The organism is Enterobacter sp. MG-EB028 (genome assembly GCF_056673305.1).
This window is the reverse complement of record NZ_CP195080.1, coordinates 1-56,571: the sequence shown is the minus strand read 5'-3', so window position 1 is coordinate 56,571 and position 56,571 is coordinate 1. Positions and strand designations below refer to the sequence as shown.

Genomic DNA, 56,571 nt, shown 5'->3' with positions numbered 1-56,571 from the left:
TTCTATTAATCACAGGAGTTCATCATGAAAAAACTGTTTGCCTCTCTCGCCATCGCTGCCGTTGTTGCCCCCGTGTGGGCCGCCACCCAGACCGTCACGCTGTCCGTACCGGGCATGACCTGCTCCGCTTGTCCGATCACCGTCAAGAAGGCGATTTCCAAGGTCGAAGGCGTCAGCAAAGTTAACGTGACCTTCGAGACACGCGAAGCGGTTGTCACCTTCGATGATGCCAAGACCAGCGTGCAGAAGCTGACCAAGGCCACCGAAGACGCAGGCTATCCGTCCAGCGTCAAGAAGTGAGGCACTGAAAACGGCAGCGCAGCACATCTGACGCCCTTGTCTGCTACCACAAACGAAAAAGGATCTGTCGCATGACCCATCTAAAAATCACCGGCATGACCTGCGACTCGTGCGCGGCGCACGTCAAGGAAGCGCTGGAAAAAGTACCCGGCGTCCAATCTGCCATAGTGTCCTATGCGGCTCTGTTGCAAAGATTGGCGGCAGTCAGAGGTAGGCTGTCGCTCTTCGCCGATCAGGCGGCTGCTGCGAAATGGTGGTTGAGCATGCCCATGGCCTCCGTCAGCGCCGAGGGCCCAATGCCAAAAGCTCTCTCCACAAGGCGCACCTCGCCCCTGATGCCGGGCTGCAGGCACCAGGGGCGAGCCTGTCCTTTGCGCAGGGCTCGCATGACTTCGAATCCCTTGATCGTGGCATAGGCCGTGGGGATCGATTTGAAACCGCGCACCGGCTTGATCAGTATCTTGAGCTTTCCGTGATCGGCCTCGATCACGTTATTGAGATACTTCACCTGCCGGTGGGCCGTCTCCCGGTCCAGCTTTCCTTCGCGCTTCAATTCGGTGATCGCTGCACCATAGCTCGGCGCTTTGTCGGTATTGAGCGTGGCAGGCTTTTCCCAGTGCTTCAGGCCTCGCAGGGCCTTGCCCAGGAACCGCTTCGCTGCCTTGGCGCTGCGGGTCGGCGACAGGTAGAAATCGATCGTGTCGCCCCGCTTGTCGACTGCCCGGTACAGGTAGGTCCACTTGCCCCGCACCTTGACGTAGGTTTCATCCAGGCGCCAGCTCGGATCAAAGCCACGCCGCCAGAACCAGCGCAGCCGCTTCTCCATCTCCGGGGCGTAGCACTGGACCCAGCGATAGATCGTCGTATGGTCGACCGAAATGCCGCGTTCCGCCAGCATTTCCTCAAGGTCGCGATAGCTGATCGGATAGCGACAATACCAGCGCACCGCCCACAGGATCACATCACCCTGGAAATGGCGCCACTTGAAATCCGTCATCGTTCCGTCCGTCCAATCTCCGCCAAGCATGCTCAAGCTTCACGATTTTTGCAACAGAGCCCACACGAGTATTGAGCATAGTCGAGATTGGTGCAGATCACTTCTGATATTGAACTGTCAGGAGCTGGCTGCACAACAGCCATTACGCCCAATCAACTGGTGCAGTCGTCTTCTGAAAATGACATTTGGTATCTCTCATAAACGGATGTTTTTGAGAGAACTATCTTCGGCCTTCACACGCACGAAAGGCGGCGAAGCTCCGCCGTTAATCCGTCCGCCGGAGATCTCGCCCAGGCAGGCTGAAGGCCGAGCAAGCCTGACAGGCCCGAAAAGCCCGGCACGGGCGTCGGCGGCGATGACGGCGGCGGCATTATCCAGGGTTGATGATGGAAGTGGAGGATATCGACAACCTCTCGCGCAACCAAGACATCGCGGTCGGACTGCAAGTGATCTTGAAGCCACGGGCCCGTCCCACCCCGACATGGACCTCGATGCCCGAACGGACGTTAGATTTCGAGTTCTAGGCGTTCTGCGATGAAGGTTGGATCCCAGCCGGGATTGAAAGTGTCGACGTGGGTGAATCCGAGCCGCTCGTATAGGCCACGCAGGTTCGGGTGGCAGTCGAGCCGCAGCTTGGCGCACCCCTGCGTTCGCGCGGCATGGCGGCAAGCCTCGATCAGCGCGGAGCTGACACCCCGGCCCGCATGTGTCCGTCGCACCGCGAGCTTGTGCAGATATGCGGCCTCCCCCTTGAGGGCGTCGGGCCAGAACTCGGGATCCTCGGCCGACAAGGTGCAACAGCCGACGATGCCGTCGCTGCAACTCGCGACTAGGAGCTCGGATCTCAGGACGAAGGTCTCCGCGAATGTCCGGTCGATCCGCGCGACGTCCCAGGCGGGCGTTCCCTTGGCGGACATCCACGCCGCAGCGTCGTGCATCAGCCGCACAACCTCGTCGATATCACCCGAGCAGGCGACCCGAACGTTCGGAGGCTCCTCGCTGTCCATTCGCTCCCCTGGCGCGGTATGAACCGCCGCCTCATAGTGCAGTTTGATCCTGACGAGCCCAGCATGTCTGCGCCCACCTTCGCGGAACCTGACCAGGGTCCGCTAGCGGGCGGCCGGAAGGTGAATGCTAGGCATGATCTAACCCTCGGTCTCTGGCGTCGCGACTGCGAAATTTCGCGAGGGTTTCCGAGAAGGTGATTGCGCTTCGCAGATCTCCAGGCGCGTGGGTGCGGACGTAGTCAGCGCCATTGCCGATCGCGTGAAGTTCCGCCGCAAGGCTCGCTGGACCCAGATCCTTTACAGGAAGGCCAACGGTGGCGCCCAAGAAGGATTTCCGCGACACCGAGACCAATAGCGGAAGCCCCAACGCCGACTTCAGCTTTTGAAGGTTCGACAGCACGTGCAGCGATGTTTCCGGTGCGGGGCTCAAGAAAAATCCCATCCCCGGATCGAGGATGAGCCGGTCGGCAGCGACCCCGCTCCGTCGCAAGGCGGAAACCCGCGCCTCGAAGAACCGCACAATCTCGTCGAGCGCGTCTTCGGGTCGAAGGTGACCGGTGCGGGTGGCGATGCCATCCCGCTGCGCTGAGTGCATAACCACCAGCCTGCAGTCCGCCTCAGCAATATCGGGATAGAGCGCAGGGTCAGGAAATCCTTGGATATCGTTCAGGTAGCCCACGCCGCGTTCGACGCGCTCCGGCGCACGATCGAGACGCAGGGCGCGCAGATCGGCGCGGAAATGACCGTGATGCGGCGCGGGCTGGAAGCGGCTTTCGACCAGCTCGAAAAGATCGAGCCGGCGCAGGACTACAAGCCCCAGCTCGCCCAGCTCGTGCAGGCGCTCGACAATGTTGCGGAGCGGCTGCACGGCGTAGAGCAATCGCCTATTCTCCGGCAGGGTGCGACACACTATGCGGCGCTCCTCGAGCGCAGCGGCGAGGCCCTGATACGCACCGCCGCGCAGCAGCTCGAGCGGCAGGCGTCCGACCTCGAGCGCGCCGGCCGGAACCTCGCCGCTCATACGAAAAGCGCCTACGACCGGAAAAGTCAGGATTTCCGCATATGGATGGCCGGCCTTGTCGGGCTGTTCGTCGGCATATTCCTGATTTTGCTGTTGCCGCGTTTCCTGCCCTTCTCGGCCGACACCCATGTTGCGGCGACCGTCATAGGTCAGGACCGATGGAACGCCGGCGTCACCATGATGCGGGTGGCCGATCCCCGAAGCTGGCGCGGCGTGGCCGATTCCTCGCAGCTCGTGCGCGACAATGCCGAGGCGATCGGGCAATGCGCCGAGGCCGCGCGCACGGCCGGTTCAGATCAGCAATGCACCATCACCGTGAAAGCGCCGGCAGCACCGGCGCAGTAGGGTTGTGGGGGGACACCAGTTATTTCGGGAGGTTTTCTTCCGCCTCAACAGGTCCGGCGGCCATCGCGACGAGGCGCGCCGCGATACGCTTGCGCAGTTGCTCGGGGAGCGGGCGCGACGACAGCGCCTCGTGAATCCACAGCCCATCGGCGGCAAGGCGCGAAATGAACCTGTCCAACTCGGCAGCGTCGTTTCCAATCGGCGCAGGAGGTGCCCAGCGGTCGATGACCTGTTGCCACAGATCGCCAAGCTGCCGATTGTCGGAGCTTTCCAGTATGAGCAGCAGTTCGACCCGCCGGGCAGCTCTTGCGCAGGTGTTGATGTAGGCGGCGTGTCGTTCGGCGTCTGTCGCCCTGTCCGAGGTGTTGCCGGCGCTCGCTTCCAGCTCCTGTTCCCATGAGCGAGTCAGATGCTCATGGGTGGCGAGGATCAGGGCTTCGCGCGACGGGAAATGATACAGAAGGCCGGCGCGTGTTATGCCGGTTTCGAGCGCTACGGCGTCGAGGGTGACGGCGGTGAGGCCGTCACGCTCGATGATGCTCACAATGGCTTCAAGCACTTCGAGGCGCTTGCTGGCTCTCGCCATGTCGGCTTCCTTAGTGTTGTGTGGGATAGGCTGACGATTGCGAGCCGGGACCGTAGCGCCGCAACAGGATGCCGGTGATCAGGGCACCCACGGCCAGAACACCCGCCGCCACGTACATGACGACCGTATAGGCGTGGTCGAATGCGATTCCTGCCGCTTGACGCACGACAACACCATCGGCCCCCGCCTCGTTGGCAAAGACCAGCGCCGACGCCATGCTGTCGCGGGCCGCTTCCGAGGTTCCGGCGGGGAACACGACGTTGACCGTATAGAGGTAGGCCAAAAGACTTCCGAGAATTGTGACAGCGAACAGACTGCCAAACTCGTAGGACACTTCCTCGACCGACGACGCCATGCCGGCGCGATGCACAGGCACATTGCCCACAATAGCCGTTGATGCCACCGACATTGTTGCACCTACGCCGGCACCGGTCAGCGCCAGACCGGCGATCAGCCAGCCAAGGCCATGAGTGATGCCCCATGTCGCAAGCAGGACCGCCAGCGATCCCGCCGCAAGCCCGCCAGCTATAAGGATACGTAGGCCAATACGATGCAGGAATGCACCACCGAGCAGCGCAGTCGGCAATGATCCGAGCGCCGCCGCCGAAACCAGCATCCCGGCTTCCAGCGGCGTGAAGCCCGCAACGAGCTGGAAGCGTTGCGTCGTAGCAAGCTCAACACCGCCGATGGCGAACAGGGAGAACGCGGCCGCTAGAACGCCCGATGTGAACGCGGCATTGCGGAAGATCGAGAAGTCGAGCAGCGGGAACGGCAGGCGCAGTTGCCGGCGGACGAACAGCGCTCCGGCGAGGATGGCAACCAGCAGCGAAATAGCGGGGACGGCCCACGACTGCCCGGCATGGGCAGATTCCTTGATCGCGATCACAAAAGCCGACAGCGCCACCAATGCCTGAAACGACGACACCACGTCCCAAGGCTTGGTCGCATCGCCGGCCACCTTCGGCGCAACGATCAGCGCCGAAATGAAGGCAGCGACCACTACCGGCACATTGATGAGGAACACCGACCCCCACCAGAAATGGCCGAGCAGAAAACCGCCGATGATCGGTCCGAGCGCAGCGCCGACGACCGACAACGACCCCCAGATCGCAATGGCGATGTTGCGTTCCCGGTCATCCTCGAAGGTGACGCGGATGAGGGCGAGTGTCGCGGGCATCATCGCCGCCGCGCCGACCGCCAGAAAGGCCCGCGCCCCGATCAGGATTTCCGCTGTAGGCGAATAGGCCGCCACAATCGACGCGACACCGAACAGCACGAGGCCGATGAGGAACATGCGCCGGTGACCGATCCTGTCACCCAGCGTCCCGGTGCCGAGCAGCAGGCCGGCCATGACGAGGGGGTATGCGTTGATGATCCACAACCCTTGCGTTGCCGTCGCGCCAAGCTCGCGCGTCAGGGTAGGCAGGGCCGTGTAGAGGACCGAATTGTCCAGAACGATAAGCAGGAGACCGGCGGCGACGGTCACCAGAAGAACCCAGCGGTTCGAGTGGGCGGCAGGCATGATAGCACCATTCAGTGAGAGTAGCCAAACTTTACAGACAAGTTAGTAAAGTATCAAGCGCCTGCCCGTGAGGAACTTCAGACAATGGCCGACAGCGGGGCTTCGCATTCCGGGGCGCGATCAATTTGTCGCGAAATTCCTGATTTTTGCGACAAAATCGCCGGCGCTGATTTTGCAGGGAAAAATCTGTCGCAAAAATCAGGTGCGAAAGTCAAACTTGTGCGACTGACTTTCGCGACACGTCGCGGCCCGGATTCCGCGCCGCTGCGGACGTGGTGCAGGTTTCAGGATTTGCGCGACATAAGGGGCGCGAAGGAATTTAATTCTGGATCACCAGATCAAAAGACCTTGGCGGGCAGACGCGCTCGAAATAGTAGCTTTCAACATCGTCCCAAACAGCGTGCCACGCGGCTAAAAAGCCCTCCGCGCCCTGTTCGCGCGCAGCAGTCCGTTCATGCCGCACTTTGGTCGGCACATCCACGATCACGGCGAGGTCGATCAAATCCCGAAGGAACGGAGATGCGGAATAAGCTCCTTCGAGCAGAATCGTGGGCGCTGGCGCGACTTCGGTAAATTCGTTCTTGAGGCTGTAAGTGCCATCCGGGCCTAGTCCCTGCATGAAGTCGAAAGCTCGCCACTGTGCAGGTTCCCCCTTGCGTAGAGGCTCTATTGCCTCGCGAACGCGGTCCCACTCAAAAACGCGATTCAACCGCTCCGCCACGGTTTTGTGAGGCCACTCGGATTCGGGAACCTGCGTTTGATAGAAATCATCGAGCGTAACCAAGGCTATGTCGGTCAGCTTCGCCAACCTTGCCGCAATCGTTGACTTACCGGAGCCGCTTCCCCCGTCAAGCGCCACGACAACAGGACGTGCGAGTTCGGCGCGGAGGGCTTCTATTCTCTCAAGGGCTCTGTTGCAAAGATTGGCGGCAGTCAGAGGTAGGCTGTCGCTCTGCGCCGATCAGGCGGCTGCTGCGAAATGGTGGTTGAGCATGCCCATGGCCTCCGTCAGCGCCGAGGGCCCAATGCCAAAAGCTCTCTCCACAAGGCGCACCTCGCCCCTGATGCCGGGCTGCAGGCACCAGGGGCGAGCCTGTCCTTTGCGCAGGGCTCGCATGACTTCGAATCCCTTGATCGTGGCATAGGCCGTGGGGATCGATTTGAAACCGCGCACCGGCTTGATCAGTATCTTGAGCTTTCCGTGATCGGCCTCGATCACGTTATTGAGATACTTCACCTGCCGGTGGGCCGTCTCCCGGTCCAGCTTTCCTTCGCGCTTCAATTCGGTGATCGCTGCACCATAGCTCGGCGCTTTGTCGGTATTGAGCGTGGCAGGCTTTTCCCAGTGCTTCAGGCCTCGCAGGGCCTTGCCCAGGAACCGCTTCGCTGCCTTGGCGCTGCGGGTCGGCGACAGGTAGAAATCGATCGTGTCGCCCCGCTTGTCGACTGCCCGGTACAGGTAGGTCCACTTGCCCCGCACCTTGACGTAGGTTTCATCCAGGCGCCAGCTCGGATCAAAGCCACGCCGCCAGAACCAGCGCAGCCGCTTCTCCATCTCCGGGGCGTAGCACTGGACCCAGCGATAGATCGTCGTATGGTCGACCGAAATGCCGCGTTCCGCCAGCATTTCCTCAAGGTCGCGATAGCTGATCGGATAGCGACAATACCAGCGCACCGCCCACAGGATCACATCACCCTGGAAATGGCGCCACTTGAAATCCGTCATCGTTCCGTCCGTCCAATCTCCGCCAAGCATGCTCAAGCTTCACGATTTTTGCAACAGAGCCGCCGAAGGCGTGGAAACATCGGCGAGTCTTGATTTGTTGCGACAAGCGGACTGCGACACAGGACAAGGCTTCCTGTTCGCCAAGCCGATGCCGGCGGCGGCATTCGCCGTCTTCGTCAGTCAATGGAGGGGTGCCACCATGAATGCAAATGATCCGACTGCCACCAGTTGCTGCGTGTGCTGCAAGGAAATCCCGCTCGATGCCGCCTTCACCCCGGAAGGCGCGGAATACGTCGAGCACTTCTGCGGGCTGGAGTGCTATCAGCGCTTCCAGGCGCGCGCCAAGACCGGGAGCGAAACCGATGCCGATCCGAACGCCTGCGACTCATCACTGTCAGACTGAGGCATACCCTATCCTGATGTCAGGAGAAGCCACCCAGCAACGTCAGAATAGAGTTAACTTTTGTGTTTCTTGACACCTGCGGCGAAAGGTCATAGATTTCTTCCTGACACTTTCGTATTTGGAGGTATCTTGCAGGGTCAACGCATCGGCTACGTCCGGGTCAGCAGCTTCGACCAGAACCCGGAGCGGCAACTGGAGCATGTCGAAGTCGGCAGGGTGTTCACCGACAAGGCGTCGGGCAAGGACACCCAGCGGCCCGAGCTTGATTCGCTGCTGGCCTTCGTGCGCGAAGGCGACACCGTGGTGGTTCACAGCATGGATCGCTTGGCGCGCAACCTCGATGACTTGCGCCGCCTCGTACAAAAGCTGACCAAGCGCGGCGTGCGCATCGAGTTCGTCAAGGAAAGCCTGACCTTCACCGGCGAGGATTCACCGATGGCGAACCTGATGCTGTCGGTCATGGGGGCATTCGCCGAATTCGAGCGGGCCTTGATCCGTGAGCGGCAGCGCGAAGGCATCGCGCTCGCTAAGCAACGCGGAGCCTACCGAGGCCGAAAGAAGTCTCTGAGCGGTGAACAGATTGCTGAACTGAAACGGCGCGTCACGGCGGGCGAGCAAAAAGCGAAGCTGGCCCGTGAATTTGGTGTCAGCCGGGAGACCCTGTATCAATACTTGAAATTGGATCAATAAATATGCCTCGTCGTTCCATACTGTCCGCCGCCGAGCGGGAAAGCCTGTTGGCGTTGCCGGACACCAAGGACGACCTAATTCGACATTACACGTTCAGCGATACCGATCTCTCCATCATCCGCCAGCGGCGCGGGCCTGCGAATCGCTTGGGCTTTGCCGTGCAGCTCTGCTACCTGCGCTTTCCCGGAATCTTCCTTGGTGTCGATCAGGCGCCGTCTTTGCCCCTACTGAAACTGGTCGCCGACCAGCTCAAGGTCGGCGTCGAAAGCTGGGACGACTACGGGCAGCGGGAGCAGACCCGGCGCGAGCACCTGGTCGAGCTGCAAACGGTGTTTGGCTTCCAGCCGTTCACCATGAGCCACTACCGGCAGGCCGTGCACACGCTGACCGACCTGGCCATGCAAACCGACAAAGGCATCGTGCTGGCTAGCACCTTGGTTGAGCATCTGCGGCGACAGTCGATCATCCTGCCCGCGCTCAACGCCATCGAGCGCGCTAGCGCCGAGGCCATCACTCGCGCCAACCGGCGCATCTATGACGCCTTGGCCGAACCACTGTCGGACACGCATCGCCGCCGCCTCGACGATCTGCTCAGGCGCCGGGACAACGGCAAGACGACCTGGCTGGCCTGGCTGCGCCAGTCGCCGGTTAAACCGAACTCGCGGCACATGCTGGAACACATCGAACGCCTCAAGGCGTGGCAGGCGCTCGATCTGCCTTCCGGTATCGAGCGGTCGGTGCACCAGAACCGCCTGCTCAAGATCGCCCGTGAGGGTGGCCAGATGACGCCCGCCGACTTAGCCAAGTTCGAGCCGCAACGGCGCTACGCCACCCTCGTGGCGCTGGCCATCGAGGGCATGGCCACGGTCACCGACGAAATCATCGACTTGCACGACCGCATCCTGGGCAAGCTGTTCAACGCCGCCAAAAACAAGCATCAGCAGCAGTTTCAGGCATCCGGCAAGGCGATCAACGCCAAGGTGCGGCTGTTCGGGCGCATCGGCCAGGCGCTGATCGAGGCCAAGCAAGCTGGCCGCGATCCGTTCGCCGCCATCGAGGCCGTCATGTCCTGGGATGCCTTCGCCGAAAGCGTCACCGAGGCGCAGAAGCTCGCTCAGCCCGATGACTTCGATTTCCTGCACCGCATCGGCGAAAGTTACGCCACCTTGCGCCGCTACGCGCCGGAATTCCTTGCCGTGCTCAAGCTGCGGGCCGCACCCGCCGCCAAGAACGTGCTCGATGCCATCGAGGTACTGCGTGGCATGAACACCGACAACGCCCGCAAAGTGCCTGCCGATGCCCCGACCGACTTCATCAAGCCGCGCTGGCAGAAGCTGGTGATGACTGACGCGGGTATCGACCGGCGCTACTACGAGCTGTGCGCGCTGTCCGAGCTGAAGAACTCGCTGCGCTCGGGCGACATCTGGGTGCAGGGATCGCGCCAGTTCAAGGACTTCGAGGACTACCTGGTGCCGCCCGCGAAGTTCGCCAGCCTCAAGCAGTCCAGCGCATTGCCGCTGGCCGTGGCCACCGACTGCGACCAGTACCTGCACGACCGCCTGACGCTGCTTGAAGCGCAGCTTGCCACGGTCAACCGCATGGCAGCGGCCAACGACCTGCCGAATGCGATCATCACCGAGTCGGGCCTGAAGATCACGCCGCTGGATGCGGCGGTACCCGACACCGCGCAGGCGCTGATCGACCAGACAGCCATGATCCTGCCACACGTCAAGATCACCGAACTGCTGCTCGAAGTCGATGAGTGGACGGGCTTCACCCGCCACTTCACGCACCTGAAATCGGGCGATCTGGCCAAGGACAAAAATCTGCTGTTGACCACCATCCTGGCCGACGCGATCAACCTGGGCCTGACCAAGATGGCCGAGTCCTGCCCCGGCACGACCTACGCCAAGCTCGCCTGGCTACAAGCCTGGCATACCCGCGACGAAACCTATTCGACAGCGCTGGCCGAGTTGGTGAACGCCCAATTCCGGCATCCCTTCGCCGAACACTGGGGCGACGGCACCACGTCATCGTCGGACGGCCAGAACTTCCGAACCGGGAGCAAGGCCGAGAGTACCGGTCACATCAACCCGAAATATGGCAGCAGCCCTGGGCGAACCTTCTACACCCATATATCCGACCAGTACGCGCCGTTCCACACCAAGGTGGTCAATGTCGGCGTGCGCGACTCGACCTATGTACTTGACGGCCTGCTGTACCACGAGTCCGACCTGCGCATCGAGGAACACTACACCGACACGGCAGGCTTCACCGATCACGTCTTTGCCCTGATGCATCTCCTGGGCTTCCGCTTTGCGCCGCGCATCCGTGACCTGGGCGACACCAAGCTGTTCATCCCCAAGGGGGATACCGCCTATGACGCGCTCAAACCGATGATTAGCAGCGACAGGCTGAACATCAAGGCTATTCGTGCCCACTGGGATGAAATTCTGCGGCTGGCGACCTCGATCAAGCAGGGCACGGTGACAGCCTCGCTGATGCTTCGGAAACTCGGCAGCTATCCGCGCCAGAACGGCTTAGCCATCGCCCTGCGCGAGCTGGGGCGCATCGAACGCACGCTGTTCATCCTGGACTGGTTGCAAAGCGTGGAGCTGCGCCGCCGCGTCCACGCTGGACTGAACAAGGGCGAAGCGCGCAACGCGCTGGCCCGCGCCGTATTCTTCAACCGTCTGGGCGAAATCCGCGACCGCAGCTTCGAGCAGCAGCGCTACCGGGCCAGCGGCCTCAACCTGGTGACGGCGGCCGTCGTGTTGTGGAACACGGTCTATCTGGAGCGCGCAGCACATGCGTTGCGTGGCAACGGGCATGCTGTCGATGACGCGCTATTGCAATACCTGTCGCCGCTCGGCTGGGAACACATCAACCTGACCGGCGATTACCTCTGGCGCAGCAGCGCCAAGATCGGCGCGGGCAAGTTCAGGCCGCTACGACCGTTGCAACCGGCTTAGCGTGCTTTATTTTCCGTTTTCTGAGGCGACCCCTTCATCAGATTCCGGATTTCAGTCCCGTCCGGTTCTGGCTGGGCTTCACGGCAGGCCACGCTAATCCCCTCTTCCGTCCAGACCAGCAGGACCAGGGGTTCGTCAAAGGTGAACATGTTTTCAAGCTGTACACAAAGTTCTTCGCGGGTTCCGTACATCGTTTTTTCTCTCTTGTAAGGGGTTACATGCCGGGCATCAGCCCGGCAGGGTCAGTCAGTCCTGAAAGGTTTCGTCCAGCACCAGGGCTTCGCGGTAGGCTTCAAGAAGCAGGGTGTTGATCCGGCGCAGGGTCTGCGCTGCCATACGTTCGGTAAGCGTTGCCGCGTCGTGCCGGTGCTGCGATTCGAGGCGGTTCAGCAGCATCCGCACGTCACACATGGCATTGCTGAGCGCGGCCACGTCCGCGCGCAGGTGTTCAAGGCCCGGGTAGTTCATGCCGCCTCCGGCCAGTCAGGGTAAAACGCGCCGTCATTGGCCGCCGGCATCCTTCTCGCCCGTTCAACCTGTGCCAGACGTCGGACGCCGGCGGCGTGGTACTGCTCAAGCATCTCGATCCCGATATAGCGGCGGCTGGCTTCGGCGGCGGCCACGCAGGTGGAGCCGCTGCCGGCGAACGGGTCAAGGACAATAGCCCCCGGGCGCGTGAGCGATTCGATCAGCGGTCGCAGGCTCTGCACCGGCTTTTCCGTCGGATGGTATCTGTTGCCCGTGTATTTCCAGGGGATCACGTCCGGGACAGGACGGTCCGGGGTTTGCGGCCTCCCCTTCGCCAGCAGGTAGGCGCTCTCATGTGTGTAACCCACGAACGTCGATTTTGAGGCGTAGCTCTTGGCAAAGACGATATGGCCAACCACCCGGAAGCCGGCCGCTTTCCACGCATTCAGAAACAGATCCGCGCGGTTCCAGGCATAGAAACTCACCATGAGGCTGTCATTTTTCAGCACGCGGTACATTTCATGACAGGCGGGCTGGAGCCATTCGGCAGAGTTGTCCCCCGCCAGGGTGCGGCCGGTACGATCCTTATAGCCAACCAGATACGGCGGATCGGTAAGAATAAAATCGACGGCACGCGCCGGAAAACGGGACATCACCTGCACGCAGTCACCCAGAATAAAACGGGACATAGACACACTCCTCTCTGATATGCGGCACCCTTTTGCGCCGTGCCGCCACAAAAACCCGGCGGAAAGCGGAGGGCGCAGGGGCGACGCCGCAAGCCGCAGCGCAAGCCTTTCACGGGCTGAATGCACCGTGAAAGGTGCGAACGGGTGAGGACGGAGACAACGTGAACCCTTGCGACCGCAGCGGCCGGGTTAGCGTGAAGGCACGGCGTTGAACACGCCGCCGGCTGGCGGCAATAAGGCGGAGGGAACCGACATCCTTTGTTACCGGTTCTGGTAGCTGATGAGTCTGTGAGGGTATGGCAGAATGCACGCTGATAATGGATTCGCGCCGTTATCTGACATGTGTGCCTTTGATTTCAGGATGTCCCCGGCCGGAGACGTCTTTTTTTTGAGTCGGATATATGGCAGGTGAAAGTGCGAAGTGATTATGTGATTATCAGCGCCGAAAACATCTTAAGGGTTTTCACCTGTAACGAATTGCATGACTTCTGGACACCCCCTCCCCGGATGGTGTCTTTTTTTCAACGCCTCTTCACGTGGCCGATACCCGACTTCGCAGACTGGCATGATGTATCAATCAGATTGCTGAATTTATCCTGTAATCTGGCTGCGTCGGACTGTTCATCAATGATGCTTTTTAACGCCTGGATGTGTTCAGGACTTTTATTGACAACAACCCGACACAGTTTCTCCTGAATCACGAGTATCCGCTCATTTTTCAGAGCCTCTTCATCCTTAAGTTTGCATAAAAACCGGTGCCAGAAATTACGGTAATGCGCGTTGATCAGCGCCATTTTATAACCCGTAAGAGCCTGGGATACCTCGGTCTCTACAGGATCAGTCGTACAGCCAAAAGGAAAATCGCTCATAATTAACTTTCTCCAGGAACTATTGTTCCGGGCAGATAAACTATCCTGACCAGCTTACCCGCCGACAGGATAACGACGAAACATTCTTTATCAATGAGGAGCGGCACCAATACGTCTGAGTGCATCCTGAACTTCACGAAGCCCAAAAATATCTTCCGGTGGCTGATCCTTTCCGGCCAGACTACAAACCGTAAAGACGGCATTTGATGCGGTCAGTCTCTCACGGTGCAGCGCCTGCAGTGCCACAATAACCAGTGTGCGTTAGTCTCCTGACAGTTCTTCAAGCTTCATACCGTTTCCTTCAGGTTAATGTTCAGATTCATCCCCGCCCCTTTGGTTTTTTCACGTCAAACGCCAGGAGAACCCCGAGGCCTATCAGCGAGGCGTAGCAGACCTGCATCGCGATTGTCACCGGCAGGGAGATATTATCAACCAGGACACCGGGAACCACGACGGCCACGCCTGCCAGTATCATTCCCCTGCCGGTCTTTTTGACCCGTTCCGGCCACTGAGATTCAGGCACATTCCGGGCGCGCAGAAAGTTATGAATGCACTGCTCTGCCTTCTGTTTAATCACTGACATGTTCTAGTCTCCAAATGCCCGTCGCATATTTTTCTTTATCCTGGTCGCTTCAGCGGATACCGGTGCGGCAGGCTCTGCTGGTTTCTCCGGCACTGCAGCCATTCTCACGTCAGCCGTACCGGCCATCTGCTGAACCAGAACCAGCAGCTCGCTGACCGTGCCGGGCGGTACCGGCATACTGGCCAGCAGACGCGGCAGCTCCGGTGCGGTCGTATGCAGGGCCAGACCGGTGATAATCAGGTTTCTCAGCAGCTCTCCGCGCAGGCGGGATGACACGCCCGTCAGCACACGCTCAACCCGTTCACTGCTCCGGTCATCCTGAAGCGTCAGGGTGTAACGCCGGCGCTGGTATTCCGTCTCCGGTGACATGGCCAGAGCCGCCACGCCACCGTCAGGCTCTTCAGGAAGTCCTGAGAGTGAAGACCAGGTGCCGGATACCAGCGCCATCACGGCACAAAGCCGGATGGCGCTCAGATGCCCGTCAAAGAACACCGGGATCAGCGCCGGTAAACGTGCATCAGTCTGGTACATCACCGCCCCGGCGGTAGCGGCGGTCCGGATGAAGTCACCGCGCAGGGGCTGTGAGATGGTGCTGATGGTCGCCATCGCCGCGATGTCGGTGCGATCGTCGCTGTGCAGATAGAAAGAATACTGGCCGTCCGGCACGTTTAGTCCTCTTTATTGTAAAGGGCAATCTCTCTGGCCAGCGCCAGCTGCGGATCGCCGATAACCTCGATACGGTCAGGAGCCAGAGGCCAGGCCTGACGGATAGCCTCTTCAATGAGGGATGCCCCTCCCCCGACCAGGAATACCCGGTTAACGTTCCTGAAGGCCGTCAGCTCACTGGTGACGCGCGCCCCCAGGGAAGTGATTGCCTCTGTAATTTTGATCAGAACATCGTCAATTTTTCCGGCATCGTTGATCACACGCTGCAGATACTGACGATCATTGCGGTTGCGGATGACCGTGTCAGCAATAAGCGCGCTGGTTTCGCTGTCTGCAGCCCGCAGAGCGCCTGCAGCTGCGCGGGTGACCTGTGACACGCCGACAGACGGATTGCCGTGTACCGCACTGATATCATCGAACTGTCCGACAATCACGCCGGCATCGAGCGTGGTTCCGCCGAGATCGATAATCAGGGTGGTCTCAGCGGGTCCGGGCTTCAGCTCCGCGAGACGAGAGAACGCCGCCGGCAGTGATTCCGGCATCACCTTCACGTCCGTTATGGTAAATGCCCTGCCCTTATTCAGAACCAGCTCACGCATCAGGTTTTCCCGTTTGCGTCGGATGTTCTCCTCGTTCCGCTGGCAGTCCCCGTCATAATACTCGCTCAGGGGCAACGTCACGGTCAGGCTCACCGGCTGCGGCTCAAGTCCGCTGTTCAGCAGGGCATGATGCACGGCCAGCAGGTTGAGATCACCGTACTGATATTCCACGTTTGTTGTCGGGATGGCATCTCGGCTGACGCTGTCCCAGGTGTATTTCAGCGTGCCCACCTGATAGTTGAACGTTGCGGCACTGAATTCCGCCACTTTCCAGCCATGCCGGAAGGAGTTAGCAGAAACCCGGGTCTGCAGCTCGTTTCCTTCAAACCATGCCAGCTTAACATTAGTTGAACCATCATCGCAGTAAATATTCATCATTATGCTCCGTCAATTAAACTCAATTTGATACATATTATAAGAGCAAAATGGAAAAACAAAAGCCTTATTTCTCATTATGAGCAATTTAAAAACCTCAAAATGATATTTACAAGCATTTTGAGTAACTTATATTACTCACCATGTTCATAGGGCAGGCGATCTGGATTATCCTCACGCTGTTAAATATACTGTATGTATAACCAGCATATTTAGACATCAGGAGGAAAGATGAAACTGCAGCTTTTCAGCACCGGGAAAGCACTCCCGCCACAGGCCCATCCGTTGTTTGCCGACCCGGCCAGCTGCGGTTTTCCCAGCCCTGCCGCGGACTATGTCGAGTCCGACCTGGATCTCCATGATTACTGCATACGGCATCCGAGCGCGACTTACTACCTCCGAGCCAGCGGTGACAGCATGTCCGACGGCAGTCTTTACAATGGCGATCTGCTGGTTGTGGACAGTGCAGAGAAGCCCCGGCACGGCGATATTGTTGTGGCCAGCGTGCAGGGGGAATTTACGGTTAAACGGCTTCTGCTGACGCCACGTCTGACGCTGCAACCCATGAACGCGGCCTGGTCCCCGATTTATCCCGATCCGGACGATCTGGATATCTTTGGCGTCGTCACGCACATCATCCACCGCCCGAGGGAGATGTACTGATGTTTGCCCTGGCAGATGTGAACAGCTTTTATGCCAGCTGCGAACGTGTTTTCCGCCCGGATTTGAAAGGAAAGCCGGTTGTGGTGCTCAGTAATAACGATGGCTGCGTAATCGCAAGAAGTGCCGAGGCAAAGCCCTGGATCAAAATGGGCACGCCGTGGTTTCAGATGAAAAATGAAAGGTACCCGGAAAAAATATACGCGTTCTCAAGCAACTATGAACTTTATGCCTCGATGTCAGCGCGCGTCATGAACTGCCTGGAGGAGCTGGCCCCCAGGGTGGAACAGTATTCGATTGACGAGATGTTCCTCGACCTGACCGGCGTTGAGCACTGCATGGACCTGGAGGACTTCGGCCGGCAGCTGCGTCAGCACGTGTATGACTGTACCCGTCTGACCATCGGCGTGGGTGCCGGGCCGACGAAAACCCTGGCAAAATCAGCCCAGTGGGCCTCAAAAGAGTGGAAACAGTTTCGTGGCGTGCTCGCCCTGACCCGGGGGAATCCTCAGCGAACGCGGAAACTGCTTTCACTGCAGCCGGTCGAAGAGATCTGGGGCGTGGGAAACCGTATTGCACGCAAGCTCAATGTTCTTGGCATCAGGACCGCGCTTGATCTGGCCCTGACGAACCCGGCCTTCATCCGGAAAAATTTCTCCGTCGTTCTCGAGCGAACAGTGCGCGAACTGAACGGGGAAAGCTGCATGTCGCTTGAGGAAGCACCGCCTACTAAACAACAGATCGTCTGCAGCCGCAGTTTTGGCGAGAAGATCACTGAATACGATTCGCTGCGCCAGGCTGTCTGTCAGTACGCAGAACGGGCCTCAGAAAAGCTGCGTAAAGAGCGCCAGTACTGCCGGCATATTTCCGTATTCATCAAAACGTCTCCGTTCGCCGTTAAAGAGCCTTACTACGGCAACGTGGCCACGGAGAAACTGCTTACCCCCACTCAGGACACCCGGGACATCATTGCGGCCGCCACAACGGCTCTGGAGCGTATCTGGAAGGATGGGCACCGGTATGCCAAAGCCGGTGTGATGCTGAATGACTTCACCGGCTCCGGCGTTTCGCAGCTGCAGCTGTTCGACGAACGTCCTCCACGTCCTCACAGCGCTGAGCTGATGAAGATTCTCGATGGCATTAATCATTCCGGGCTGGGACAGGTCTGGTTTGCCGGACAAGGGATAGCGCCATCATGGCAAATGAAACGCGACATGCTCTCCCCTGCGTACACCACCCGCTGGAAAGATATCCCCATAGCGAGGATCAGTTAAATTTCGCTTTTCAGAGAGAGCCAGTAGTGCTCGCCGCAGCCGAACGACAGGGCGAAGCCCGCGAGTGAGCGAGGAAGCACCAGGGAACTGCACTGACAAATTCTGCTTACGCTCGAATTCTAAAGGTTAGCTCCTTAAAGTTTATCCACTTATCCACGGACATATTTTTATAAGATCTTTTTAATAGGTTGTTAGGTTTACCTTTTTAGAACTCTTCTCAGCCCTTTATTCATGCGGGTTTGAGAAGGATCATTGTGACAATTTGCCCTTTCAGTGTGACAAATCACCCTCAACCTCCCTCTTAAAGGGTGACAGATTGCCCTTAACCCTGTGACAAATTGCCCTCATGATTTGCTGTATTCCACAAAGTTATCCCAACCTGTTGACTCTTTTTCAATTAGTGTGACAATCTAAATTCCTGTCACACTTTACACGGACCTGTCATGACGGAAGTTGCGGTTATCAACCATAAAAAACGTAAGAATAGCCCGCGAATTGTCCAGTCAAACGAACTGACTGAGGCGGCATACAGTCTTTCTCGCGATCAAAAGCGTATGCTTTATCTCTTTGTGGACCAGATCAGAAAATCTGACGGTACGCTCCAGGAGCATGACGGGATATGTGAAATTCAGGTCGCCAAGTATGCTGAAACCTTCGGGTTGACCTCCGCCGAGGCCAGCAAAGATATCCGTCAGGCTCTCAAGGGATTCGCGGGTAAAGAAGTGGTCTTTTATCGGCCTGAAGAGGATGCCGGGGAAGAAAAAGGTTATGAGTCCTTTCCCTGGTTCATCAAACGTGCCCATAGTCCCTCCAGAGGGCTTTACAGCGTCCATATTAACCCGTACCTCATTCCTTTCTTTATTGGCCTTCAGAACCGTTTCACACAGTTCCGACTAAGTGAAACGAAAGAGATCACAAATCCCTATGCCATGCGCCTGTACGAGTCACTATGCCAGTACCGTAAGCCGGATGGCTCTGGCGTGGTATCCCTGAAAATAGACTGGATCATGGAGCGCTATCAGCTTCCGCAAAGTTATCAGCGTATGCCGGACTTTCGCCGTCGGTTCCTGCAGGCGAGTGTCGATGAGATTAACAGCAGAACGCCAATGCGCCTGTCTTATATCGAGAAAAAGAAAGGCCGCCAGACGACTCATATAGTCTTTTCTTTCAGCGACATAATGTCGATCACACCTGAGTGAGCTTGAGGGTGATTTGTCACAATTAGCAGGGTGGTTTGTCACACTAGAGTTAAAGCTCTCAGGGTGATTTGTCACAGAAAAGTTTGCCTTCCTTTGCCCTGACTGGTTTTCAGGAACTAAATGGTACCTATTTTGTGCTTTAGAAACACTTAATGAGGGCAATTTGTCACACTTAGTTCAGTGCAGCTTGTCACATTTCCCCTCAGCCCTGAGTGTCGTTTGTCACACTTAAGAGCGCCCTTTCCACTTCTGGCTGAGGGTGTATTGTCACTATTTGAATTCAAAACCGCTGCCTGTAACTATTGGTGCATTTTCCCTGCACTAAAAATGTGTTTGAGCAGGCAGCTGTTAAATGTCCTGTCTGAATGTTCTGGCCAGCCCGGAGGATCAGTTAAGAGCACACCTTCCTGCTCCATCCAGCTATGTGTTTGTAGTTTACGCTCGACATACTCCTCGGATTCAGAGCCCATTGTTTCGATGATGAAAGTGGTAACTGTGTTTTCTTTGCTCGGAACCACATTCAGTATGAAGTCAGGATGAATGACCTCCTCCACCCCATTTTTAGTGCTTTTAGACGTAAAAAGTGGCTTGCTGAGGCTGATAGCATCCGGATGATTTTCCTGACGACCAGCATAGCTGCTGGCGTTTATTATTACCTTCAGTGTGTCGCGTTCTTTGTTGCTATCCACAGGCACAGGATTATCAAGCGTATACGCGGCATGCGCATAGCCCTCATGGCAGTAAACCTTACCATCCCTACCTCTGCGGTATTCCAGAATTGCCCAGTATGGGGCCCGACTGCCAGTGTTGTAGGTGCTTTCTCCATTGATACTGACTCGGGCTTCAGGCCTATGGATAAAAGTATTACTACGAACGCTAAAGGTTACTTCTTCCCGATTGGCATCGGTCGCAATACCAATGATATACACGCATGCCTCCTTATCACTGCTATCAGTCTGTAGTGAAATTTCCAGCTGAGTCAGCATGTCGTTAATCCGTTCGAGGGACAGCCAGGGCGCGCAACTGAACAGCATATTAAGCTGTCTTCCATTGCCCATTGTATGTTCATCCAGAACTTCTTTTATTCTATTGACCGAACCGACTAACCCCGGACTTTTATATTCAGGTACTAGTTCAAGTTGGTTCAGGCCAGCTGCCTGAATGAGAGTCAGCAATTTTCGGCCCAGAGCCGGAATGGGTTTAAGAGTTTTGCGTCTACGCTTACGGGGCACTACCGGCCCTTCCACAGCGTTGATTCTGTTGTCTTTCTTCTTGTCAGGTAACCAATCATTCCCGCCAACCGGATTTAATGGGCTGGTTTTTCCTTCAGTGATAGTGTTATCAGCATCCTTACTTTTCTTTAGCCTGAACAAAGGGCACTGTTCATCATGCTGTCTTGTCGTCTTGACGTGGCGTAACCTGGCAACGTTAACCTCGCAGTTAAAAGGACCTTCAATGTTCGGGTCATGTTCGACGCAATCACATTTTAACCACAGCTTACGGCGGTCCATTTCTTCAAGCACAGAATTTGCTATACGTAAATCAGCCTGAGCGGGTTTTCGACTGTTGCTGAAAACATGCAGCAATGCCTCTCTCTCTGCCAGATTCAGTTTCCTTTCAAGCCTTCCCCTTGGATTTTTTTTCCACACAAGGTCCATTGATTTACTCCTTCACTCAAAAGTGTGATTATGATATCAAGATATCATCTTGATATCATAACAACTTATTAAGATAGTAAGTGTTTAAACTTAATAATATCTTCTTGAATTACATTACATTATTAACATAACAAGTTAACATGATAGCAAGATACAAGCGCCGGAGATATTGAAAATTATTTTTTAATATCCTATTATCTTAATAAGATAACAAACAAGGTGTGCGGAATATGATCATTGTTCTTGGTAGTCAAAAAGGTGGAGTAGGTAAAAGTACGCTCGCAGTTTCTATCGCTGCATATCTTATGGCGCAAGGAAAGCGAGTTCTCATTGTAGATGCCGACGATCAAAAATCAGTACTGACCTGGTATAACAATCGACCAGAGAACTTGCCTCATATGCCTGTGACTGGAGCGTCCGGCAACATCAAAGCCATGCTAAAAGAGCATGAAAAATCTTATGACTTTGTAATCGCCGATTGTGCTGGCCGTGACAGTGCAGAGATGCGAAGCGGATTAATGGCTGCAGATGTGTTTATTTCCCCTTTACGACCGTCCCAAATGGATTTGGATGTCGTACCACATACATGCTCTGTTTTTACTGCAGCTAAAGATTTCAACGAGTCTGTACGTGGGTATTTAGTATTGAATATGACACCAACTAACATGTTCGTTAATGAAGCTAATCAGGCAGCGGATGTTCTCAAAGACTTTCCGGAAATGAATCTGTCTAATGCTCGCGTGTGTGACAGAAAAGCTCACAGGGATGCCTGGGCCGAATCAATGACTATTTTTGAAACACAAAACATCAAAGCCCAAGAAGAAATTGAAGCTCTGGTTAAGGAGATCATTCTGTGAGGAATAGAGCACATACACCGCCAAGAGACGAAGCTTCGTTTATAAACGGAGGCACAGCTGGCCTCACTGCAAAAAATCCAGATGAACCAAGTAATAAATCTGCGACTAGTAAAGCAAAACCAGTCAGTATCTCTCTTGCTGAAGAGAATCTTAACTCAATCGATAATGTCATTAAGGAAGAGATGTTATCAGGGAACAGGAGAGTAAATAGATCCGATGTAGTTAGAGCTGCAGTGATGGCATTAGAAAATTTATCACGAGAAGAAATCTCTCAACTGATTGAAAAATCGAGATTAAAGTAATAATAACTTAATAACTTAATAACTTAATAACTTAATAACTTGTGAGGTTGGTAGTTAAAGGTAGCATGGTTACTAAGTTAATCAGATAGTAAGATAGTAAGATAGTAAGATAGTAAGATAGTAAGATAGTAACTTACATCTTATTACCTTGCTATCTTAGTCACCTGTTTTTTTAAGCAACGCCACCGCCTCATCGCCCGGCATCTGGAACTGCACCCGGTGCCGTGCTGCCACATCCAGCGCAAACACCTTCGTATACACCTCCGTCGAGCTGATGCTCTTATGTCCCATTAAACTCTGCAGCACCTTCAGCGGTATGCCTGCGTAAAGCATGTGCATCGCGTAGGAATGGCGGAATGTGTGCGGGGTCACCGGCACGGAGAACGTCACCCCATCGGCCGCAGCCGTTTCAACCGCTTCGCTGAGCCAGGTGCGGACCGTCCGATCGGTAATCTCCCAGATACGTGCCTTCTCGGTTCTGCCGCTTCGCTTGTTACGACGTTCAAGAGGTATTTTCAGAGTGGCCACCATCATTTCCAGCTGGCTGACATAGCTCGCATCAGAAAGCGGAACCAGGCGATGCGTCTGACTGCCGGCAGGCGAACGGCCGGCAGTTCGGGCCGCTTTTTCCGCCCGCTGCTTGAGTGTGGCCAATTGCACGAACGGGTAGGGCGGCGCCAGCGAAAAATCCCCTCGAGTAAGCGCCAGTGCCTCGTTAATGCGGGCGCCCGTATTCCAGAGGGTGGCCAGCAGCATCTTACGGTGCAGATCGGGCACATAGTGGAGCAGGGCGCTCACTTCCGGCGCCAGCAGGTATTTCGGTAGTTCGTCCTGAACGAGCGCCATCTGCCGTAAGGCCAGTGCTGCGGGATAGTCGATGGTCACTGGCAGGGCGGCCATTGAGCCCTGAGAAGTTGCTGAAGGTATGAGGCCAGTCATGATCGGTATCTCAGTATCATTAGTTGTTCAGGTAAGTCTGATGGTTTTTCGCGCCGTTTCTGGCTGTCAGAAGCTGTCCAGAATTTGATTCCATTCGGCCTTACAGTCCAGCAAGTACCGGAGGCCGTTGTCGACCCCGTCAAGTAAATCGGAAGCCTCGCCCATTTTTTCCCCAAAGCGGCGGGTGTTGACGTAATGAATTCCTTCAAGGCTCCGGGTGCCGTCATTTCTCCTGGCATATCGGAAATCTGTCGCTCGTTCGTCAGCCTGATGAAGAGCTTTAACCACCTCTTTGACGATTTTTAAATCGGAAGTTCGGTAGCTACCATCAACCTCCAGGATCAGCTTTTGTGCCAGCGGCCATAAGGTATTCAGGTTATGGTTATCTTTTTTGTACTGGTATTTATCTGGCTCTTCTGCCAGTGCCAGAGCCAATCCGATAATCTGTTTGATAAGGAGTTCGATGTGATGCCTGTAGAGAAACAACACCGGATAAACCAGAAAATCCTGGTCCCGCCCGGATTCATCAATGTGTTTAATCAGAATGTCAGCAGCCCGCCTGTAACCTTCAGTGTAAGCTGTGCCGTGATCACGCATGTAATTCAAACATGCGTTGTTGTGCCAGTCGCTGTCGCTTGCCAGTAACCCCGGTTCTGACGTTTTTTTCTTTTTCATAGCTTTTTCTTTTCCGATGATCTGCTGTGAAATCCCGCCAACTATTACGGTGTTGCTTCGGAAACAGGGCCGCTATGGATAGACTGTCGAAAGTTGAAATGTCCATTCTTCTGTCAGTTCTTTAGCATCATCTGGTTCAGCACCTTTCGGATTGCTGAATGTGGCATTAGCACCTGGTTGAATTTCCCAGCTCTGGGAGTACTGGTTAAGTTGAGCGGCAATAAAACCGTCCCATGTGATGATTTGGACAGATGGACCCGAATCCCTGATCCAAACTTTTTGATGTCCCAGCGCTAGAAGTGCTGAACGCATCATCGTTAAGCCGATTTGTACTTTACCACTGTGAATATTCGACATAATTAATAATCCTATAATTACAGTTAGATTAGGAATAGTTACATCACGTAACCATCGCTAGCTCACGCACCTGAAAGTCACGCCGTAAGATTTTCCCCTGCCGTCATCATTTTTATGCTGATAATAAGCAGGCATATAACCACGTTATTAAATTAACGAACGGTCGTTCCGGTCAGATCCGACTTTTCACGTTTAGCGAAGTTTTCGGAAGTGTACCACGCACACGGAATAACCACACCGCCCTTTTCCGGTGGTGCGCGGGTGGTCTCTAGGAAGGGGTGAAACACAACATATAGAATTAATCTCAGCTGACCGAGTGGCACATCTTGTGTTTCTGCGCCGCAGCGCGCCGGGGCGCCTGTCGGAGATCCGGAACTACCTTTTTTCGGATCTCCGCTAAAAAAGATAGAACATTGGATATGCGTGACATATCCATATGCCTGGCATCTGCATAGGCCTGACATACGCATATACTCACCATCTGCATATGCTACATCTATACATATGCTGAACATCTGCCTATACTGAACATATGCACACACCCGGTGCAATGAACCTCATTCAGGATATGCATTACATGTCCACACTTACCCGGGAGAGAATAATGAGAACCGTATCCATTTTTAAAAACGGCAACAACCGCGCCATCCGTCTGCCCCGCGATCTGGATTTTGAGGGAGTGAGCGAGCTGGAGATCGTCCGGGAAGGGGACAGCATCATCCTGCGTCCCGTCCGGCCGACCTGGGGCTCGTTCGCGCAGCTCGAAAAAGCTGCCCCGGATTTTATGGCGGAGCGCGAGGACATTGTCACCGACGAAGGACGATTTGACCTGTGAACAAGACCTATATGCTCGACACCTGTATCTGCTCATTCATCATGCGCGAGCAGCCGGAAGCGGTGCTGAAGCGCCTGGAGCAGGCGGTGCTGCGCGGCCAGCGCATCGTGATCTCGGCCATCACCTATTCCGAAATGCGCTTCGGCGCCACCGGGCCGAAGGCTTCGCCCCGTCACGTGCAGCTGGTTGATGAATTCTGCAGCCGCCTCGATGCCATCCTGCCGTGGGACCGCGCCGCAGTGGACGCGACCACTGAGATAAAGGTGGCGCTGCGCCTCGCCGGGACGCCGATCGGCCCGAACGACACAGCGATTGCCGGACACGCCATTGCCGCCGGTGCGGTACTGGTGACGAATAATACGCGGGAGTTTGAGCGGGTGCCGGGCCTGGTGCTGGAAGACTGGGTAAAGTAGCAGCGTAAGAATTTCTTCGATCTGATGTCCGCTTTGTGCCAGAGTCGGACGTGGATGCTCTGAATGAACGGGAATGTCCTGAAGCATAAAGGGGAAATAAAAGATGGAATATACTGCTGTGGCATAATCGATAAAAGCATGTACACCACAGCAATGAAAACTATCAGGTAAAAATACTGTCTTTCAATAAATTATCCATCAAAGCCAGCGAGAGCGTTTGAGTTTAAGCCACAGTAAAACACAGGCTCCCAGCGTGACAGCGACTGTGGCCGGATAGCCATAGAGCGTCTTGAGTTCCGGCATATGGTCGAAGTTCATACCATACATGCTGAAAACCACCGTCGGGATCACGAGTATGGCCCCCCAACCGGCCAGTTTCTTCACGACTTCGTTTTGCTGCACTGAAACCAGTGCCAGGTTAACGTGCATCGCGCTGCTAAGCATCTCACGCATGTCATTAACATCCGTTACTACATGGCGTGCGTGATCCTGAATATCTCTAAATACGCCCTGAGGGGTTTTGGGATAAGTTCTTCATGAATGCGGATAAGCTCTGTACAGATTTCTTCTACTGGCTGAGCGGCGTTGCGCAGCCCGAGCAGATTACGGCGGAGTGAATACACGTCCTGAATAGCTTCACGGTCAAATTCACTGTGAAAAAGTGTCGCTTCTATATCACCAATTTTTGAGTTGAGGCGCGCTGCCAGCTCTGCATAACTGTCAACAATGAAATCCAGAATACAGAATACAGAATACAGAATACAGAATACAGAATACAGTATACTGTATAGAGGATAAGCCGGACCATACGAAAGCATCTCCGGGGCCTCTGCAGCACGGGCGCGTATAGGAGCATAGCTCTCTGAAGCACCATGGCGCACCGTAATAAGGAAGTTTCGGCCCACAAACAAATGCGTTTCGCCAAACTCAATATTGTCCCCCTGTCCACTGACGGTCTTCGCAACGATAAATGCCGAGCTGCCATAGCGCTCTATCTTAGGCCGCTGATGTGCATTCAGAGCATCCTCCACTGCCAGATCATGCAGACCGAACTCCTCCTGTACTTTATACATAAACGCAGGTTCAGGCTGCCAGAGCCCCAGCCATATAAACGCATCAGTGTCCTGGATGACTTCGCTGATATCCTCAATATCTACAGTTTCGGCGGGGTGGCCTGAACGGTAGACCATACAGTTAACAATCATTTTCTGACGATCCCTTAAGCATGATGATAAGAAGCTTAACCATTTCCATTAAATTTCCAAATTTTTAAGCACGAACCTCCGCTCCCCGCGCAAAGCGACTCTTGAAATTCTCACAGAATCTTTCCTCATACCACAACTCTTATCTATCACTTTTTTCCTCACCATTCCGAACCGGTGCCCATGACGGATCCGACGTTGGTAGTTTTTCGGATCTCACTAGGTGAGGAGAAGGATTATTGCCGGAAAATCATGATAAACGGCGGATTGTTGCGGTATGGGTATTATTGCAATTGAGGCAAATAAAGATGGCTTTATATGATGGACTCAAGAATGGTGATTTATGCGGTACGGCTGACTCCCGGGTCCGGCTATCGGGGTCAGCCGTAAAGAAAGGTGCCACGGTTCCGTTTTCCGGAACAGAGTCTTTCGTTTTTTCTTCAGGTACATCACTTCGTCACATTTACCGATCATTTCCGCCAGCGTCGCGTATTGGTCTGCGTTATTGATCAGTTCGCCAAAGGAATAATTGATGTTGTAGGGTTTACCCGAGGTGTCATTGTAATGATCGAGACTGGCACTCAGCGCGTGCAGAAAAGCTCCGGTGTTGCCGTCTCGCCGGAGAAGGGCGGCAAACTCATCCCCGCCGAGGCGGCCAGCAATTTCGCCCGGTTCAAGATGCTGATGCAGAAAGTCGGCAAAGACCTTAAGCACCTCGTCACCCTCAGCGTGTCCCCAGAGATCGTTAACCGGCTTGAACCTGTCCAGATCGAAATAAATAAGGCTGAACGTCGCTTCATGCTGATTCATCGAGCGGAACAGTTTTTCGCCGGCACGGTAAACCCTCGACGGTTGGGAATGCCCGTCAGGCTCGCCGGCTGGCCGGCGTAGAACCTGATGTGGGGCTCACCGGTGACCAGGGGGACGTGGAACCGCTCATCAGCAGCCGCATCGTGAATGATGAAGGGCCCCTCCTGCAGAATGGCATGCCCGCAGAACTAGATGTTACGCGGGGTTTCGCGAACATCGATTCCCTGACAGGCGAGGAGCCACTGTCGTTCGCGATCCAGCAGACTTATCAGGGCCACGGGCACCTGAAAAACTTTTCGGGCCAGCCGCGCCAGGCGCTCAAAACGCTGATCGTCACGGGTATCAAGAAGGCCGGCAATATACAGGGACTTTAGCCTCTGTTCTTCATTGTCCGGAATATCGGGTGCCTGCTTGTGATCACCTGAGATGTTCAACTTTATAAACCGATAAGAAGTATTTGAATCTGATTAAGTATAGATCACAGTTCTGCGGCTGGTAGGTTACCAGCTTTCATGTCAGTGACCTGCTCCTCGTTGATTAATACACCGCGATGTTAGTAATGTCTTCATAAGCCACATGAGGACATCTCCATGAAGAAGCGTTTTTCCGACGAACAGATCATCAGTATCCTCCGCGAAGCTGAAGCCGGGGTTTCTGCCCGTGAGCTCTGCCGCAAGCACGCCATTTCCGACGCCACCTTTTATACCTGGCGTAAAAAGTATGGTGGTATTGAGGTGTCCGAGGTTAAGCGCCTCAAGTCGCTTGAGGAAGAGAACGCCAGATTCAAGAAGCTGCTTGCCGAAGCCATGCTGGATAAGGAGGTACTTCAGGTGGCTCTGGGGCGAAAGTACTGACGACAGACCAGAAGCGGGAAGCCGTTGAGTTTATGTGTGATGCGACCGGTCTGTCGCAACGTCGTGCCTGCAGGCTTACAGGTTTGTCCCTGTCGACCTGCCGCTATGAGGCTCAGCGTCCGGCGGCTGATGCGCATTTATCAGGACGCATCACTGAGCTGGCACTGGAGCGCAGGCGTTTTGGCTACCGCCGCATCTGGCAGTTACTGCGCCGTGAAGGCCTTCATGTTAATCACAAGCGCTTGTACCGCCTTTATCATTTGAGAGGGCTGGGCGTAAAACGCAGACGACGTCGTAAAGGGCTGGCAACAGAACGTCTGCCGCTGCTCCGCCTGGCGGCACCCAACCTGGCCTGGTCGATGGATTTTGTCATGGACGAACTCGTCACCGGTCGCAGGATCAGGTGCCTGACCTATGTGGACGACTTCACGAAGGAATGCCTGACGGTCACTGTTGCCTTTGGGATTTCAGGCGTGCAGGTGACACACATTCTGGACAGCATTGCGCCATTTCGAGGCTATCCTGCGAGGATAAGAACTGACCAGTGGCCGGGGTTCACCTGCCGCGCACTGGATCAATGGGCTTTTGAGCATGGTGTTGAGTTGCGCTTAATCCAGCCGGGCAAGCCAACGCAGAACGGATTTATTGAGAGCTTTAACGGACGATTTCGCGATGAATGTCTGAATGAGCACTGGTTCAGCGATATCGTTCACGCCAGGAAAGTCATTAATGACTGGCGGCAGGATTATAACAAGTGTCGTCCATATTCAGCACTGAATTATCAGACGCCATCAGACTTTGCAGCACGGTGGCGGAATGGAAAATGTGAAGGTAAACAAACCGACATTACTAACTGACGGTTGTATCTAATACCAGGGGCAGGTCATTCGATGTACGCCTGAAAAATAGCACATTGAATCAACGTTCTAAGTTAAAAATTGTAATCTCAGTTAATTACAGAATGCTAATGTAAGATTGCTAATTAATGTAATGACAACATGTTGATAATTAATAAGTTGTAATTATAATTCATAGTGATTAATGTATTTTTAAATTAGTAGGCATGAAATATTTAAAAGATAAGCTATGATCATAGTGTCCCTTGGGTTGTTCTACTAACTAGTAAGGTTACCTCATGGCAGCTATGAAACTGTTCGAGCAAATATCATCTTTTCCTGTGGCAAGAGTTCAAACATATAACAACTTGGTTGTATTTGATACTTACGTTGCTAACAGTTCGATTCCCTCACAAAATGAAGACGATAAGCTAATTGTAAAAAAAGATGAATCTTATGGACCTGGCCACAGAATATCTTACTTAGGCTTTAATGCTGAAAGACTTAACATCCCTAATATAATTGGTTCGTTGACCTTAAGGCTCCATCCTACTAACAATGATAAGATAGGAAATGTAAGTGTTTACTTCGTTCCTGATGATTCATTTTGGAACACTACCTTTAAATATACGAATCGACCTCATGCTAGTATGTTGATTAATACATTTTCGACATCAGATACAGATGCTGATGGTTGGCTTACAATTGATATTAGCAATTCTGAAGTAATAGCTAAGTTTAGAAAGGATGGACATATCTCACTTGCGCTCATGGGGGAGAAGAGTTTGGTGTATCATGAGTTTTCATCATCAAAATCACCAGAACACTCACCGTTATTGCAGTTAAGTACTGCCAATACTGAAATTAACCCATCGAATTCAGTGCGATACGTGAGCTTTTCTATAATAAGTAATACTCCTCCCCAGCAAATATTAAAAATATCTGAATTTAATGTAATTAATTCTAATGGGGTGATTGTTGATAGAAGTAAATGGAGGGTAACTAATGCAACCAACATGGATGGATGGAATAAAATGTTTGATGGTATTCAGGGTAGTTTCTGGAAGGCAGAATCCCCAGTTCCTAATTTTTTTGTAGTGGATCTATTTGAACTTATTGACATTAAAGCTATTGTTTACACACCTGTTGTTGATGAGTTCTATGAATTTTCATCTGATCTTCTCGTTTATGGTAGTAATGATGGTAATTCGTGGTATCTTATTGGCTCAAGAGCTATTGACAAAAGCGAAAACAACTCTCCACATATTATATTCACAGGAAGTGAAGCTACATTAACTCATGTTGAAAAAACATATTCTTTTCCGATAAAAACTGCATGGGATATTGAAGTAGATAGGTTAAAAAACAAAGCAGGAAGAAGTCCGCTAAATGTTACTCAATTATGTTTCAACCAACCGGGTATTGTATGTATATGGGTTGGAGACGAAGAAGCAAAAGCTGATGATTTTCTCGAGGCCCGTGAAGGTCAATGGGATGGCTCTGAGCGTCATCGTTTGCGTTATGGCCTTAATTGTTTTCGTTCTAATTTAGGCAACCCATTATATTTGCAAATTGCTTCAAAATCTTCGCTCGATAATTCCAGAGTGGCATACGTTAAAATTATGGCATCAAACGCTCTTTTTTATCCAGTATTCATAACTCGTCAAACCGAACAATCAGATTGGCTGTCAATGATTGAAAATTATTCATCCACAAACTATTTTGAAATGATATCGAACAGAATTATTCTTGGTATTAATAGATTGCATTTTGAACCTTTTAAGAATGTGACTAATATGCAAGAACTTGCTGATACTTATGATGAGTGTCTGATTCCTACAGAACTGGCTGCAGGTATAAGAGATAACGACCATAATCCCATGCACCGACCAGATGTAAACCCATATTATTTTGTTCCCTCAAGTAGTGGCTTCATGACTACATATGTTAATAGAATCACATATCATTTAGATCTAACTAAAAGAATGGTAACGCCAAATGAAGTTAGAACATATTGGGGGATTTGGCATGAGGTAGGGCATAATCTTCAGACAACAGGCTTGAACTGGTCGGGACAGCAAGAAGTTTCAGTAAATATTTATGCATTTGGCGAGCGTGCATATTCTTCCACGCTTGATGCATTAATTGAGTCTTATGATAAAAGTTTTAGTAATTCTTTCAATGCCTTAAAAAATGTTGACTCATACACACAACTTTCAAATAGTAATAAAGAGAATCTTTTTCATCATCTTTTCTTTATTTTTGGCGAGGGGTTTATGTATGATCTACATCGCAGATATAGAGAAAATCTGAGTGGAAATGGAAATGATCCTGAGTTTTCAATTGGTGCTACGGCTGATGAGCAAATGAACACACTGGCTATAATCTCATCTAAAATATCCTCTCTCAATTTGGTTGATTTTTATATTTTCTGGAAGTTCCCATTAACAAATCAAACCATTAATAGTATTGGTAGTTATAATTTCAATGGAATTAAAGACTTTGAAAAACTGCCTTCTGCTCTTGTGAAAAGGAACCCTGATAATATGTATGATATGCGTTTTTAATGTATCTCTGATTCCGGGTTGTTTTTATCCCGGTACTTGTGAGGCCATGGTAAATTACTCCGTGGCCTTCTTTTTATGGGGCATATAGAATTTATGTTGTTTTGTAAAAACATTAGGTATTGATGCCGATTGAATCTTAATAATAAAAGTATTAGGTTGCCGTTATTTTTTTGACTGTTTTTTGATGAAAAATAATTTAAGGTGTGTTGCCATGAATTCATAGGTATCATTTATGTTCAAGGAACTGTTTGAAGTGCACAGAAGATTTGTGCATAATTCTTTACAGGATGATAAAAATGATTAATCAGTTAACTATTCACTTGGGTAATAAGAAATATTCTTATAAAAGTAATCAAAAAATCCTCTATCTATTTCGTCAATGTAGGCAAATACGGGCGCAAACCAGTCCGACTGTTCGATATCATGGCGGTGATCTAGGCGAGATATCCAGCCCCTCCTGTGACGACCTGAGCAGGACATAACGTGCCAGCAATTGCTTCAGGTGAAGCGCCGTCTGTTCGCGCAGGGCAGCAGGTTCCGTCGCGCCTTCTCGACGAGTGGCCTGCTGGCGTAACATCTCTTCCGCGGCCACTGTCTGGTTAAAGGCTTGGGTTATGAAAAAATCTACGACTTTTAAACACTCTGACCGTCATGTACTTTCCTATCTTTTCATCCAGATCATTGAGGTGTTTGGTCAGTTTCTGCAGCCAAGACATGCCTGAGTCCACCCGCGAATAGTGGGCACACGACTAAGTGAGTAAACTCTCAACCAGAGGCGGTTCATGATAAAATCCTCATGACCAGCAAAAAAACGCGTGAGCGATATACGCCTGAATTTTGTCATTAAGCCCTAAAACTCGCGGTAACGCATCGGCGTTGCCGCCGCAGCCTGTGAACTCAGTATTTACGAATCGCAGCTCTACGCATGGTGCAGTAAAATTAACAATGCCCGCAACTCTTTCGAATGTGAGCAGGAAATATCCGTTTAAATTGCCTGACTAAAGCGGCAACTGTTGGAACCGGCTGAGGAGATGGCCCTCCTCATAAAGGCCGCGACATACTTCGCGAAACGCCTGAAGTGAAGTATGTCTTCATCGAGAAACATCAGGAGGAGTTCTGCGTCAAAGCCATTTCTCGTGTGCTTCGGAATTCGTTATGCCTTCCGTCTGCGTCGTCATCAGCTAGGCTGACTTCAGCACTTTCACTTCATTTGTGATGCAGCTGTCAGTATAGTCTTCACTAAAGCAAAATATCGATATGGTGCGCCTCGTCTGGCTGATGAACTGTCGGAGTCAACATCAAAACCATTGCTGCCAACCTGCGCCGTCAGGGACTGCGGCAAAAGCCAGCCGGTAGTTCAGTTAGGTCAGTTACTGTGAGTACGGCCTAGCGGTGTCTGAGAACCAGCTGAAAAAGGTTTTTTTACGACAGAGGTCCGAATCAGAGTGGGCGGCGACATCATGTACCTTCGCCCCGGTGAAGGCTGGCTGTACCTGCCGGCCATCGCAGCATGGTCGCCCTGACCTTACTGCAGAAACATATTTATCTGCGGGACCTGGCAGTGATGATTGACCGACTGTCACCCATTTTGCTGGCCGGATATCTGTCTTCATCGTAGGTGATATAGCAGGCACATTATATTTGACCGCAATATCGTCATGAAAATGACCGTTCTGACCGACGACGACCTGGCGCAGCTCCATCACTAATCCCCCTTACCTGACACTCCCTGTCCGGTCATCAGCGAATACTGGTGGGGCTGGGAGGCACCAGACTCAGGCACTGCCTCCCAGCCACAGCTTTTCAGCAGCGCATTCAGCCCGTCAGCCCGGCCGCCAATTCTGGCCGGCAATCGCATAACCTGCGTCCCGCCATCATTAAAACCGGTATCCAGCGCGCTTTTCAGCAGACAGATGCTGTTTACCGTCGCCGATGGCTGAACCTTACGCCGGCCGCTCCACTCACTGTCGCTGAGAACGTGATACACCCAGTCGTACTGCTTCGCCAGCTCCAGCGCGTAGGTCAGGCGAAAGAGATCGTTCTGCTGTGAAAGTTCATCCGTACAGCTGCGCCAGAGATAATCCAGCTTATGGCGCAGCTGCGCACGAACGCCGAGGGTCCGGCCCTGACTGATAATCCAGTCAATATCGGAGGCCACGTCACGTGAAAAACGGCGCTGTTTTTTAGCCTGCGCAAACCAGCGGGTGATAAACAGGTTTTCCTGCGACTCCGACGCCACCAGGCCATCTTCCCTGGCTGTCATGAGGGCTATAAGAGCACACCATGCCAGGTGACCCGTTTTTTCCATATCTCGCATAAAGTCCTCAGCCCGGTGCCTGTCCTTCAGCACGGATGATTATTACAGTCGGCTGTTTATCTGTGTGGTTTACTCCGGGTATACGTTAACCCTGAAAGTCATCCGGTGCAGCGTAAGGGACCGGACAATCTATTGTCCTCACAATCCGGTACACACGTCAACCATGCCGTACGGGGTACATACGTCTCCCTGTCTGAAAAGTAACGACAGGCGAAAACCACAACAAAGGGATGCAACCGGAGGGGTATGATAACCAGAATGCAAAAATGACACGCAGTTCTGCAGTTCAGAAAAAATGTAAAAAGCCCATTTCACGCAGGGCGCCGGTAATGAGCAGAATGAAGATAAGGGTATCAAACGGGTCTGGCATAAATAGCACTCCGGTTAAGCTGGTTTCGGCAGACACTGTGCTGCTCCTGAATACCCGGGCTCCCCTTCAGGTAAGGGCTTCTGTACGTAACAGCCAGGTCGCACCACCGCAACACAAACCTCCACTGACCTCCTCCCAGGTTTCGGTCTCAATCAGAAAACGGGCCAGCCCCTGAAAATCAGCGTTGCTGAGCAGTAAATCTTCCGGCTCTCCGGGGCGCTCCAGGACATAAAGGTCCGGGATTCGCGCCAGCGAGTGTTCCGCCTGCCAGGCAGCAACCCGGTAAAAGGTTCTGATGCATCCACCTCGCAACAGCGCCCCCAGAATGATGTTTTCAGCGACTTTCATTACCTGCAATCATTCGTGTGATGATACTGAAAGGATAGATAATATTTTCAGTTCAGTCATCCCGTCCGGCCGACCTGGGACTCGTTCGCGCAGCTCGAAAAAGCCGATCCGGACTTTATGGCGGAGCGTGAGGATGTTGTCAGCGACGAGTTTCGCCAAACTCAATATTGTCCCCCTGTCCACTGACGGTCTTCGCAACGATAAATGCCGAGCTGCCATAGCGCTCTATCTTAGGCCGCTGATGTGCATTCAGAGCATCCTCCACTGCCAGATCATGCAGACCGAACTCCTCCTGTACTTTATACATAAACGCAGGTTCAGGCTGCCAGAGCCCCAGCCATATAAACGCATTGGTGTCCTGGATGTCTTCGCTGATATCCTAAATATCTACGGTTTCGGCAGGGTGGCCTGAACGGTAGACCATACAGTTAACAATCATTTAATGACAATCCCTTAAGCATGATGATAAGAAACTTAACTATTTCCATTAAATTTCCGAATTTTTAAGCACGAATCTCCGCTCCCCGCCCAAAGCATCTCTTAAAATCCCCGCAGAATCTTTCCTCTTACCACTACTCTTATCTGTCATTTTTTTTCTTACCTTTCCGGCACGGTGCCCATGACGAATCCGACTTTTGATGGTTTTCGGATCGTCAAAAAGGACAAGAGAGATTGGTGCAGATAAATCACCAATTAATGAAAATTACTTCGGATAACGCATTATTGCTCAGCACGAAACTAAAATGACTTTATGCGTCATGAAATCAAAAAAGGTGTGTTTTGCTGTATGGACGAACCACGGGGCTGGGGATTGGGGTCAGCCGGTAAGGAAGTTGTCACGGTTCTGTTTTCTGTGACAGGGTCTTTCGTTTTTTCTTCAGGTACATCACTTCGTCACATTTGCAGATCATCTCCGCCAGTGTCACATACTGGTCTGCATTATTGATCAGTTCGCCAAAAGAATAATTGATGTTGTAGGGCTTACCCGAGGTGTCATTGTAATGATCCAGACTAGCGTTCAGCGACTGCAGAAAAGAGCCGGTATTCCCGTTTCGCCGGATCAGGGCGGCAAACTCATCTCCGCCGAGGCGGCCTGCAATTTCGCCAGGTTCGAGGTGCTGATGTAAAAAGCCAGCGAAGACCTTAAGCACCTCGTCTCCCTCAGCGTGTCCCCAGAGATCGTTAACCGGTTTGAACTTGTCCAGACCGAAATAGATAAGGCTGAACGATGCATCCTGCTGGTTAATCGTGCGGAAAAGTTTTTCGCCCGCACGATAGAACCCGCGACGGTTAAGAATGCCCGTCAGGCTGTCCGTCATGGCCATGCTTATGGCCTCGAGTTCGTCTTCCACAATGCAGGCAGGTCCCGGAGGGACGCAATGTCCTCATCCGTGAAGGCGCGGGGAGATGTGTGGATCAGGCACAGTGTACCGGCCACTGAGCCGTCAGGGAGGCTCACCGGCTGGCCTGCATAGAAACGGATATGTGGCTCACCGGTGACCAGAGGATTGTCATGGAAACGCGGGTCAGCAGCGGCATCGTGAATGATGAAAGGACCCTTGTGCAGAATGGCATGTCCGCAAAATGAAATATTACGCGGGGTTTCGCGGACGCCGACGCCCTGGCATGCGAGCAGCCACTGACGCTCGCGATCCAGCAGGCTAATCAGGGCCACCGGCACCTGAAAGGCTTTACGGGCCAGTCGCGTCAGGCGCTCAAAGCGTTCATCGTCACGTGTATCCAGAAGGCCGGTAATATACAGGGACTTCAGACGCTGTTCTTCATTTTCCGGAATGCCGGGTGTCTGCATGTACGTTCTGCCTGAATAAAAGTCAAAGGAAAAGGAGCTTCTGAATGAGTATAGCTCAAAGGTGTTAACCTGCCCTTAACCGCCAAGGTTCATTGAGGATATATTCAAAAGTTGGAGTCTATGGTGCTTTTTCATAAGAAAACCAAAAGTTAGCAAGCAGATTGGACTGACCCCGCCCCGGTAGACGATCCTGCCCTATAGTGGACTGAGGTAAGCATATCCCCTCTGTTAAGGTAATCTAATTCAGTAAACCACTACACTATTCAGTTTGAGGACTTTCTGTGTCACGGTTGACTAGGTGCAGAGGTGCATATCGCGGATTTTGCGGCGGGAGTGGGCCCTACAGGCGGCTTCCGTTATCCGACCAGTACGGTACACCTCATTGAAACCGGCCTTTGTATCGGCCTGCAGAACGCCGCTGAAGCCAGCAAGATGGAGCTGCGTGTGTAGGCCTTTTCAGTCCAACAACAATCGAACTACGCGACCGGTGCAAGCTATAACCTTGCGTTGTGGTCATCATCTTGATGACTTTAATAAAATCGAGTTACATCCTCCATTTTAGAATGGGCAATTGAATATTCATGAGGTGTTATTCGGGTTCTCTCTCTTGCTATATTCGCAGCTCTCTTGTCGCATTGTGAGAAATCCATAGGATTCATTCCCTCTGTTATTTCACAGCCACCTCGATAATGAAAGTTAAAGGTTTTAGGAATAATCCCGGAGTAAAAGCGGCTTGAATATTCAGCTATACCTCCGTGTTTTTTTATGAAATTAACAATTTCATATCCAATATAGCTACTAGGCGTAGAGCACCGTAGGTAACTTTGCTTTCCATCTCCGCCAAAAACTGTAGCTTTAAGTCCCTTAATATTAATACCTTTTGCTTCCAAGGCACCTTTAATATCCATCAAATTTTTTTGTAAACCCAATGCTGAATCAAAATGTGCGCACAGAATATAATCTTGTTTCTCTGATAAAGCATAAAGTCCTAGGCAGGATTGTACTGCAGGCATTGACAGATTAAGCCCAGCTGTTTGAAAAATCCCATACTGCCCCTGAAATATAACAACCCTCATGTAAGTAAATACCTTCTTTGTTGATAAAACATGATGATAAACAATACAATAGCGTAAGTTATTAAAATCGATTTATTTTAGAGGCCAAATTTCCTTAGAGGTCATAGCATCTCTAAGCTTGTTAAACGTAAAAAATCATAATGCTATCGGTCAATACGGACAGGTGTAATTACCATCCTGCGCCTGCTTCCAGGGATAAAATCAAGCGACGCTGTCGGTGCTCTTTAAGGTGAGTGCTTCCGGTAAATATCGTTGAGCACGACCAGCATTACGTCTAAAAATATAATAAATATTGGCTTTAAATAAATATAGATAACAGTATATTATTTTTACAATGTTTTTCGCTCGTTCCACGCATCTGTAAACTTCACGTTACCGTCTACGTAGTGCCAGGTGATTTTTTCGTAATTTAGACTGACGTGTTCCACATGGTTAAGCTGTGAACTTGAAAGTTTCGTGTTAGGAATAGAAGTATTTACACTCGTAACCTTCACTTTTTCAAGAAGGATTATGTAATAACATACCTCTTGCCCCGCATCGTTAATTTTATAAAAACGGACTTCGGCGGATTGCAAAGTCTGTCCAGTAACTGCTGCGCGGTTAAGATAGGGCGAAGAGCGATCAATTTCCTTTTCAAGCATCATCGATGAATGCTGACGTGTGCCAGTGATTTTACCGTTCGCCCAGTCCACTGGCAGTGTCAAGCCATGGGATAACCCGATAATTTCAATACTACCTTCTCGATTCTGAACATCAACAGAGCCCTTGATGTCCGTACCACCATCATCTTTGATCCACATATTCGCAGGTATTGGCATTTTCAATTTTCCTCAGGTTGCTAGTTAATACTTTTAGAGATTGGATGTTTTTTTCTCGGAGATTAAATATCTTCCCACCTCAATCTGGTATGATGTATTGATATCATGTTTTAGGCAGATGAGATGCCGTTTAGGTCGAAGTTTTACATCAAAATTTAAATAATGTGAGGGTTGCATATTGAGCTCTTCAGATTATACTGCGGGCCCAGCAAACACTACCAGATGGCATCCATATCCCAATCGAAGCGACGAGTCTCTATTTCTTCCTGCTCAAGTTGTTTGCAACAAGTGTTCCGGTAAAATATCCGCATGCCCTCGGGTCTGATAGAGACAGACACCTTCACAGTAAGTGTTCAGACGTTGTGGCAGGATGATATGGATTTGCCATGTAACGCTCTGGTTGTCGACTCCAAGACTCGCTACCGAACATCGTTTTGCTTGTAATAGGGACCAAAGCACATGCTATCGGGTTGGTAGATTTTGGATTTTTTGCTGAAAGACCGCACCTCGGACGCTTAGAAAATAAATCTGTCAGTTCACCTTGTCTGTGAGTGAGCATGATAATTCAGGGATGAAAAACGTCATAAAACGCCCGCAACAGTTGCGACAGACGCTCCCGGTCATAATTAGCGAAGTAAAGAGCGCAGCCTGCCGCATTCATCAGCACACCTGTTGTGTTAGCCAGTGCCTCACCAAAATGCCCTCTATTAAGAGCGTCTAACGTATCGCGGGTAAATACGGCACTTTCTCGAAGAGATGAGCTAGCCTCTGTTCGCATACCGCCATGGACCTGACGGACGTTGTCAGCAATAGTGCTGAGAGAACGTGAACTGAGGCCAATACCGAACTGTTTCAGCGTCTGATTGATGCAGCCTACTGCCGGGATGTAAACCGAACCAGGCGTATAATGGTTGCTTACCACTGATTCCAACTCATCGCGACGGGCAAGCCTTGGATTATCAAATACAGGCATTGTTCACTCCATAATTAACATATGATCAGCAGGGGTTACACAGCTAAGTACCTGTCAGGCAGTCTCACGTTCATTCCAGGAATCTGAATGAATGATGTTGCCATCTTTGTAATGCCAAGTGATTTTTTCGTAGCTCAACTGAATACTCTCCATATGGTTGAATTTCTCCGTCGCGGGATTTTTGACGTTATGCATCACAGGTGCAACACATACAACCTTCACGTTTTCCAGTTTTGTGTTGAAATATTCCTCTTCCTGCCCGGCATTATTAATGCGATACCACTTAAATTCAGCAGAGTTCAGTGTCTGCCCTGTTGTCACTGCCTTATACAGGTACGGAGAAGACGAATCGTATTCCTTCACAAACACCACGGGAGTGTGAATGCGAGTACCGGTCAAGTTACCGTAATTATTACTTGTCGGAATGGTTAGAGAGTGTACAAACTCAATAGCTTCGATACTACCCTCTCGATTCTGCACATCAACAGAACCTCTGATGTCCGCTCCACAATCATCTTTTAACCATAAATAAGCTGGAATTGCCATGTGAAAAACTCCTTTACTCGTCGAGTTTAGTACTTATCTCTAGTGATAACAGCGAGATTAACGTCCAGTGCAATACATTCATTCGTCCGCAAAATCTGACCAATTTCGATACGGCGGTAGAGCAAACGCCTGTTCGGCACCTTATTAATTGTGAACAGAAGGCCTGCGCCACAGCACTGGGAAGAATTAAACATACTATCCCCTATTTTATAATGTAATGAAATGTTCAATGCCAGTCAGGAATTAATAATATAGCACCTACAACTAATGCTATAAACCAAAAAGACGGAATATAAAATCGAGCGCATTCCATTCTCTAGCATGCCGACACTGTATTGTTAGAAGCTTGTCTTTTTCAGACGAAGCCGAATAGCAAGAGTTTAGAAAACTTTTACTATGGAACGGAAACAAATATATGTAACAATGTTTTGCTGGAGAGGTTGTTGATAAACACAGATCAACTCTTTTAGATAAAAAAATCGCATGTGTAATTTCTCCAATCCCCACGAGATAAGGGTTTATAAGAGGTGATAAATGAAATCCAGGAATGGTTTTGTGCAAAAAACAATCAATCACACGAAACGTCTGAATTTTTTTAAGCCAAATGAGATACGCAATGCGATTTAACACGTGAATACAGCTGATATATTAACAAATTCTCTTTTTATCATTGATTAGTTGCGGTAAAAAACGGGAGAACAGCGTCATGCAACTGAAACCGATTAAAGTTGTACGCGGCTATAAAGCGCCACCTCGTATCACTGTCAGGCCTTCAGGAGTAGCTGCTAATGGCGTGCAGCGGCAGTTTACCGTTGTCTGGGCCAATCAGGTCTGTTTCATCAATATTAATTATAATGCATCCAGAGTTAAGGGCGAGTGTCGAGGCTCAAATGAACCACTAGTCTTTCTGGTATATTGAATCGGTAATTCATGACGAGAAGCCCAACATTCCCACTGGGTGTGGTGGTGGAGAACCTGAGCGGTAATAACCTACAGCATACCCGCAGGGTGATGTAACAACGGGGATTAAGGCGAGACCATTAAGCCGAGACGATCCTCAAGATTGAGTGCCGAAAGGCTGAAGAACATGAACACGTTAAAACGCCTGTGTGGGTTCAAAATGTCACCACGGCATATTTGGTCTGACAGGCCGTGCAGAAGACACCAACATTGATAGATATGCAATGTTAATCGAAAGTGTTTTGATATGTAAGCAGAACAACGGGACAACAAGCCCTATCACGGGCACGTTGCTGACTTCTTCCAACTTGATGCTAGCAAAGACAAAGATTGTGATGAGCAGCATGCTTAGAATATCTGAGTCTAGGTAGGTGAACGTGGGGAGGTCAGCGATGGATGGTAAGGGGGAATGGTTCCGATGACGCCCTGACTTACGGAGATTCCGTAGTAGTCCGCGATGGTGAAAGCCCATTAAATGGCGAAGGGAAGCAGTTTAAATGTGTTTACTGCGTGAGTTAACTAACGTAATGAGGTGAAGCCCTTTAATAATCAGTGAAAAGCTATGTAAGTTTGCCATATGGATACAGGGTGATTGGAGTTGCCCCCGCTAAAACGGACACGTTTAATTTATAGCAAGTAATGAACTTCTGTATTCCCTTGGTGACTGCATCTTCAGCCCTTTACGGGGATGTCAGTCATTATAGACTTCCATCCATTCCGCCATTTTTTCCATTACGATTACTGCATCCGGCAGGTCATTCATATACACGTAGTCACGCTTGAACGTTTTCACGAACGATTCTGCCATCCCATTGCTTTCCGGACTGCGCACTGGCGTCGTACACACGATGAACCCGAGTGAGGCAGCGAACGTTCTTGTTGCGTCCGCTATGCAGCAACTCCCGTTATCAGTCAGCCACTCAACGGCGTGCGGCAGGTAAATTGTATTTCCAAAGCGCTTTTCTGCACTCTCTGTCAGCAGACCCTGCACCATAACGCTGTATATCCAGCCTGTTGTCGCCGACCAACTGATAACTTCGCGATCACAGCAATCAAGGCTGAACACCACCCGCACGACTTCCTGATTCCAGCAGCGGATTTCGAAGCCATCTGAACACCAGCGCGTATCTGGATTCAATGTCACGACGTCGCCGGTATGACAGCGCTCTGGCTTTTTATGGCCTGATTTTGCCAGCAACAGGTTATTCGCCTGCATGATCCGGTAAATACGTTTGGGTTAACCCGCCAGTTTTGTTCCTTCAGCGCACGATTGAGGTGTGCAGTCACGCGACGATAGTCGTTCGTCACCCGCTCACTGCATATCTGGCGGATAAGTGGCAACAGTCGGGCGTCATCGTCTTTGTTGTAGCGGGCTGACCGGTACTGGCGTTTCTCCAGCAGCCGTTCATAAAGATTCGAACGCGATACCTGTAGTATTTCAGCTATTCGGATGAGGGGATATCGTCCGGAGGTAGCAATGGCATGCGCGATATCAACTTTTTTGCCTGTGCTATCTCAAGCACGTCCCGAAGGATTTCGGCTTCCATCGTTTTGCGCCCCAGCATCTGCTCAAGCTGTTTATTTTTTTTCTCCAGCGCTTTAACTTCAGAGATGCTGACCACCTTTTTGCCAGCGGCGATCGCTGATTTCCCCACCATCATTCATGAGCCGTTTCCACTTAAATAGAAGACTGGGTGTGATGCCATATTGCCGGGCAACGAGTGAAACGGTGTAGCCGGGCTGCATGGCGAGCGCAAAAAACAGGCTTTCTCTTCGGGAGTATAACGACGGCGCTTTTGCTCGCCAGTGATAACTTCGATTCTTTGCACAGGGCACTCCTTAAACATAGTTCTATGATTATCTCTTACTGGTGAAGTGTCTGGTTTAAACGGGGGCTATTACAGTGATGCAGTAACTTCGGTATTCATACATGTACATATAAATGCGGATTATGGCGTGCTTTTTAAATTCAGTTTTCTTCTAGTGCTAGAAGTATAGATTCATTAATAACGATGGGGATATAATATGTGTATTTATAGTAATCTCTAATACCGCCTATACTTTCTCTTCGTGATATATCATACCCTTCTTTTCGTATGGCACCAAATTGAAGAAAGATAAGATCGTATATGTTTTTCACCATGGGAAAAGTATCTTGTAATTTCCCCACCCAAGAGAAACAAAGGTAATCTCCTTTTAAAGACAAATCACTTCCGACAGGCAGTTTATATTTGTCATTCAAAATGCATGGAGTTATTGTTATCTCATAAGAAGTTTTGTCATATGCTTTGAATTTGACACATGTCCATAGTTCATCTTGGTTAATACTATATTCCTTACAAAACTGGCTTTTAACAGCCTCGATTAATTCAAAATGACTTTTCATGATGTCATCAATAGAGCGAGTAAAAACAAAGCGCATGCCTTTGGCATGGGTGTTATGGTCAAACAAGCTAACAAAGGAACATGATAAATATTTTTTTGCAATTTTAATTTGAGGTTTAAAGCCGCCGATTAATTTTCTTTCATCAGTGTGATTAACACAAGACTGGATATTTCCAGTTAATTTTAGAAAATGCCTCTTAAAGTTATGGCTGTCTTTTATATTATATTTATGGCATATTTCTGTATATGTGCCAGTGGTGTATTTCAGCTCAATATAGATTCTGTAAGCTCGAATGATTTTTATATATTCAGAAGGGCGTTTTTTTGTGTAATCAACAAAAAGACGAGTTAAATGTCTTTTGCTATAACCAGAAATCTTTTGTAACTCCATCACGGTAATAATATTAGGTGATTTATTTCCGATGTAGCTTAAAAGCTTATAAATAACTGAGAAAGAGAAATTTTTTTCATTCTTTAACATGTTATCACACCTAATTAATTATGTCAGCACAAAGTAATATACAATAATTATTGTCTGTTGACAATTTCAATACGTATGCTTTTGATGATTGTATTTATATGGGTATCTAAACTGAATCGCCACGGGTTTAACAGACACCTATGAGTCATTTATGGACTGACCCCACGACAATAGACATTTCCTGTCCTCACGAAAAGGCCTGTTCAAAGGCCTCCGGACTGACGCCGCCGAGGTGTCTGTGACGCCGGGCCCGGTTGTGGAAGACTTCAATGTAATCGAAGATATCGGCCCGGGCCAGATCCCGGGTTTTATAGGTACGTATTCTAATCCGTTCTTTTTTTAGCGAACTCAAGAACGATTCGGTCACTGCATTATCCCAGCAGTTGCCACGCCGGCTCATGCTCGGTGCCAGGTTATTGGCTCAACAGAACCGTTGCCAGTCGTCACTGCCGTACTGGCTGCCCTGGACGCCCTTCTAAGAGTCAAGTCATTATTTGGGTACTGTTGATCTGCCGATTTTGATTTCGCAGCAGCGTATAGACTTCACGTGAGATACAGCGCTTGAGGCAACGCAGTGCTTCCATTTTAGAATGACATTCTGCTACCCGCTTTGCCACATATTCCTGTGTTCTCGCGTCTGTCCGTAATCGACCGATCGCGATAATATGCAGGGCACAATTGGCTGCGCGATCACCGCCACGATTAAGTCGGTGCCGGTTCGTTTTTCCGGAAGATACCGGGACAGGGCTTACGCCACACAGCGCCGCAAAGCCGGACTCAGAGTTCAGACGCTGAGGATTATCACCTGCAGTGATCAACAGCTGCGAAGCGCATTCATATCCCACCGCTTTACGTTTGATAAGCTCAGGTGCCAGCTCATCGGCTATTGACGTTATCATGACGTCCAGATCGGCTATTTCGTCATGGAGCTCAAGATATCTGCGGGCCAGCGATTTCAGGGAGTTATCTGATCTACTGAGTGCAGATAAAGGCGTTGGGGCTGCGACTGTTGCTGTATTGCTGGCTGAAGTTCCTGGGCTTGGTTCGCTCTCTCGACGTGAAATTAGCGCTCTTATTGGAGTTGCTCCAGTAAACAGGGATTCCAGTACGATGCGCGGTCGCCGAACAGTATTCGGAGGGCGAGCTTCCGTCCGTACAGCTCTCTATATGTCAGCTCTGGTTGGGATGAGGCACAACCCGGTAATTAAAGAGTTCTATACACGCCTGGTTGCCGCACGAAAGCCCAAAAAAGTTGCACTGACGGCGTGCATCAGAAAATTACTGACCATCTTGAACGCAATGCTGAAAAAGAATGAAGCATGGGATCCGATGTATCACCAGCATGCTTCGTAGTCGCGCCCGAAAGACAGTTGCTATGCTCAAACTATAGGGCAGGATCGTCTACGGGGGCGGGGTCAGTCCAACAACGGCTCAGAAGTGCCTAGATTATCCGTGGCGATTCAAACTTAACAAAATCACAGCATGTTAACAGATTGTTTCTGGTTTAGAAGAGGGAGACATTACATGCTACGGCCTGCATGGATGTCTATACTATTAGATACACATTTTTTGTTGTTCATTTTAAAAAAAGTTAAAGTTGAGTTGTACATTCATTATGTATATTTTGAGAATAAGTTTTTTAACTTTTAGTCTTCTGTCCTTGTCTTTATTAGTTGAAAGAAGAGCAAAAACTCTAGCGTTAACAAACCAAGATTCAGTCTTGGAGTCTGACACTTTTGTTTATAATGATGTTGATATAGATAATAATTCAACACTCAACGTCATATGTGGTGATGTGATTTTCTCCTTTACGGCTGCGGGGTAGGTTACGGGGCAGGCATTGTAAACATCGAAGAAGGAGGTATGACTTATTCAGGTGGGATTATCGGAGTCGACGGAGGACGTGCGCATGTCTTCATATCAAGTGAAGATAGTATATGGAATGCATCTCAATATTTTATGATTGCTCCCGATGAAACATCTTTTGCTGAGCTAGATATTGTTGATGGGGGTAGCCTAATTGCGCCAACAGTGAATGCAGGCACTGGAACTACAATTATTAACATTGGAAGTTTTGAAACAACTACCCTTGGGTATTTGATAATCGATAAAGTTATTTTATGGTCACATAAATTATGAGCATAGCGATAATAACTATACTGTTGATTATGGTTTTTCTGGTTCTGGTAACAAGTTTCTTACCGGAGGCATAACCTTTTTTCTGGGGAAACACTCTTAGTGATTATACCGTTGTAGACAAAGCAACGTTTAGAGCGCTAGACGTAAATGTAATGAGGGCATCATCTGAACACTTTATTTCTTCCAACGGTCTGATTGATTTGAATGGTTTCAGTCAAATCACAGGGGCAATAAATAATTCGGGTATAATTTATTTTAACGAAAGTGGCTCAACAGCTGGTACAACCTTAACCGTGAATGGTGACTATCATGGCCAGAATGGAAATCTCGTTTTCAACAGTGCTCTTGAGGGCGACGATTCGTTATCTGATACACTTCATATCACTGGAAATACAGATGGGGTTTCAAATGTACAAGTGCATAATTTAGGAGTTAATGGGGTGCAAATACAGGTATTCGTTACGAATTCTAGTTTAGATATACAATCTAAGATGTTTCATAATTTTAGTGTGTAACCTCCCGGCAACATTTCTTTCAACATTGAATGTAATTTACAGTTATTTTAATACTATGAACAATATATCAATAATGAGTGACTGCACCTATATAAATATCGTTTCAGATCACTTGCTGCGATTTCTCGTAGATGATTTTCAAAACCACAGTGATAAATCAATTTGCATATTCTTTTTAGTCGGGGAGTTGAATGAAATTAGTCAAATTCATGATTTATTATATAATGAAGAAAATTACTTCTTGCTATTCACTACAGAAAAGAATTTGCGATTTATGGCTTCTTTGAAGCTCTCGAAAAATATTTCTTTTTTTAATTTAAATCTTCAGCTCACGCAAGTTTATAAAAAAATAAAGCAGTGTTTGAATATTATTATTGATAATGAAGAAAATTTTTATAAAAAAAAGTCTAAATTAAACCTTACAAAAATGGAACGCGATGTGGTTCTTCTTTATGTTAGTGGCGTGCCCATTTATAATATCGCGAAAAAGAAAAGCCATTCCACTAAAACAACATACTCACAAATAAGCTCTTCTATAAGTAAATTAGGGCTTCGAACTAGAGTTGAACTTTTCAAAAAATCAAAAATTATAAAACAATGTTCAGATGAAGGTTTTTTTTGATTCCTAGATTACTAAATTGTAATCATTTGCAAATAATCACTATAAGCTTAGGCAAATGTTGCGTACTGCTCTGGCTTGATTGATAATTATTTTTTTGGTATGTAACATCGCTACGCCTACCCTTAAGGAGCTTGAAAGCAATGATTATGGTTACGAAAGAAATCACTAACAATTTGATAAAATCTATTTTTTCGTATAGATGTAAAATCAGAAGATTATGACGTTTATTTTATTAAAATAATTAGCTTGATGATGTAATATCTATTTGGATTGTATAAAAACACAGACAAATTTTCAAGACGTTGTGTTTGGCTCATGGCCTGCCGGGCTTGCCCGGCTTTTTTTTATTACTGATACAAAGCTCCATAGGTTAACCATTGGCGAGAAAGGAGGGCATGAACATCCCCCCAGTATTAGTTACAACTATCCGTTAGTAATGTAGGTTTGTTTACCTTCACATTTTCCAATTCTCCACCGTGCTGAAAACTCTAATGGCGTCTGATAATCCAGTGCCGAATGTGGCCGACACTCGATATAATCCTGTCGCCAGTCGTCAATGATTTTCCTGCCGTGAACGATCTCGCTGTACCAGTGTTCATTCAGACATTTATCGCGAAATCGTCCGGTAAAGCTCTCAATAAATTCGTTCTGCGTTGGTTTACCCCGCTGGATTAACTGTAACTCAACACCATGCTCAGAGGCCCATAGATCCTGTGCGCAGCAGGTGAACTCCGGCCCCTGGTCCGTTCTTATCGTGGTCGGATAGCCTCGAAACAGTGCAATACTGTCCAGAATACGTGTTACCTGAACGCCTGAAGTTTCTAATGCGGTGATAATTCTCAGGCACTTCTTTATAACGTCGTCCACATAGGTCAGGCACTTGATCCTGCCACCATTGGTCAGCGTCATGACTAAATTCATTGACCTGGTCAGAGGTGGTGTCGGAAATGGCGTACTTATGGCAGAGCTAGCAGGCATAAACCCCGGCTTCAGCCTCGCGGAGGATACTGATGATCTGTTCGGAGGAAAAACGTTTCATCATGGGGATGTCCTCATGTGGATTATGAAGACATTACTAACATCGGCGTTGCCGCCGCAGCCTGTAACTCAGTATTTACGAATCGCAGCTCTACGCATGGTGCAGTAAAATTAATAATACAACATCAAAACCATTGCTGCCAACCTGCGCCATCAGGAACTGCGGCAAAAGCCAGACGGTAGTTCAGTCAGGTCAGCTACCTGGTCTTTCTGCCCTGCACCGTAAAGCGTCACGTCGCCCATCCTCACGCCTGCTTCTTCACTGTTGTGTATCCAGTTTGCGGCCAGATAAGGTTTCCAGACACTGTCCTTGCCCGAGCGGTGCTCCATAAAGCCCTTCACGCCCACCCGGCTCTGTACGTTGTTATCCCCCCTACCTGAAACTCGAGTCCCGTTTGTTTCACGATGTTCATCCATCTTAACATCGTTCCACACAATCTGAGCCTGAGGCTGAACAAAGAACGTATTCTGCTCCGTTCCCCCAGTCAGGAACGGTATACCCCCCTTCCAGCGAAACCTGCAGCCCGCCGGAATCATATTTCTCAGCGGGCAATCCCTTTTCCTGCACTTCATTGCTGAACCAGGCATACTGCACCCAGCTGTCAAGGTAAGCCCCGATTTTCTGGTCAGCATTATGATACCAGGTGCCATAGACCCCCGCACTGTAGCCGCTGACGCTGCCCTCAGACCGGTAATCTGTCAGGGATGAGGTGGTTGTGCTGTGGCTGCTGCCGTATCCCGCCATCAATCCGGTACGCCACCTGTCCGTACCCGTGAACGAGCCGCTGAGGACAGCCCCGCCCAGCTGTACCGCATAACGGTTCTCACGGGTATCGAGCTGCTCAGTAGCTTGTTTGCTGTCCAGGTGGCGGCCTTCTGTACGTAATCACATACTGGTTATCTTCTCTTCGCCCGTCAGCATATCGGTATATGCCTGCATACCATCGCGGTCTTCAAGGCGTGTAATGAGCATTTCACGGGCAGCAGCAAGGTTAGTGATATAACTGCCCGAACCCGGACGGACTTAGTGGGTGCCCGCCCAGGTTGTTGACCTGAACGTAGCTGTTGCCTGCCGCATTTCCCTTGACGTGCAGCCTGTCAGAGAGTGAGTTATCCCCCTCCAGAACCGAGTTGAACACCAGCGTCCCGCCATCACCGATATACTCATTCATCGTGAGGGGGGGCCCGACAGAAGACTGATGCTGATTAAAGAATACCGTACCGCCGTTAACCAGAGAATACACGGTCTGGTTATACCCGCTGAGATCAAGCGCCCCTCCGGTATGCACGGCGTAGCCGGACTTGTCACTGAATGCCCCTTCAGCCCCTGCCGCTAGGGTACCGCCCTGAACGGAGGTGGTTCCGTAATAGGTATTGTTTCCGGCCAGAGTGGTGTAGCCATGCAGGACATTAATGTTCCCGTAGCCGGTTACCGAGGAGACGAAGACGTAGTCTGCGTCCGTATGATTGAAGTTAATTTCACCCTGTTGTAGGGTATCGGTGTAAAGCGCGATGCGGTCAGCCTCCATCTTCCCGGCCCCGGTGGCTTCCTGACTGGCGGCCCTCCCGATATTAAGGGTGCCATTAATGAGGTGAATAACCGCGGCGTTCAGTATGCCGTGGTTACTGGCTGTGACCGTGCTGGTAGCACCATAAAAAGTGCCGACACTTATATAGTCCGCAGAGACGGACGCCCCGTTATCAACCGTCATGGTGCCGGTGGCGGTCGCGCCATCGCTATCGCCATAGCCGACATATATATCGTAGTTTGCAGAGACACTCCCCGGTTCAGGCTCTGATGCGCCCGCGCCGTTAATGGTCAGAGAAGCACCTCCAGGTGAACTGCTAACGAAAATGTCATCATTCCAGTTTTTCGCCCACCGTTAACTGGAGCTCCTCCTCCGGCCGGATTACTGTCAGGTCGGCCGCTCCGGCAGGGAAGGAAAAGCCGATGGTCAGCGATACAGCCAGAGGGGATAAATTAAAGCGCTGACTCTTTCCTGACTCAGAGACAGGCATTGAAGTAATTGAATTGAACACAGGTAGTTTACCAGTTAAACAGTTTTTGCCTGATGCACGCATGGTTAAAATCTGCCTGAACAGGTCGTTATCCACACAAAAGGACCGCAGCCCTTCTGGGCTGCGGAATTTTCGGTTTTCTTTTCTCGTCGGGTCAGGGGGCGGCTGAAGAAGTTCAGCCTGCGATGAGTCATCCTGATGTCGGCATCTGACTCTTTGTTTTAGAATGCATAGCGAACTTTCAAAAAACCGCCTAAGTTACGGTAGTCATCGGTTCCCATATGGCCACTAGCCCCACCGCCTATACTGAGTTGTTTTGTCAGTTGACCCTCAACACCCAGTTTCAGCTCACCAATATTTTTCACACCAGAAGTAGATAGTTTAATATCGTCCATCTTAACTCCATACTCATTGGTGTTATGATGCCAATTCATGGTGACATAAGGTTTCCACATAACCTCAGAACTTTCTTTACCGGTTCGGATTTCCATCCCAGCTTTTAAACCCAACCGTGTATGAATGTTATCAGTCCCTTCACTTTTAACCACTGTTCCGTTGCCTTCGCGGAATTCTTCAGCTTTAACACCATTCCAGATGGCCTGCGCCTGTGGTTCGATGATATAATCCAAGTTCTTGTTACCTGATAATACAAATGCATAACCTGTTTCCACAGATGCCTGCAAACCATCAGAATCATATTTCTCTTCCAACAGACCTTCTCCCTGTACGCTATTACTGAACCACGCGTACTGAAGCCAAGTATCAATCCAGGCCCCCCTGCGGCGATCAGCATATTCAAACCATGTTCCGTACAGTCCCATGGTATAACCATCCGCGTTACCTTTTGACTGATAGCCAGTTATATCTGAACGGGTACTGCTGTGGCTGTTACCATAGCCCGCCATGACGCCCAGACGCCAGTTATCCTCTCCGGTAAAGGAACCATTGATAACATCACCGCCAATCTGAATAATATAGCGATTTTCATCGGTGAAGAGTTGATCACTGCTATCTTTGCTGTCCAGATGGCGCCCTTCCGAGCGTAGCCACATACTTGTCTGTTTTTTCTCACCCGTAGTCAAATCAGTGTAGAGGTGCTCACGACCACGGTCTTCCATTCGAGTGAAGAACATATCTGTGGCGGCTAAGTTGCTAATATAGCTTCCGGCTTCCGGGCGAGTAATATTAACGCCCGGAGTGACTGGTAAAGTTGGGTCAACTGGGTCAACTGGGTCAACTGGGTCAACTGGGTCAACTGGGTCAACTGGCAAAGGGCCAGGGATTACTGGTGGTATTACTGGATCCACACCGCCATTACTACTTGTCAGATACCAGCTATTACTATTACCACTGTTACCTCCCTGAACTAAGTGATAATCATAAGCACCTGCAACAATCCGACCGTTTTGGCGGAATTCCGTTCCTTCTGCAATGTTACCGTCGATAGTTATTAGTTTTATTCCCTCTACGGTCTGAGAACCACTACCACCCAAGTTATTAACGGTGACAAATGTTTCTCCATCAGCGCTACCAGTAACATGAAGTGTATCAGTAAGCGAATTATCGCTTTCAAGTACACTGTTGAATACCAGACTGCCACCATTACCATGATAATCACCATTTACAGTGAGCTCAGTTCCAGCCGAATCACCGGTCTCATTGAAATAGATAGTGCCAGAATTATTAATTGTGCCCGTTGTTTGGCTGAATCCATTTAAATCAAGAACCCCTGTAGTAAGTAAAGAATATTCAGAAGATGCGCTTGTTACGTTTTCGTTTTGGGCTACAAACATAGCATTATCAATTACTGTAATTCCAGTGATGGTATTTCCCCCGTAAAAATTAGAAGTGCCTCCGCTAAGATACATCGCTCCATCACCTGAGAAATTGGAGTGAATTTCATAATCATTAGAGTTGTGATTCAATATAAATCGGGAGCTTTCACCCCCGAGAATTATATTTTCAACATTTAAATAACCAGGTTCAACAGCGTCAGACTGCCCCCCTATAATTATATTGCTTTCACCATAGCCAGTAGTAATGTTGTTAGCGCTTATTTTTGCTCCATCTGAAAGTGTGATATTTCCGATGGAACCCTCATCTGGAGCGACCTGAATAGTAGGAGCAACCCATTCAGAGCCTTCTCCCCTAATATCTACATAGCCTTTTCCTCCACCTACTCCAACGATGGTAGTCGAATATAACTTACCTCCATTCGATATATTTAAAAAACCAGTTCCAAATCCACCACCAACAGCAGTTTGTATTGAGTTAACACGCCCCCCATCAATATTAAAAACTGCGTAATCAGGTATATCGCTATTGGCAGCAGCTACATATAACCCCCCCAAACCTACATTCACAGTGGAACCATTAGTTACATACATTTCAGCCGCTTGACCTAATTCTCCTTTTAAATTTAACTGCCCTGTACTTAATGTTGAATTTCCGTCCATAATTACAGAAGCGTTGTTACCTAACTCAACGAAACATTGCTCACAATTGGAGACACTTGCACCATTTGTAAGGTGTAGTGTAGATGGAGCTGAAAGGTCGCCTCTCAAAACAATATGACTAGTTGCTTCAACATTTGCATTATCAACTGTGAGAGAACCATTTCCATTTATTTGTATGCTAGAATAAATAGTTGTTCCTGAGTCGATTGTTTGTTCTTCATTGGTTAAAGTCAATGAATCAATAGCAAAAGTTGATTTTGAAATAAATATAAACAAAAGGGCTGGGGTTGAGTTTGATATTAATTTTCTCACTGGAAAAACCTAATGTATTGAAGATTATAAGGGTGATAAAAAAGGTATTGCTTACCTAGTTCAAAATACCACATCATAAATTCTAGTGATCCATAAATGTCACATTCACCAACCTAGATAACATTTAATTAACAACCTGCTTGTTTTGAGGTACCTGGTTTCAGTTGCCACATACTGACCCCTGATCCGGGTTACGGGATACCGAAGGTGGGGTTCTTTAATACGCCCGATCTGTATATACACTGTCTGTCGCAGAAATCCCCCCCTTATACCATCACTCTGAAGATTGTCATTGAAGGCCTTATGAACGAAGACTGGACTAAAGGATGGAAGCCAGCCACAAAATATTCAGCAAACAATACAGATAATTAATGTACCATCTTCACCCATTTAAATGAGTCTATAAATTGAGCAAAATTTAGAACTCTAATATGAAATCTTATTAGGAATTTTCTTGTCATGCTAAATATAATATTCATGCGGCCGATAATAAGAGTGTAAGAAAGGGGGCGGTGTGAACGATTTTCATAATTTAAGTATTTGTATTCAGAATAAGGATGTGGCAGGCGCATTGCGCGTGCTGCGTGATAAATCAGAATTTGCGGTGCGCAAGATTCTGGAGAAACTCAAGATCAGGGTCACATCGCAAACCGGCAGGGCATTCTGGCATTATGTTCAGGGCTGGCTGTTAACCGCGTGTCGCCAGGGGAGTATACAGCATGAACCATTCAGTACCCGACGTTCTTCCCAAAATCCGGAATGCCAGCCAGCTCAGTCCCGCTGCTCTCGATATGGTCAAGCTTCTCGCACTTCTGGCCATGATTATCGACCACACCAATACGGTGTTTCTGTCGCCAGCCTGGCCGATGATGTATGCGCTTGGCCGGATGGCCTTCCCCCTGTTCACGCTTATATGGGCGATGAACGTACAGCGCACCCCGGAACGACTGCAGAAGAGAGCCAGTCGCCTGTGGATCTGGGCAGTCATCACGCAGCCGGTGTTCAGCCTGGCATTCTGCCATCACCAGCCCTGGTGGGCCCTGAACATTCTGTTCGTGTTTACCGGCGTCACGCAGCTGCTTGCCCTGCAGTACCGGCACGGCCGGAAAGGAATGCTCGCCGGATATCTGCTCCTGGCCCTCATGATTTGGCCACTGCAGCCGGCAAGCTACGGGCTGGCAGGAATAACGCTGGCCATCAGTATGGCAACGGTTTCTGGCAGCGATACACTCGGAGTACAGCGGCTGGCAGCCATAACTGCCGTGCTGTCACTGATTTGTTTAAACGGGTTATCGCATCTCCTGGATATGCCTGCAGAAACATTATTACTGGCCACGCTGCCTACTCTGGCATTCCCCCTGGCAGTGGTTTCCTTCTGCAGGCAAATCTGTCCGGAGGGCCGCAGGCGTTTCATGCCGCGTAATTTCTTTTATTATGCTTACGCCGGTCACCTGGGGATTATTGGTCTGGTACAGTATACTTTCGCCTGATAAGGGAGGACGTGATGGCTATCAGTAAATCAAGCGCCACTTTGGCTTTAACCCCCCATTCCGCAATTTTAAGCGCCATTGCGGGACGTGGCGTGCCGGATACTTTCCTGAAGAAATCGGGCCTGGTCCAGTACCACAGCCGTTGTGCTTCGGGTTTCAGCCTCAGGCCATACGCGCCGTAGACTTCGCTGAAGAGTGTGACAGCCTTATACGTCCCCAGCCCCTGCTGCCGGCTGAAGCCCAGAAATTCAGCGATCTCCATCGAGCCGTCAGCGAATATTCCCTCCGTCTGCTTATCACCGAGGAGGTTGTGCGCGGCTTTCCGTGAAATCGTGTTAAAGCCATTTACGACAATCACCGCGCCGGCCACTACGACGTCGACAGCTGAAATGATGTAACCCACAATTTTATTCTTATCCCGGACAACCTTCACCTCGGCATAGAGTTTTGCATAGCCGGTTTTGAGCGATCGGGACTGCTCCAGCAGGCTGGTATTTTCAGCCCGTAAGGCCCGCAGACAGGCCATACAGTCATCAACCGTTTTCGCCCGGCGTGCGGCCTCAAACTGGGCCATGATGAATGCTCTGATCTCATCCACAAACTGAATCCGGATGAAACCATCCTGGAGATGCATAGCCGCCACCGTGTTGGCCGTATTCACCAGTTTCCTGGCCTCCAGGTTGATCATGGTTTCCGCCCAGACACGGGAATTCTGGCCGGGTAAAAGCAACGTGTCCATTTTATCGCCTCGCTTATCTGTTTCTGAAAGCATATTCCCGAAACGAGTTTTGACAACAAAAAAGGGCACGCTACCCTGCAGAACTCACTGATGCCGCATCGCGGCATGGAGGCGCCAGCTGAAGCCAGACAGGGAGAGAAAGTCGATGGGCGCCGTGACCGGCGTAAGCCGCTGCGGTTTGAAAGGTTCTGCCTGTCCCATCCCTTACCCTGCAAAGCCATACCCGCTAACCGCCACGCCTGGTAGTGACGTGCGCGGTCGGAGTGAGCACGTCGAGGTCAGAGGCCGCTGACGGGCTGTATCTCCGCATTAGCGCCGTGAGGCGCTTACGAGCGTGTACAGCGGGCTTGCCGCGACGCTAACTACAGCTACTCTTGATACTAGTTACAACATCCCTCTTAAAGCGAGGGTGTTCCGGCCCGTCGGGCCGGGGCGGCGTCGGTTTAGCAGGGGTCAGGTAAGTATGCAGTGTTGGGTTCTGGCCAGAACGGGGCCCGGCGCTTGCGACGGGAGGAACTTTTGATTTTATTCTGAGCGCGAGGCCGTGAGGCCGCTGCATGCGAAGGCATTTTACGTTATCCACAGAGTAGCCGAAGACAAAGATCTACTCTTAAATGTAATGAACAGAGAGATAAAAAAGGTGAAGTAAGACTGTTTTGCGGAATGTCTTTTATTCATTACCGGGTTACTTCACTTATTCGTTTGCGGATTTCTGTGTAAAAAAAGAGACAGTGGCCATTGCGGGCCATAACGACCGACAGAACGTCATGGTGACCGGAAGAAAAAAGGAGTGAAGGATGAAAAATGAGCAGAATAGCCGAAAAAAACAAGCACGAAAAGCCCCGATGAGGGGCCTGTAAACAAGAAGACTGTTGTGTCGTCTGTGACTAGTCCGGTGGAGAAAGCGCCAGATCCAGCTGGTAAAGATGCTGGATGGCCAGCGCCTTCAGGCGCTCAGATGTGCACCAGTACGCTTCGTCAGGCGGCAGGGTGCGATAAATCCATTCAGACATTGCATGGAGTCGTTCATCTGCCGGCAGCTTAATCAGGTTGTTGGCACGTTTACGCTCCGCGCCTTTTTTGCGGCGGTAAACGAGTGCCTCCTGACGCTTACGGCCAGACCAGCATTTCCGCGCAGAGTGGGCCTGAACATCATCATGTTCGCTCATCACCCCTTCCCGGATCAGCTGCTCACGCTCGGCGCTCTGACGGAGCTTCTTCTCCTGCTCTTTAAACAGCTTGTCCATATCGACGCCCAGCATCTGGAATCCCACAGGGGTGATATAGACATACGTTGGCAGCCAGGTGCGGGATTCACGATCCCAGGCGCGTTCTTCCGCGAGACCCAGAACGCCAAACCGTACCTGTTCCTCAATAAGCCGTGAAAGGCGTGACACCGTCACCTCCGTTTCAGGAATGACATTGCCTTTTGCGTCCTTTGCACTGAGTTCTTTTGCAAGACGGGAGATACACATGCCGACGGTATGCTTGCCGGCATCACAGAAGCTGATGAGCACTGGCCAGAGCGCATCGAGCAGGCGCTGACGTTCCGGGCGGAAGCCATATTTACGTCCCGCCTTACGGCGGCCGGCGACATAGAGAGGGTGACGAGAAACATGCATGCGCAGGCTGACCTGCCCGGTTTCTTTGTCTTTTTTCACCAGGCGATTGTAGGCATGGCCGAGCTGTCCGGAGAGCTTTTTATAATGCTCCGGTCGATACCAGGCCGGGTTCTCACATTTGGCTTTTGTGGAATGTTCACCGCGTTTGCGGCGGGTCAGTTTTTTGACCGGTGCAATGAGGAAATTACCCTGAGTGCCGGCATCGACATCCTGCCAGAAACGGGTTAGCTCATCTTTCGGTAGATCTGACCAGTGAACAGAAATCTGATTGTCATTCAC

51 protein-coding genes and 17 pseudogenes (1 of these 68 only partly in view) are annotated in these 56,571 nt (G+C 50.5%); 26 read left to right on the top strand and 42 right to left on the bottom strand.

The genetic code is table 11. The annotated features are described in order from the left end of the window. From ACR42C_RS23400 to ACR42C_RS23390, 3 genes and pseudogenes are all read left to right on the top strand, one after another. Window positions 1–9: the end of a mercuric transport protein MerT gene (locus tag ACR42C_RS23400; protein ID WP_001294666.1), read on the top strand. Its footprint begins 342 nt before the window's first position; 9 of the gene's 351 nt are visible here — the last part of the coding sequence; its start codon lies off the left edge, out of view; the stop codon is at window positions 7–9. Between the two features lie 15 nt (window positions 10–24). Next, entirely contained in the window at window positions 25–300 is a 276-nt protein-coding gene (gene merP, locus ACR42C_RS23395; protein WP_000732290.1) for a mercury resistance system periplasmic binding protein MerP, read from the top strand. 71 nt (window positions 301–371) lie between these two features. Next, window positions 372–512, top strand: a pseudogene (locus ACR42C_RS23390) (cation transporter); the annotation flags it as partial. Between the two features lie 20 nt (window positions 513–532). On the opposite strand, the gene ACR42C_RS23385 reads toward ACR42C_RS23390, so the two are convergent. The 4 genes and pseudogenes from ACR42C_RS23385 to ACR42C_RS23370 all read right to left on the bottom strand — a co-directional run. Then, on the bottom strand, window positions 533–1,297 hold the full coding sequence (locus tag ACR42C_RS23385; protein WP_001389365.1) for an IS6-like element IS6100 family transposase: 765 nt from the start codon (window positions 1,295–1,297) through the stop codon (window positions 533–535). A gap of 117 nt (window positions 1,298–1,414) precedes the next feature. Continuing rightward, window positions 1,415–1,483, bottom strand: a pseudogene (locus tag ACR42C_RS23380) (EAL domain-containing protein); the annotation flags it as partial. A 320-nt stretch (window positions 1,484–1,803) separates the two neighbouring features. After that, the gene (locus tag ACR42C_RS23375) at window positions 1,804–2,304 is read right to left on the bottom strand and encodes a GNAT family N-acetyltransferase (RefSeq protein ID WP_000376623.1); all 501 of its coding nucleotides are present in this window, start codon (window positions 2,302–2,304) and stop codon (window positions 1,804–1,806) included. 127 nt (window positions 2,305–2,431) lie between these two features. After that, a pseudogene (locus ACR42C_RS23370) lies at window positions 2,432–2,995 on the bottom strand (dihydropteroate synthase); the annotation flags it as partial. On the opposite strand from ACR42C_RS23370, the gene ACR42C_RS23365 reads away from it, so the two are divergent. After that, window positions 2,960–3,670 carry a DUF6118 family protein gene (locus ACR42C_RS23365; RefSeq protein WP_023082842.1) on the top strand — a complete coding sequence of 237 codons (711 nt, stop codon included), beginning with the start codon at window positions 2,960–2,962 and terminating at the stop codon, window positions 3,668–3,670. The pseudogene ACR42C_RS23370 and the gene ACR42C_RS23365 sit on opposite strands and share 36 nt — an antisense overlap. Before the next feature lie 19 nt (window positions 3,671–3,689). On the opposite strand, the gene ACR42C_RS23360 is transcribed toward ACR42C_RS23365, so the two are convergent. From ACR42C_RS23360 to ACR42C_RS23345, 4 genes are all read right to left on the bottom strand, one after another. Next, window positions 3,690–4,256 carry a TetR/AcrR family transcriptional regulator gene (locus ACR42C_RS23360; RefSeq protein WP_108105108.1) on the bottom strand — a complete coding sequence of 189 codons (567 nt, stop codon included), beginning with the start codon at window positions 4,254–4,256 and terminating at the stop codon, window positions 3,690–3,692. A gap of 10 nt (window positions 4,257–4,266) precedes the next feature. Next, window positions 4,267–5,778: an MFS transporter gene (locus tag ACR42C_RS23355; RefSeq protein WP_003830786.1), complete on the bottom strand. Its 1,512-nt coding sequence runs from the start codon at window positions 5,776–5,778 to the stop codon at window positions 4,267–4,269. A 319-nt stretch (window positions 5,779–6,097) separates the two neighbouring features. After that, the gene (locus ACR42C_RS23350; RefSeq protein ID WP_031668850.1) at window positions 6,098–6,586 is read right to left on the bottom strand and encodes a uridine kinase family protein; all 489 of its coding nucleotides are present in this window, start codon (window positions 6,584–6,586) and stop codon (window positions 6,098–6,100) included. A gap of 153 nt (window positions 6,587–6,739) precedes the next feature. After that, the gene (locus ACR42C_RS23345; RefSeq protein ID WP_001389365.1) at window positions 6,740–7,504 is read right to left on the bottom strand and encodes an IS6-like element IS6100 family transposase; all 765 of its coding nucleotides are present in this window, start codon (window positions 7,502–7,504) and stop codon (window positions 6,740–6,742) included. 61 nt (window positions 7,505–7,565) lie between these two features. On the opposite strand from ACR42C_RS23345, the pseudogene ACR42C_RS23340 reads away from it, so the two are divergent. From ACR42C_RS23340 to ACR42C_RS23330, 3 genes and pseudogenes are all read left to right on the top strand, one after another. Then, a pseudogene (locus tag ACR42C_RS23340) lies at window positions 7,566–7,907 on the top strand (DUF3330 domain-containing protein); the annotation flags it as partial. Window positions 7,908–8,036: 129 nt separating this feature from the next. Further along, window positions 8,037–8,597 carry a recombinase family protein gene (locus ACR42C_RS23335; RefSeq protein ID WP_003055107.1) on the top strand — a complete coding sequence of 187 codons (561 nt, stop codon included), beginning with the start codon at window positions 8,037–8,039 and terminating at the stop codon, window positions 8,595–8,597. 2 nt (window positions 8,598–8,599) lie between these two features. Then, a complete protein-coding gene (locus ACR42C_RS23330; protein WP_026383935.1) occupies window positions 8,600–11,569 on the top strand; it encodes a Tn3 family transposase in 2,970 nt (989 codons plus the stop codon). On the opposite strand, the gene ACR42C_RS23325 is transcribed toward ACR42C_RS23330, so the two are convergent. The 7 genes from ACR42C_RS23325 to parM form a co-directional block, all read right to left on the bottom strand. Further along, window positions 11,566–11,760 (bottom strand): hypothetical protein, encoded by a 195-nt coding sequence (locus ACR42C_RS23325; RefSeq protein ID WP_479985228.1) that lies wholly within the window; start codon window positions 11,758–11,760, stop codon window positions 11,566–11,568. The genes ACR42C_RS23330 and ACR42C_RS23325 overlap by 4 nt on opposite strands. A 55-nt stretch (window positions 11,761–11,815) precedes the next feature. Further along, the gene (locus tag ACR42C_RS23320; protein WP_013087144.1) at window positions 11,816–12,037 is read right to left on the bottom strand and encodes a hypothetical protein; all 222 of its coding nucleotides are present in this window, start codon (window positions 12,035–12,037) and stop codon (window positions 11,816–11,818) included. Further along, complete coding sequence (locus ACR42C_RS23315) at window positions 12,034–12,726, bottom strand: DNA methylase (RefSeq protein WP_479985227.1); 693 nt, start codon at window positions 12,724–12,726, stop codon at window positions 12,034–12,036. The genes ACR42C_RS23320 and ACR42C_RS23315 overlap by 4 nt, the downstream gene beginning before the upstream one ends. A gap of 521 nt (window positions 12,727–13,247) precedes the next feature. Beyond that, on the bottom strand, window positions 13,248–13,595 hold the full coding sequence (locus tag ACR42C_RS23310; RefSeq protein ID WP_479985226.1) for a hypothetical protein: 348 nt from the start codon (window positions 13,593–13,595) through the stop codon (window positions 13,248–13,250). Window positions 13,596–13,914: 319 nt separating this feature from the next. Continuing rightward, window positions 13,915–14,178 (bottom strand): hypothetical protein, encoded by a 264-nt coding sequence (locus ACR42C_RS23305; RefSeq protein ID WP_479985239.1) that lies wholly within the window; start codon window positions 14,176–14,178, stop codon window positions 13,915–13,917. A gap of 3 nt (window positions 14,179–14,181) precedes the next feature. Then, on the bottom strand, window positions 14,182–14,844 hold the full coding sequence (locus ACR42C_RS23300) for a plasmid partitioning/stability family protein (protein ID WP_207120062.1): 663 nt from the start codon (window positions 14,842–14,844) through the stop codon (window positions 14,182–14,184). A 2-nt stretch (window positions 14,845–14,846) separates the two neighbouring features. Then, complete coding sequence (parM, locus tag ACR42C_RS23295) at window positions 14,847–15,818, bottom strand: plasmid segregation protein ParM domain-containing protein (RefSeq protein ID WP_252076450.1); 972 nt, start codon at window positions 15,816–15,818, stop codon at window positions 14,847–14,849. Between the two features lie 231 nt (window positions 15,819–16,049). On the opposite strand from parM, the gene umuD reads away from it, so the two are divergent. The 3 genes from umuD to repE all read left to right on the top strand — a co-directional run bounded on the left by umuD (window position 16,050) and on the right by repE (window position 18,951). Further along, window positions 16,050–16,481 carry a translesion error-prone DNA polymerase V autoproteolytic subunit gene (gene umuD, locus ACR42C_RS23290; RefSeq protein ID WP_479985238.1) on the top strand — a complete coding sequence of 144 codons (432 nt, stop codon included), beginning with the start codon at window positions 16,050–16,052 and terminating at the stop codon, window positions 16,479–16,481. Beyond that, window positions 16,481–17,752, top strand: a complete 1,272-nt coding sequence (locus ACR42C_RS23285; protein ID WP_479985237.1) for a Y-family DNA polymerase — start codon at window positions 16,481–16,483, stop codon at window positions 17,750–17,752. The genes umuD and ACR42C_RS23285 overlap by 1 nt, the downstream gene beginning before the upstream one ends. 443 nt (window positions 17,753–18,195) lie before the next feature. Next, on the top strand, window positions 18,196–18,951 hold the full coding sequence (gene repE / locus ACR42C_RS23280; RefSeq protein ID WP_008502210.1) for a replication initiation protein RepE: 756 nt from the start codon (window positions 18,196–18,198) through the stop codon (window positions 18,949–18,951). A gap of 299 nt (window positions 18,952–19,250) precedes the next feature. Here repE and ACR42C_RS23275 read toward each other — a convergent pair whose 3' ends face one another. Beyond that, a complete protein-coding gene (locus tag ACR42C_RS23275) occupies window positions 19,251–20,609 on the bottom strand; it encodes a hypothetical protein (protein ID WP_479985236.1) in 1,359 nt (452 codons plus the stop codon). A 230-nt stretch (window positions 20,610–20,839) separates the two neighbouring features. Here ACR42C_RS23275 and ACR42C_RS23270 point away from each other — a divergent pair, with 230 nt between their 5' ends. After that, entirely contained in the window at window positions 20,840–21,466 is a 627-nt protein-coding gene (locus tag ACR42C_RS23270; protein ID WP_479985235.1) for a ParA family plasmid-partitioning AAA ATPase, read from the top strand. Continuing rightward, a complete protein-coding gene (locus ACR42C_RS23265; protein ID WP_014172326.1) occupies window positions 21,463–21,768 on the top strand; it encodes a ribbon-helix-helix domain-containing protein in 306 nt (101 codons plus the stop codon). The genes ACR42C_RS23270 and ACR42C_RS23265 overlap by 4 nt, the downstream gene beginning before the upstream one ends. A 156-nt stretch (window positions 21,769–21,924) precedes the next feature. Here ACR42C_RS23265 and ACR42C_RS23260 read toward each other — a convergent pair whose 3' ends face one another. The 3 genes from ACR42C_RS23260 to ACR42C_RS23250 all read right to left on the bottom strand — a co-directional run bounded on the left by ACR42C_RS23260 (window position 21,925) and on the right by ACR42C_RS23250 (window position 23,739). Then, window positions 21,925–22,707: a site-specific integrase gene (locus tag ACR42C_RS23260; protein ID WP_014172327.1), complete on the bottom strand. Its 783-nt coding sequence runs from the start codon at window positions 22,705–22,707 to the stop codon at window positions 21,925–21,927. Window positions 22,708–22,773: 66 nt separating this feature from the next. Next, window positions 22,774–23,382, bottom strand: coding sequence for a hypothetical protein (locus ACR42C_RS23255; RefSeq protein ID WP_035894352.1), 609 nt, complete (start codon window positions 23,380–23,382; stop codon window positions 22,774–22,776). A gap of 72 nt (window positions 23,383–23,454) precedes the next feature. After that, a complete protein-coding gene (locus ACR42C_RS23250; RefSeq protein WP_479985234.1) occupies window positions 23,455–23,739 on the bottom strand; it encodes a hypothetical protein in 285 nt (94 codons plus the stop codon). Window positions 23,740–24,343: 604 nt separating this feature from the next. On the opposite strand from ACR42C_RS23250, the gene vapB reads away from it, so the two are divergent. Both vapB and ACR42C_RS23240 read left to right on the top strand, forming a co-directional pair. Beyond that, the gene (gene vapB / locus ACR42C_RS23245) at window positions 24,344–24,574 is read left to right on the top strand and encodes a type II toxin-antitoxin system VapB family antitoxin (RefSeq protein WP_407213179.1); all 231 of its coding nucleotides are present in this window, start codon (window positions 24,344–24,346) and stop codon (window positions 24,572–24,574) included. Next, a complete protein-coding gene (locus ACR42C_RS23240) occupies window positions 24,571–24,987 on the top strand; it encodes a type II toxin-antitoxin system VapC family toxin (protein WP_252076442.1) in 417 nt (138 codons plus the stop codon). The genes vapB and ACR42C_RS23240 overlap by 4 nt, the downstream gene beginning before the upstream one ends. 198 nt (window positions 24,988–25,185) lie before the next feature. Here ACR42C_RS23240 and ACR42C_RS23235 read toward each other — a convergent pair. Together ACR42C_RS23235 and ACR42C_RS23230 are read right to left on the bottom strand one after the other, a co-directional pair. Further along, a pseudogene (locus ACR42C_RS23235) lies at window positions 25,186–26,192 on the bottom strand (magnesium and cobalt transport protein CorA). A 324-nt stretch (window positions 26,193–26,516) separates the two neighbouring features. Next, a pseudogene (locus ACR42C_RS23230) lies at window positions 26,517–27,427 on the bottom strand (sensor domain-containing diguanylate cyclase). 162 nt (window positions 27,428–27,589) lie between these two features. On the opposite strand from ACR42C_RS23230, the gene ACR42C_RS23225 reads away from it, so the two are divergent. The 4 genes and pseudogenes from ACR42C_RS23225 to ACR42C_RS23210 all read left to right on the top strand — a co-directional run. Continuing rightward, window positions 27,590–28,710, top strand: a protein-coding gene (locus tag ACR42C_RS23225; protein WP_252076443.1) for an IS3 family transposase whose coding sequence is annotated in 2 segments (ribosomal slippage) — window positions 27,590–27,848 and window positions 27,848–28,710 — 1,122 coding nt in all. Because the reading frame shifts where the segments join, the coding sequence is not laid out codon by codon here. A 278-nt stretch (window positions 28,711–28,988) separates the two neighbouring features. Beyond that, window positions 28,989–31,256, top strand: coding sequence for a M60 family metallopeptidase (locus tag ACR42C_RS23220; protein ID WP_252076444.1), 2,268 nt, complete (start codon window positions 28,989–28,991; stop codon window positions 31,254–31,256). A 796-nt stretch (window positions 31,257–32,052) separates the two neighbouring features. After that, window positions 32,053–32,773: pseudogene (locus ACR42C_RS23215) on the top strand (transposase family protein); the annotation flags it as partial. Beyond that, window positions 32,752–32,871 (top strand): annotated as a pseudogene (locus tag ACR42C_RS23210) (ISNCY family transposase); the annotation flags it as partial. The pseudogenes ACR42C_RS23215 and ACR42C_RS23210, both read left to right, overlap by 22 nt. A gap of 90 nt (window positions 32,872–32,961) precedes the next feature. Here ACR42C_RS23210 and ACR42C_RS23205 read toward each other — a convergent pair. Both ACR42C_RS23205 and ACR42C_RS23200 read right to left on the bottom strand, forming a co-directional pair. Then, a complete protein-coding gene (locus tag ACR42C_RS23205; protein ID WP_479985233.1) occupies window positions 32,962–33,573 on the bottom strand; it encodes a DUF2913 family protein in 612 nt (203 codons plus the stop codon). Between the two features lie 436 nt (window positions 33,574–34,009). Then, window positions 34,010–34,291: a cytoplasmic protein gene (locus ACR42C_RS23200; protein WP_252076446.1), complete on the bottom strand. Its 282-nt coding sequence runs from the start codon at window positions 34,289–34,291 to the stop codon at window positions 34,010–34,012. Between the two features lie 60 nt (window positions 34,292–34,351). On the opposite strand from ACR42C_RS23200, the pseudogene ACR42C_RS23195 reads away from it, so the two are divergent. Beyond that, window positions 34,352–34,477: pseudogene (locus ACR42C_RS23195) on the top strand (AbrB/MazE/SpoVT family DNA-binding domain-containing protein); the annotation flags it as partial. On the opposite strand, the gene ACR42C_RS23190 reads toward ACR42C_RS23195, so the two are convergent. The 7 genes and pseudogenes from ACR42C_RS23190 to ACR42C_RS23160 form a co-directional block, all read right to left on the bottom strand. Next, window positions 34,431–34,598, bottom strand: a complete 168-nt coding sequence (locus tag ACR42C_RS23190; RefSeq protein WP_333156212.1) for a hypothetical protein — start codon at window positions 34,596–34,598, stop codon at window positions 34,431–34,433. The pseudogene ACR42C_RS23195 and the gene ACR42C_RS23190 sit on opposite strands and share 47 nt — an antisense overlap. Window positions 34,599–35,127: 529 nt before the next feature. Further along, window positions 35,128–36,101 (bottom strand): annotated as a pseudogene (locus tag ACR42C_RS23185) (GGDEF domain-containing protein). Window positions 36,102–36,398: 297 nt separating this feature from the next. Beyond that, window positions 36,399–36,557, bottom strand: a pseudogene (locus tag ACR42C_RS23180) (IS66 family transposase); the annotation flags it as partial. A 74-nt stretch (window positions 36,558–36,631) separates the two neighbouring features. Continuing rightward, the gene (locus ACR42C_RS23175; protein ID WP_252076396.1) at window positions 36,632–37,177 is read right to left on the bottom strand and encodes a hypothetical protein; all 546 of its coding nucleotides are present in this window, start codon (window positions 37,175–37,177) and stop codon (window positions 36,632–36,634) included. 329 nt (window positions 37,178–37,506) lie between these two features. Then, complete coding sequence (locus ACR42C_RS23170; RefSeq protein WP_252076397.1) at window positions 37,507–37,995, bottom strand: Hcp family type VI secretion system effector; 489 nt, start codon at window positions 37,993–37,995, stop codon at window positions 37,507–37,509. 565 nt (window positions 37,996–38,560) lie between these two features. Next, window positions 38,561–38,968, bottom strand: coding sequence for a hypothetical protein (locus ACR42C_RS23165; protein ID WP_252076398.1), 408 nt, complete (start codon window positions 38,966–38,968; stop codon window positions 38,561–38,563). Window positions 38,969–39,022: 54 nt separating this feature from the next. Next, window positions 39,023–39,514, bottom strand: a complete 492-nt coding sequence (locus tag ACR42C_RS23160; RefSeq protein WP_252076399.1) for an Hcp family type VI secretion system effector — start codon at window positions 39,512–39,514, stop codon at window positions 39,023–39,025. 676 nt (window positions 39,515–40,190) lie between these two features. Here ACR42C_RS23160 and ACR42C_RS23155 point away from each other — a divergent pair. After that, a pseudogene (locus ACR42C_RS23155) lies at window positions 40,191–40,367 on the top strand (IS3 family transposase); the annotation flags it as partial. A gap of 801 nt (window positions 40,368–41,168) precedes the next feature. Here the strand turns inward: ACR42C_RS23155 and ACR42C_RS23150 are convergent. The 4 genes and pseudogenes from ACR42C_RS23150 to ACR42C_RS23135 all read right to left on the bottom strand — a co-directional run. Then, window positions 41,169–42,303, bottom strand: a pseudogene (locus ACR42C_RS23150) (IS3 family transposase); the annotation flags it as partial. Between the two features lie 140 nt (window positions 42,304–42,443). After that, window positions 42,444–43,340, bottom strand: coding sequence for a helix-turn-helix domain-containing protein (locus ACR42C_RS23145; protein ID WP_252076400.1), 897 nt, complete (start codon window positions 43,338–43,340; stop codon window positions 42,444–42,446). Between the two features lie 187 nt (window positions 43,341–43,527). Beyond that, window positions 43,528–43,806: pseudogene (locus ACR42C_RS23140) on the bottom strand (IS3 family transposase); the annotation flags it as partial. A 16-nt stretch (window positions 43,807–43,822) separates the two neighbouring features. Next, window positions 43,823–44,302 (bottom strand): annotated as a pseudogene (locus ACR42C_RS23135) (transposase); the annotation flags it as partial. On the opposite strand from ACR42C_RS23135, the pseudogene ACR42C_RS23130 reads away from it, so the two are divergent. The 4 genes and pseudogenes from ACR42C_RS23130 to ACR42C_RS23115 form a co-directional block, all read left to right on the top strand. Continuing rightward, window positions 44,289–44,693: pseudogene (locus ACR42C_RS23130) on the top strand (transposase); the annotation flags it as partial. The pseudogenes ACR42C_RS23135 and ACR42C_RS23130 overlap by 14 nt on opposite strands. Before the next feature lie 510 nt (window positions 44,694–45,203). After that, on the top strand, window positions 45,204–45,479 hold the full coding sequence (locus tag ACR42C_RS23125; RefSeq protein ID WP_252076401.1) for a hypothetical protein: 276 nt from the start codon (window positions 45,204–45,206) through the stop codon (window positions 45,477–45,479). A 152-nt stretch (window positions 45,480–45,631) separates the two neighbouring features. After that, window positions 45,632–45,994 carry an autotransporter outer membrane beta-barrel domain-containing protein gene (locus ACR42C_RS23120; protein WP_252076402.1) on the top strand — a complete coding sequence of 121 codons (363 nt, stop codon included), beginning with the start codon at window positions 45,632–45,634 and terminating at the stop codon, window positions 45,992–45,994. 73 nt (window positions 45,995–46,067) lie between these two features. Further along, entirely contained in the window at window positions 46,068–46,616 is a 549-nt protein-coding gene (locus ACR42C_RS23115) for a helix-turn-helix transcriptional regulator (protein WP_252076403.1), read from the top strand. 423 nt (window positions 46,617–47,039) lie between these two features. Here the strand turns inward: ACR42C_RS23115 and ACR42C_RS23110 are convergent. After that, a pseudogene (locus ACR42C_RS23110) lies at window positions 47,040–47,555 on the bottom strand (integrase core domain-containing protein); the annotation flags it as partial. Between ACR42C_RS23110 and ACR42C_RS23105 the strand changes: the two are divergent. After that, complete coding sequence (locus tag ACR42C_RS23105; protein WP_252076451.1) at window positions 47,524–47,763, top strand: hypothetical protein; 240 nt, start codon at window positions 47,524–47,526, stop codon at window positions 47,761–47,763. The pseudogene ACR42C_RS23110 and the gene ACR42C_RS23105 overlap by 32 nt on opposite strands. Window positions 47,764–47,807: 44 nt before the next feature. On the opposite strand, the gene ACR42C_RS23100 is transcribed toward ACR42C_RS23105, so the two are convergent. The 5 genes from ACR42C_RS23100 to ACR42C_RS23080 all read right to left on the bottom strand — a co-directional run bounded on the left by ACR42C_RS23100 (window position 47,808) and on the right by ACR42C_RS23080 (window position 52,441). Beyond that, entirely contained in the window at window positions 47,808–48,191 is a 384-nt protein-coding gene (locus tag ACR42C_RS23100) for an autotransporter outer membrane beta-barrel domain-containing protein (RefSeq protein ID WP_458728468.1), read from the bottom strand. Continuing rightward, entirely contained in the window at window positions 48,073–48,519 is a 447-nt protein-coding gene (locus tag ACR42C_RS23095) for an autotransporter outer membrane beta-barrel domain-containing protein (protein WP_252076448.1), read from the bottom strand. The genes ACR42C_RS23100 and ACR42C_RS23095 overlap by 119 nt, the downstream gene beginning before the upstream one ends. Before the next feature lie 127 nt (window positions 48,520–48,646). After that, window positions 48,647–49,366 (bottom strand): autotransporter outer membrane beta-barrel domain-containing protein, encoded by a 720-nt coding sequence (locus tag ACR42C_RS23090; protein ID WP_479985232.1) that lies wholly within the window; start codon window positions 49,364–49,366, stop codon window positions 48,647–48,649. A 148-nt stretch (window positions 49,367–49,514) separates the two neighbouring features. After that, window positions 49,515–49,769: a hypothetical protein gene (locus ACR42C_RS23085; protein WP_252076405.1), complete on the bottom strand. Its 255-nt coding sequence runs from the start codon at window positions 49,767–49,769 to the stop codon at window positions 49,515–49,517. 125 nt (window positions 49,770–49,894) lie between these two features. Continuing rightward, window positions 49,895–52,441 (bottom strand): autotransporter outer membrane beta-barrel domain-containing protein, encoded by a 2,547-nt coding sequence (locus ACR42C_RS23080; protein WP_479985231.1) that lies wholly within the window; start codon window positions 52,439–52,441, stop codon window positions 49,895–49,897. Between the two features lie 719 nt (window positions 52,442–53,160). On the opposite strand from ACR42C_RS23080, the gene ACR42C_RS23075 reads away from it, so the two are divergent. Further along, window positions 53,161–53,931 carry a TraX family protein gene (locus ACR42C_RS23075; protein ID WP_252076407.1) on the top strand — a complete coding sequence of 257 codons (771 nt, stop codon included), beginning with the start codon at window positions 53,161–53,163 and terminating at the stop codon, window positions 53,929–53,931. Here the strand turns inward: ACR42C_RS23075 and ACR42C_RS23070 are convergent. Continuing rightward, window positions 53,900–54,670 (bottom strand): DUF4225 domain-containing protein, encoded by a 771-nt coding sequence (locus ACR42C_RS23070; RefSeq protein WP_252076408.1) that lies wholly within the window; start codon window positions 54,668–54,670, stop codon window positions 53,900–53,902. The genes ACR42C_RS23075 and ACR42C_RS23070 overlap by 32 nt on opposite strands. A gap of 887 nt (window positions 54,671–55,557) precedes the next feature. Next, entirely contained in the window at window positions 55,558–56,571 is a 1,014-nt protein-coding gene (repA, locus tag ACR42C_RS23065; protein ID WP_063136861.1) for a plasmid replication initiator RepA, read from the bottom strand.

What these genes read in the sequence shown, in the direction of transcription:
- merP (WP_000732290.1), top strand. Translation starts at nt 25, where the DNA reads ATGAAAAAACTGTTTGCCTCTCTCGCCATCGCTGCCGTTGTTGCCCCC.
- ACR42C_RS23385 (WP_001389365.1), bottom strand. Translation starts at nt 1,297, where the DNA reads ATGACGGATTTCAAGTGGCGCCATTTCCAGGGTGATGTGATCCTGTGG.
- ACR42C_RS23375 (WP_000376623.1), bottom strand. Translation starts at nt 2,304, where the DNA reads ATGGACAGCGAGGAGCCTCCGAACGTTCGGGTCGCCTGCTCGGGTGAT.
- ACR42C_RS23360 (WP_108105108.1), bottom strand. Translation starts at nt 4,256, where the DNA reads ATGGCGAGAGCCAGCAAGCGCCTCGAAGTGCTTGAAGCCATTGTGAGC.
- ACR42C_RS23355 (WP_003830786.1), bottom strand. Translation starts at nt 5,778, where the DNA reads ATGCCTGCCGCCCACTCGAACCGCTGGGTTCTTCTGGTGACCGTCGCC.
- ACR42C_RS23345 (WP_001389365.1), bottom strand. Translation starts at nt 7,504, where the DNA reads ATGACGGATTTCAAGTGGCGCCATTTCCAGGGTGATGTGATCCTGTGG.
- ACR42C_RS23330 (WP_026383935.1), top strand. Translation starts at nt 8,600, where the DNA reads ATGCCTCGTCGTTCCATACTGTCCGCCGCCGAGCGGGAAAGCCTGTTG.
- ACR42C_RS23325 (WP_479985228.1), bottom strand. Translation starts at nt 11,760, where the DNA reads ATGTACGGAACCCGCGAAGAACTTTGTGTACAGCTTGAAAACATGTTC.
- ACR42C_RS23320 (WP_013087144.1), bottom strand. Translation starts at nt 12,037, where the DNA reads ATGAACTACCCGGGCCTTGAACACCTGCGCGCGGACGTGGCCGCGCTC.
- ACR42C_RS23315 (WP_479985227.1), bottom strand. Translation starts at nt 12,726, where the DNA reads ATGTCCCGTTTTATTCTGGGTGACTGCGTGCAGGTGATGTCCCGTTTT.
- ACR42C_RS23310 (WP_479985226.1), bottom strand. Translation starts at nt 13,595, where the DNA reads ATGAGCGATTTTCCTTTTGGCTGTACGACTGATCCTGTAGAGACCGAG.
- ACR42C_RS23305 (WP_479985239.1), bottom strand. Translation starts at nt 14,178, where the DNA reads ATGTCAGTGATTAAACAGAAGGCAGAGCAGTGCATTCATAACTTTCTG.
- parM (WP_252076450.1), bottom strand. Translation starts at nt 15,818, where the DNA reads ATGAATATTTACTGCGATGATGGTTCAACTAATGTTAAGCTGGCATGG.
- umuD (WP_479985238.1), top strand. Translation starts at nt 16,050, where the DNA reads ATGAAACTGCAGCTTTTCAGCACCGGGAAAGCACTCCCGCCACAGGCC.
- ACR42C_RS23285 (WP_479985237.1), top strand. Translation starts at nt 16,481, where the DNA reads ATGTTTGCCCTGGCAGATGTGAACAGCTTTTATGCCAGCTGCGAACGT.
- repE (WP_008502210.1), top strand. Translation starts at nt 18,196, where the DNA reads ATGACGGAAGTTGCGGTTATCAACCATAAAAAACGTAAGAATAGCCCG.
- ACR42C_RS23275 (WP_479985236.1), bottom strand. Translation starts at nt 20,609, where the DNA reads ATGGACCTTGTGTGGAAAAAAAATCCAAGGGGAAGGCTTGAAAGGAAA.
- ACR42C_RS23270 (WP_479985235.1), top strand. Translation starts at nt 20,840, where the DNA reads ATGATCATTGTTCTTGGTAGTCAAAAAGGTGGAGTAGGTAAAAGTACG.
- ACR42C_RS23260 (WP_014172327.1), bottom strand. Translation starts at nt 22,707, where the DNA reads ATGACTGGCCTCATACCTTCAGCAACTTCTCAGGGCTCAATGGCCGCC.
- ACR42C_RS23255 (WP_035894352.1), bottom strand. Translation starts at nt 23,382, where the DNA reads ATGAAAAAGAAAAAAACGTCAGAACCGGGGTTACTGGCAAGCGACAGC.
- ACR42C_RS23250 (WP_479985234.1), bottom strand. Translation starts at nt 23,739, where the DNA reads ATGTCGAATATTCACAGTGGTAAAGTACAAATCGGCTTAACGATGATG.
- vapB (WP_407213179.1), top strand. Translation starts at nt 24,344, where the DNA reads ATGAGAACCGTATCCATTTTTAAAAACGGCAACAACCGCGCCATCCGT.
- ACR42C_RS23220 (WP_252076444.1), top strand. Translation starts at nt 28,989, where the DNA reads ATGGCAGCTATGAAACTGTTCGAGCAAATATCATCTTTTCCTGTGGCA.
- ACR42C_RS23205 (WP_479985233.1), bottom strand. Translation starts at nt 33,573, where the DNA reads ATGCGAGATATGGAAAAAACGGGTCACCTGGCATGGTGTGCTCTTATA.
- ACR42C_RS23200 (WP_252076446.1), bottom strand. Translation starts at nt 34,291, where the DNA reads ATGAAAGTCGCTGAAAACATCATTCTGGGGGCGCTGTTGCGAGGTGGA.
- ACR42C_RS23190 (WP_333156212.1), bottom strand. Translation starts at nt 34,598, where the DNA reads ATGTATAAAGTACAGGAGGAGTTCGGTCTGCATGATCTGGCAGTGGAG.
- ACR42C_RS23175 (WP_252076396.1), bottom strand. Translation starts at nt 37,177, where the DNA reads ATGAGGGTTGTTATATTTCAGGGGCAGTATGGGATTTTTCAAACAGCT.
- ACR42C_RS23170 (WP_252076397.1), bottom strand. Translation starts at nt 37,995, where the DNA reads ATGCCAATACCTGCGAATATGTGGATCAAAGATGATGGTGGTACGGAC.
- ACR42C_RS23165 (WP_252076398.1), bottom strand. Translation starts at nt 38,968, where the DNA reads ATGCCTGTATTTGATAATCCAAGGCTTGCCCGTCGCGATGAGTTGGAA.
- ACR42C_RS23160 (WP_252076399.1), bottom strand. Translation starts at nt 39,514, where the DNA reads ATGGCAATTCCAGCTTATTTATGGTTAAAAGATGATTGTGGAGCGGAC.
- ACR42C_RS23145 (WP_252076400.1), bottom strand. Translation starts at nt 43,340, where the DNA reads ATGTTAAAGAATGAAAAAAATTTCTCTTTCTCAGTTATTTATAAGCTT.
- ACR42C_RS23125 (WP_252076401.1), top strand. Translation starts at nt 45,204, where the DNA reads ATGACTTATTCAGGTGGGATTATCGGAGTCGACGGAGGACGTGCGCAT.
- ACR42C_RS23120 (WP_252076402.1), top strand. Translation starts at nt 45,632, where the DNA reads ATGAGGGCATCATCTGAACACTTTATTTCTTCCAACGGTCTGATTGAT.
- ACR42C_RS23115 (WP_252076403.1), top strand. Translation starts at nt 46,068, where the DNA reads ATGAGTGACTGCACCTATATAAATATCGTTTCAGATCACTTGCTGCGA.
- ACR42C_RS23105 (WP_252076451.1), top strand. Translation starts at nt 47,524, where the DNA reads ATGACTAAATTCATTGACCTGGTCAGAGGTGGTGTCGGAAATGGCGTA.
- ACR42C_RS23100 (WP_458728468.1), bottom strand. Translation starts at nt 48,191, where the DNA reads ATGATTCCGGCGGGCTGCAGGTTTCGCTGGAAGGGGGGTATACCGTTC.
- ACR42C_RS23090 (WP_479985232.1), bottom strand. Translation starts at nt 49,366, where the DNA reads ATGACGGTTGATAACGGGGCGTCCGTCTCTGCGGACTATATAAGTGTC.
- ACR42C_RS23075 (WP_252076407.1), top strand. Translation starts at nt 53,161, where the DNA reads ATGAACCATTCAGTACCCGACGTTCTTCCCAAAATCCGGAATGCCAGC.
- ACR42C_RS23070 (WP_252076408.1), bottom strand. Translation starts at nt 54,670, where the DNA reads ATGGACACGTTGCTTTTACCCGGCCAGAATTCCCGTGTCTGGGCGGAA.